We start from the raw sequence: 57,671 nt of genomic DNA, 5'->3' as shown, positions 1-57,671 counted from the left end.
CTCGACCTGGCCGCACACGGCGTCTCGAAGGCATCCGCCCTCGAGCTGATTCGTCGCCACCTGCGCATCGACCCCGCCCACACCGTGGCCATCGGCGACGGTCACAACGACAAAGAAATGTTGCACTGGTCTGCCCGCGGCGTGGCCATGGGGGAGGCGCCTGAGGAGTTGTTGGCTGTAGCTGACGAGGTCACGCTCAGCGTCTACGAAGACGGCCTGGCCGAAGTGCTGGACTCGCTCCTCTAGCCCCCGGTTGCGCGAGGCGTTCGTCGCCTGAGGTGTTGCACCGCGCGGGTGCGGGGAGGCGAAGAGGGGTTGCTATATCCCAGCCAAACCATAAGTAGGCTGATAACCTGGAGCAGTACCCCTAACAAATTCACCTGAGGACTCCACGGTGGGAACATACATTTCCGAACGCTGGGGCCAGATACTTTCGGCGAGCTGGCAACACTTCTCGCTCGTTGCCCAGTGTCTGATCCTGGCTACCATCCTTGCCATCGCGATCGCGGCCTGTTGCTACCGCAACAAGACCCTCTCGGCGGCAGCCAACGCAGTCTCCGCAGTGGGCCTGACCATTCCCGCTTTCGCTCTCATCGGTCTACTCATCGCCCCGCTGGGCTTCGGCGTGGCCCCGGCCGTCGTCGTCGTGACCTTCTACTGCCTGCTCCCCATCCTGCGCAACGCGCTCGTGGGGCTCAACGGTGTAGACCGCTCGCTCATCGAAGCCGCCCGCGGCATCGGCATGTCCCGTGCCAAGACCTTCTTCCGCGTCGAACTGCCCCTGGCCTGGCCGGTCATCCTCGCCGGGATGCGCGTCTCCGCCCAGATGACCATGGGCATCGCCGCTATCAGCGCCTACGTGCTCGGCCCCGGTCTGGGTAGCTACATCTTCTCCGGGCTCTCCCGCCTGGGTGGGGCCAACTCCTTCGAATCCGTGGCAATCGGCGTGATCGCCGTCGTCGTCATCGCTCTCATCCTCGACGGCCTGCTCGTGCTGCTGGGCCGTCTCACAACCTCGCGAGGTATCCGTGCCTAATACACAACAGACCCCCTCAGACGCCCACAACACCGAGATCACCGGGGCGACCATCCTGCTGGAGAATGTCACCAAGTCCTACGGTGGCAAAAAGGCCGCCGTCAATCAGCTCACCCTTGAAATCCCCGCCGGCAAGACCGTCATGTTCGTCGGCCCCTCCGGCTGCGGTAAGACCACCACGCTGAAGATGATCAACCGGCTCATCGAACCGACCTCGGGCCGCATCGTCATCAACGGCGAAGACGTCACCAAGATGAACGGCGACCAACTACGCCGCCGCATCGGTTACGTGATCCAGGCCGGCGGCCTGCTACCGCACCTGACCGTCGGGGCCAACGTGGGGCTGGTGCCCAAGATGCTCAAATGGGACAGGCACCGCATCGAAGCTCGCACCGACGAACTGCTCGACCTCGTCTCGCTCGACCCAGAGATCTACCGCGACCGCTACCCCAAGGAACTCTCCGGCGGTCAGCAGCAACGTGTGGGCGTGGCCCGCGCGCTCGCGGCCGACCCGCCCGTGCTGCTCATGGACGAGCCCTTCGGCGCGGTCGACCCGATCACCCGCCAGCGCCTGCAGGAAGAGCTCATCCACGTGCAGAACGAACTGCACAAAACCATCGTCTTCGTGACCCACGACTTCGACGAAGCCGTCAAACTCGGCGACTGGATCGTGATCTTCAACGAGGGCGGCAAGATCGAGCAGTACGGCACCCCCGAGCAGATCCTGACGAACCCGGCCAGCGAGTTCGTCGAAGACTTCATCGGCTCCGGCGCCGGCCTCAAGCAGCTGGGCCTGGCGCGTGTGCGTGACGTCGCCCTGAGCCACACTCCCACGGTCGAATTGGGACAGGACGCCCGCGACGCCTTCAACCGCCTCGGCGAGACCGGCGCACAGGTGGGTGTGGTGTTAGACAAGCAAGACCGCCCAGTCAGTTTCGTGTCCCGCCGTCAGCTCGAACGCATGACCGTGGTCAAGGCCCTAGGCGAACGCAACTTCCCCGTGGTGGGTGACTCCTCGACCCTCGACGACGCTCTGGACACGATGCTCGTCGCTGGCTCATCCTCGGCCGCCGTCACCGGCCCCCGTGGCCGCTACAAGGGCGTGATCACCGTGGAGACCGTCATCGAGGCCATCGAGGGGCTCTCCCAGGAGGTCCACGAGGTGGACGCACCGGTCGGGCACAACACCGGCCAGCTCCCTGTGGCCACCACCGATGAGGACGGCATCATCACTTACGAGATGAGCGAGCCCAACGCCTCTGCGGACTCTGGGAAATCTACCCCCTGGGAGAAAACCTCGAACGCGACCGGATCAGGAAGTGAACGAGCATGAGCGCAACCGTCAACGACACCCCCACCGCAGAGGCTCAAGAAACCACGGCGCGCAACTCAGCCCCCAGCGGGTGGAAAGCGCTGATCATCCAACCGGTCATCCTCGGGCTCATCCTGGCCGGGATGCTCTTCTGGCTGGGCAACGCGCAGCTGACCGAGGTGGAGAAGGTGACCCTTGCCCCGGCGTCCATCTGGAGCCTCACTCTCGAGCACCTGAAGCTGACCGCCATCTCGGCGGTGATCGTGCTGGCCCTGGCGATCCCGCTGGGCATCATCCTCACCCGTAAGCCCTTCCGCAAACTCACCGGGTTCTTCATGGGTCTGGCGAACGTGGGGCAGGCGGCACCTATGGTCGGCCTCATCGTGCTCTTCGCCTTCTGGCTGGGCTTCGGCACCAACGCCGCGCTGGTCACGCTGGTGGTCTACGCCTTTCTGCCGGTTCTCAAGAACACCATGGTCGGCCTGGACGCTGTGGACCACCGCCTCATCGAGGCCGCCCGCGGCATGGGCATGAGCGCAATGCAGGTGCTCTTCAAGGTGGAGCTCCCGCTGGCCGTGCCCGTCATGCTCGCCGGGATCCGCACCGCCCTGGTGCTGCTGGTGGGATCGGCGACGCTGGCCACCTTCATCAACGGCGGCGGTCTCGGCCTGCTCATCACCACCGGGGTGAACCTGGCTCAGAACCGCGTGCTGGTCTTCGGTTCGGTGCTGGTCGCGATCTTTGCGCTCGCGATCGACTGGCTCGCCCGCGTCGTGGAACACATCGCAACCCCGAAGGGACTGACCCGATGAATCTCAAGAGACGATCCCTTGGCACCCTGGCTGCCGTCGCCGTGCTGGGGCTCTCCGGTTGTGGACTGAAACCCTCCGCCACCGAGGTGCCCCAGGTAGAACCGGCGGCCATCTCTCACGTTCAAGGTTCCGACGGTCAGAAACTGACCGTGGGCGCCAAAAACTTCACCGAGCAGCTGATCCTCGGCAAGATCGGGGTGCTCACCGCCCAGGCCGCCGGCTTTGACGTGCAAGACATGACCAACATCCCCGGGTCGCAGCCGGCCCGCAAGGTCATGCTGAACGGGGAAGTAGACATGGAGTGGGAATACACCGGCACCGCCTGGCTGACCTACCTCAACAAACCCGAGAGTATCAACGACCCGCAACAGATGTGGGAGTCGGTGCGCAAGGCAGACGAACCCAATGGCCTGACGTGGGGCAAACCCTCACCGCTGAATAACACCTACAGCTTCGGCGTGCGTGAGGATTACGCGAAGAAGCACAACCTCAAGAACATTTCCGACATCGCCAAGGTGCCGCCGAAGGAGCGCACCCTGTGCATCGAGGCGGAGTTCAACTCGCGCCCCGACGGCCTCAACGGCATGTTGAAGAAGTACGGTCTAGAGCGTGGCTCCGCCAACGGCATTCCCGACGAGAACATCTCGATCATGGATACCGGCACGGTCTACACCGCCACCGCCGAGGGTGCCTGCAACTTCGGCGAGATCTTCACGACCGACGGCCGCATCAACTCGCTGAACCTCACGGTTCTCGAAGACGACCAGAAGTACTTCCCCGCCTACAGTGCCGCCCCGGTCTTTTCGACCGAAACGTTGAACAAGTACCCCGGCCTGGCCGCCGAGTACGACAAGGTGGCGCAACGGATGAATAACGATGTCTTGCGTGAGTTGAACTACAAGGTAGACGTTGAGGGGCAAGAACCCTCGAAGGTCGCCTACGAGTGGATGGTCTCAGAGGGTCTGATCAAGCCCCAGCAGTAATTCAACCAGCGCCGGAACCGCGGCCTCTTGCTCGTGGTAGCCGGCGCGCACCAGCGTCTTACTGACCGCCTGCGAGCTGATCTTCAGCGCTTGCGCCACCGCCTTCTGTTGCCCCCGCACGCCCGGGGTCAGCAGGTTAATGACGCGGTTCTCGGCCTCGGTGCGGTCGGCGGCCACCCGGTAGAGCAGTCGAGCCAGGCCGGTGGCGTGCTCGGAGAACACCCGATCCGCCCCCTGGACCACCACCCCGCGGGCGGGTGAGCCGGTCTGCGCCTGCTCGACGGCGATGCGTGAGTAGTCGAGGGCGTCCCCGGAGCAGTCGGTGGTCGCGATGGCACCCAGCGCGGCGGCGAAACGCGGTTTCTTCAGCCCACCCACGCCCAGGCCCACCCAGTACCCGTACTCGGACGCCGCCCAGAGCATGGCACGCACCGCGTCTTCGGCGGAGTAGAAAGCCCCCTGAAGCTCGTCGGGGTAGCTCTGTGCAAACGGGATCTCCGGTTCGAGGGTGTTCAGGCGCTCGCGGAACTCGTCGAGGGGCTGAGCGGTCTCGTTGCGGCAGATGAGGGTCAGAACGTACATGCCTTTAGTATGCCCCGAATCAACCGATAGCGGTTGACGGCGCGAGAGGATTTATTCCCAAAAACGCGGTTCGCAGTCCACCCCGGCGATGAAGAACTCCTCCTGTAAGAGTTGTTTGCACCGCAGGGGAAGCGCGATGGAGCTGTAACGCGCGGTCTCGTCGAAATAGGCGGTGGCCAGACCGAAGCCCTCACGGTAGCCTGCCAACTCGCGGCAGAGGTTCATCACGTGGTCGAGATCGTCTGCCGAGCCGAGCACCCAGAACGAGTCTGGGTCGGTCAGCTGAAACATCCCTACCGGTTGGCCTGACCCCTCGCGCCCGCGCAGACGAGTCCACCCGCCGAGCTCGCCGGGGCCGTCCGGCGGGGCGACCGGGTCGAACTCCCAGCTGCGGGCATGTTCGAGCCAGTCGGGGCGCTGGCCGAGAAACAGCGGGGCGTTGCCCACCGGCCACTCGGTAGACCGAAACACGCCGCGGTCGATGGCCTCCCAAAACTCCTCGGGGCCCAGGTCGGTGCCCACCGAGTTCAGCAGGTCGCCCGGGCCTGAATCGCCAAAACCCTCAACCCCGCTCTCTAGTAGCGCCGGGTATTCGTTGAGGGCGTCCACGAGATACTGCTGGTTCCAGAACGTGGGGCGAGGTTGTTCACCCGCCTCGCGGAGCAAATGCTCAATCTCCTGGAGAAAGCGCGGTTCACCCATGGCCACCGACTGCCCCTGAAAGTGGAAGATGTAGGGGGTTCGTGCCATATGCGTGGGATGCATGAATCTCGCCGATCCTTCGTTGGGTTGCAAAGACATCTCTTCTCTCACCTTACTTCGCCCCTTACTGTGCCGCGGCAGGGCCGGCCGAGGTGAAACCGGCCGCATCGGGGAGGGGTGCGGCCGCCCGTTTGAGCCGCACCACGCGTCCTAACTGCAGCAACGCCTCGGGGGTGCCGGGCAGAAAATGCGTCAGGTGCGTGGAGGCCACGATGACCGCGCACCACTTGCCACGCGAGAGCGCCACGTTGAGCCGGTTGGCGGAGAGCAGAAAGTCCGCCCCGCGCGCCGAGACCCCGGCGGAGGACACCGCCATCGACACCAACACCACCGGTGCCTGTTGCCCCTGGAACTTGTCGACCGTGCCCACTCGCACCGAGTCGTCCTCCTCGGCCAGCCGCTCGCAGATGAGGTCTACCTGGGCGTTATAGGCGGCCACGACCACGATGTCTGAGGGACGCAGCGGGCGCGGGGTGTCGGTTGCGGTGTTCTCGCACCACTGCATCCCGACGAAGCGTCGCGCCAGATCGACCACGACATCCGCCTCTTCGGGCGAGGCCGTCGTGTTGCCAGAATGCTCTACCTCGTGTAGGTAAACCCCCGGCTCCACTCCCGCCAGTTTGCGTCGGGAGCCGGCCTCCGCCGAGTTTAACTCGCCCGCGTAAGAGAGCTCGGAGACCGCGGCACACAGCTGAGGGTGCATGCGCCAGGATTGCGCCAAGAAGTACCCGAACTCGGCCGGCAGGGTATCTGCTCCGTTGGCGAGCCAACCCAGCGCCGATTCGTCCACCGGATAGTCGTGAGTGCCCTGGGTGACCTGCGGCAATTGCTGCGGATCGCCCAGCAACAGCATGTTGCGTGCCGCCCGGGCCACGGCCAGCGTGTTGGCCAGCGAGTACTGCCCGGCCTCATCGATCACCAGCAGGTCCAGCGACTGCGCGGGGAACTTCTTCTCGCTCGCAAAATCCCAGGCCGTTCCACCGATCAACACGCCGGGGGCGTCCACGAGCATCTCGGCCAGTTCGGCCTCAGAAACTTCCGACCACTCGAAGTTCTCACTGCGCGACTTGCCCTTGAACTTCACCACCCGCTCGGCGGAGATCTTCTTGAGATCTAACACCCCCGAGAGCACGTTTTCGACCACCGCGTGCGACTGCGCGACCACGCCGATCTTCCACCCGTCCAGCAACAAACGCGAGATCACGTTGGCGCCGACGAAGGTCTTGCCCGTGCCGGGAGGGCCCTGCACCGCAACGTAGGAGCCGTCGAGCTCGTGCACCGCTCGATGGAGCGCCTCGAGGGTGGCGAGGCTACCGTGGGCTGCCTCGTCTGGGGTGGGCAACGGTTGGCCGCCCACCAAGCGCGGGGGCACGCGCCGCAAGAGGTCCAGCCCCGCCGAGGCGGGGAAATCCGGTAGGCTCTCGGCGAGCTCGCCGGCCAGCTCAGCCAGGGCGGTCTCCTGCGCCTTGGTCGGGATGGGCGTGCCGGGAGAGAGCGCCATCGGTAGCTCATCGAAGGGCTCGGCGCCGCGCGGCAGGGACTCACGGATGCGCAGGGTCACCGCGTTATCGCCGTGCAGCTCTACCGACTCAACGGTTCCTTTGAACCACCCGTGGCGCACCGAGTCGAACTCCCGTTCGGCGATGCGGGCCTTGGCCAGCGAGTGCGCAAAATCGGCGGCGATAAAGGGCGGAAAAGGTGCGCGGTACATGAGAAAGACGCCCTGCTCGCCACCCTTCAGAGCTGAGCCTTCACCCAGTTGCGCGCGGACTCCCAACAGGCGGGTGGGTTGAGCGCGGGGTCGATCGGGGTCTTTGCCCCACTCTTCTTCTACGGCTACGCGTTCAAAGACCGCCACGTCTCGGGTCTGTTCCCACTCATCGATGTCGCTGGAGAGGCGCTGAAAGTGCTCGGTCCAGAACTGGGTGCGCTCGCGGCGATAATAACCGGTCGCCTCGGCGACCATTGCCACTGCCAGCTGATCCGCGGTGAAGTCTTGCGGCGTTACCCCCGCCAGGTGCTCCCAGAGGCGTTGCTCGGCCGAGGTTTCTTCCTCGGCCTTGCCCGCGGCGTCGAGGAGTTCTTGCACGGTATCGGTTACCGCCGCCGATTCGCGGTACCCGTAGCGGTCCAGGAGCGCGGCGTCGTCGGGGAACTGAGCCGCGACGTCCTCGGCGCTCGCCCAACCCAGTTGCACCTGGGCACGGCTGACGTACTTCTGCACCGCCGCCGGGAGGTTCTCACTCGCCGAACCGAGCGCTGCCAGTTCTTCGATGGTCTGCACCCGGTAACGGGTCGCGAGCTCATTGCGGGTGCGCATGTTCAACCCCTCGACGAGCAACATGTCTCGGTGGGCACGCACCTGTTCGCGGCAGGGGCCGCAGTGACCGCAGCGGGTCAGGTGGGCGTCGTGCAACCAGTCGATCTCGGGCGGGCCGCCCGTGAGGTACGAACGCAATAGCGCGGCGGCCTGCTCGCGGTGTTCGTCCAGCACGTCGAAGAAGGGGGTGGCGTCGTGCCGGGTGAGTTCACCGTCGGCGGTGGCAAGCTCCACCTCGTGATGCACAGGTACGGACGCCGCCTGGCACCTCTGTACCGCGAAGGCCAGACCCAGCAGGGCGGGTACCGCCTCGCGGGTTTCGGCGACAGTGTCTCGGAGGCGGTAGGCGCCGTCCTCCCACCGGGCCTGCGCGCAGGAGGTGGCGAACCCCGCCTCAAGCGGTGTTTCTGCGGCATGGTAGAAGCTCGGGCGTGTGATCAGCCTGGCCCGTTCCCGTACCTGTTCAACCGTCTCATCGGCGGCCTGCAGAAACGTGGATCGCACCGCCTCAGGGGTCGTCGCGGCGGCTCGCAGCACGAACGCGTACTGGCACCGGGACGCCGCGAGCAGGTCGGCGGGGGTGAGATCGGGCAGAGAGGTGATAGACATTACGGTGGCTTCTTTCGGCTCGGATAGGTTCACCGTAGCAACGGGGTATGACATTTTAGGCGTGTTTGCGTGGGTGGAGGAAGAAATTCGAACACCGTGACTTTGCTTTCGAAAAACTTAATCCGAGCCACCAGTGGTACGAACCAATTTCTGGGGTTTTTATCGCGATTGGTCTGCCGGTGTGGAGAAATCTATTCGAACGTCCAGATGTCTAGACAGGTTGAATCGGTGCAAAGATCCGGTAAGTAGGGGCTCTTTGGGGGGCTTCGATGCGCCTAAATTTCGGCATTAAAAATGATTAAGATTCGATATACCGTTGATTCTGAAAGTAACGATTCTATAAAGTTGTTTCGGCAGCACACTCTCGATACCACCCCGGCGAGCGTCCAGCGCACGTCAGATAACTTCCTGGAGTCACCCTCACATGAACTTCTCTCACACTGCCCCGGGCGCCCTGACTCTCAACCGTCGTCAGCTCGCCACTGCAACCCTTGCAGGTGCCGGCCTCGGCGCCGCCGCCCTGGCCACCGCTCCGGCCGCTCACGCCGCAGCGGGCGACCTCACCTCCGTGTCGACCAGCCGCTACCTCACCGATGCTCAAGAGCTGCTGGACCTCATCAATAACTTCCGCGGTTACTACGGCAAAGCGCCGGTGCGTCACTCGGCCACCGTCGCCAACGTCATGACTGGCGAGGCCGAGCGCCAATTCGTGCAGGGCTACGTCTCCCACAGCACCGAATTCCTCACTAACCCCGACGTGCAGGGTTACTCTTTCAGCCGTGAGGTCATCGCGCTGAGCTACAACAACGACCTCAACGAGCTACTGGGATTCTGGAAGAGCTCCCCGGCGCACCGCGACGCCGTGCTCGCCTCCCAGGCCAACACCATGGGCATCGGCCTGGCCTACGGCAACGGCTCCACGCTTCCGTGGCGCGTGGTGGGCAACGTGGGAATCTACAACTACTCCGGTTCTAACGGCCCCGGTGACATTCAGTCCACCGTGAGCGGATCCTCACTGTCGGTGCAGTCCTCCGGCAACTACTCCATCGGCGGTGCTATCGGCAGCAAGTACTTTGCCGACGGTGGCGAGGCAACCTACGGCAAGCCGGTCATGAACGAGTACAAGGGCCTCTCGTACGGTGGTGCCTACCAGATCTTCTCCACCGGATCTCGCTCTTACAAGTTTTTGTGGACTCTCGGCACCGGCGCTCACCCCGTCTTCGAACAGGGTGCCATCGGTCAGCTCTGGTCGAGCCGGGGCTTTGAAAACGGCCTGGGATACCCCGTCACCGATGAGACCTCCGGCATCACCGGTGGTGGTGCCTACCAGCTCTTCCGCAAGGGAAGCTTCTACTCCAAGGTGCTGTGGCACCCCGTCTACGGTGCCCACGTGGTCAAAGAATCCGGTGCCATCGGTCACCAGTGGAAGATGGCTGGCTTCGAACGCGGCTACGGCTACCCCGTGACTGACGAGTACAACGTCGGTTCCGAGGTGCACCAGCGCTTCTCCAACGGCGTGACCGTCGCCTGGAGCTCCACCAACTACTCGGTACGGACCTTCAACTCCTAGTCCGGTCGTTCCCCGGACGAGCGTGTAGCGCCCCCGCCCCGCGTCCTAGCGCCCCCAAGCCCCAGAGGTCTAGACCCGCCGGGCGAGGGGGCGTTTTTGCGACCGCGAAAGTCCCCAGCCGGGAAGTTTACGACCGCGAAAGTACCTTAATGACCAGCAGCGTACGGTCGCGAGGGGAAAACGCGGTCGTAAGCGCAGAAGCAAACGCCGAGCCCTCGTGTCCAGCCCCGGTGCCTCCACGTCCGAGCCTCGCCCGCTCATCCCGCCCCGCCGCTACCGACGGCCCGCTCATCCCGCCCCGCCGCTACCGACGGCCCGTGATCACCGCGGCCGCCTCGTCGAGGGCGTCCTTGGCGGCGGCAGGGTCGGTCACGTCATTGGTGATCAACGAGTAGATATAGGTGCGCCCGGAGGCGTCGGTCGTGTAACCGGTCAGTGAGATCACCGAGTTCAGGGTGCCGGTCTTACCCCGGGCGAAACCGCGTGCGGACGCCTCCACCGGGCCGTCGAAGCGCGAGTCGAGGGTGCCCGACCCACCGGCCACCGGCAACCCTGCCAGCGCCGCGCTGAGACCGTGTTCCCCGTTGACCATGGCGCGCGTGACCTGCGCCAGCGTCGTATTGGTCACTCGGTTGGCCGGCGAGAGACCGCAGAGGTCGCTGATCTTCAACCCGTCGGTCGAGATGCCATCGGCCTGAAGCGTCTCCAGTACGGTCTGCCGGGCCCCCTCGATCGAGCCGGGTTTGCCCGCGGCCACCGCCGCGTTGCGGGCCAGCGTCTCGGCAAGCATGTTGTCTGACTCCTGCATCATGTGCGCGGCCTGCTGCGCGACCGTCGCCGAGCGAACCTGCGCCACCGGTTGCGCGCCGTCCTCCGCCTGCGCAGTGCCGCCAGCCTTCACCGAGATGCCGGCGCTCGCTCCGAGCTCGTTGATGCTCTCGACCAGCGCCGTGTGCACCTGCCCGGCGGGGTCTTTCGGACGCTGGTCCCCGGCGCTACCGCCGGCGGCGGGGGAGAAGTGGGAGTAGAACGCGATCGGGGCGACGGTGTTGACGAATTGCGCTTGCACGTCGGCCGGGTCCCAGGCGGGGTTGAGTCCCGGGCCCGAGAAGCGCGAGGCGTCCAGGTTCAGGGTGTAGGCGCCCGGTCCCTGTTTCTTCAGCTCGTCCACGGTGCGCTGGGCCAGCGTCCGCAGACCGGCATGACCGACCACCGCCGACTCGTCGGATTCCCCGGTGCCCAGCAGGGTGTCTCCGCCGGCCACCAGCGTGAGGGTTTTACCCGAGGCCACGACCTCGGTGGTGAAGCGCGACTGCGGGTTGACGGTGCGCAGTAGCGTGTAGTCGGTCAAGAGCTTGAAATTGGACGCCGGTACCCGCGGTCGCTCGGCGCCGGAAGCGAAAACCGTCTCACCCGAGGCGGCGTCTACGACTAGGCCGGTCATGTTCCCGGTGGTGAAACCGCCCACGATGCCCTTCAGCGATTTCTGCATGGCCGCCGTATCAGCCGGCCCCGACGGCACCAGGGTCGGCACCGGTTCGGCGCTGGGGACCGGGGATGAGGCCTGCGACCCCTCTCGGAGCTGCTGGGCGTGCTGAACCTGCGGGATTGCCCACGCACCGGTGGCCACGCATCCGGCCACCAGTACCGCCGGCAAGATCCACTGTTTACGTGAACCGCGGGCGGCCGAACCGCGCGAGCCTGAACCACGCGACCCCGAGTCACCAGAAGCGGCGCCGCGCGAGGTCGAGGCGCGCTGCGAGGGACGCGACGGGGCAGGACGCTGGGACGAACTCACGGGGACCTCCACGGAAGACAAGACGCGGGCGAGAGGAGGAGAACCGGCGCTCACCTGCAATTCTCCTCCCAACTACGATAGCTGAGTTAGACTAAAGAGCGACTGTTACAGGCGCGCCCCGGCGGCGCGCACCGACAAACCGAAGAGGAGTCCACGCATGGAACTCGATGTCACCATTGAAATTAACCGCGGCTCGCGCGTGAAGTACGAGATTGACCACGAGACCGGACGCCTGCGTCTGGACCGCGTGCTGTTCACCTCGATGCAGTACCCCACCGCCTACGGTTACTTCGAAGACACCCTCGGCGAAGACGGTGACCCGCTGGACGCTATGGTGCTCATCAACGACGAGCTCGTTCCCGGCGTGCTCGTGGAGTCCCGCCCCATCGCCGTGTTCAACATGACCGACGAGGCCGGCGGCGACGCCAAGGTGCTGTGCGTGCCCTCCGACAAGCGCTACAACGACATCAAGGAACTGGAAGACATCCAGGATCACGTCAAGGCAGAGATCGCTCACTTCTTCGAGCGCTACAAGGACCTCGAGCCCGGTAAGTGGGTCAAGGCTGAGGGCTGGGAAGGCCGCGAAACCGCTGAGCGCCTGGTGCGCGAAGCCCAGGAGCGCTTCGAGAAGTCGCACTACGAGTCGGCAGCCGAGGCTGAGGCAGACGACACCAAGTAATGCGTTGGTAGTGCTGTAGCGACAGCGCCCAACACGAGAGGCCGGCAGGAAACTGCCGGCCTCTTTTCTGTTTAGACTGGTAACGATGACGTTCGAACACAGCCCCGAAAAAATCACCTCGAGCAACGTGCTGAACTGGCCCAGCGCCGCCAAGGTGGCGGCCTCCCTGGCGCCGGCAGGCCCCAAGCTCTCTCCGGCGAAGATGCGCGCCGCCGTGGAATCCATGCGGTACGCGGCCACCGCCTCGGTAGATCATGTCTACAACATCACCGGTTTGGAGGCCGCCCACAACCTGCGCGACTCCGAGGTGCTCGTGGTCGACCGCGCCACCTGGGCCAAAGCCAACACCCAGTCGTTCTCGGTCATGCTCGACCCGCTGGGCGAATCGGTGCTGAGCAAGAAGATGCAGCGGCTGACCGAGTCGCAGCGCGCGGTGGCGACCACCGTGGGGTCGGCGGAGTTGGGCGGCGTGCTCGCGTTCCTTTCCACCCGCGTCCTGGGTCAGTACGACCCCTATGCGGCGCTGGCCGGTCACGGTGCGCCGGGCGGTCGATTGATGATCGTCGCGCCCAACCTGCTGACCCTCGAAAAAGAACTCAACGTTGATCCCGAGGACTTCCGCCTCTGGGTGTGCCTGCACGAGCAGACCCACCGCGTGCAGTTCGCCGCCGCCCCCTGGTTGCGCGACTACATGCTGGATCTGATGCAGCAGTTGACCAAGAACCTCGGTGCCAGCACCGACGACCTGCTCGGCCGCGCGCTGAAGGCCGCCGTGGTGACCCGCAATGCCACCGGATCCGAGCACGAGTCCCGCAGCGAGGACGTCGTGGCCACCACCAACATCGTGCTCGGGGAGATGGCCTCGCAGACGTTGAGCCAGGTCACCGCCGTGATGTCCCTGCTCGAGGGCCACGCCAACGTGGTGATGGATTCGGTGGATTCCTCCATCATCCCTAGCGTGCGCACCATCCGCCAGCGCTTCAACCGTCGTAGCGAAACCCAGTCGTTCCTGGTCAAGTTCGTCTCGTACCTGCTGGGTATGAAGCGCAAGATGAAGCAGTACCAAGACGGGCAGAAGTTCGTGCAGTTCGTGGTAGACAACGAAGGCATGGATCGTTTCAACCTGATCTGGCAGGGCCCCGAAAACCTGCCGACCGAGCAAGAGATCCATGACCCGCAGGCGTGGATCAACCGCGTGCTCTACGAAGACGAACACCTCGACGACGACCCGGAGTTCCTGGACTAGTGCAACGCTCGCGCACGGGGCGGTTATACCCCGATGTCGGGTTCGCCCGCAACGAGTTCGCCCGCGCCCTCAACACCGCTCTGGGTCCCGGAACGGTCTCCGCGTCGGGACGCACCCCGCGGCGACCCACCGAACCTCCGCTGGTGCTCCTCGGCTGCTCCGGCGGCCCCGACTCGCTGGCCCTGGCCGCCGTCGCCGCCCACTTCGTCCGCCGCGGGGAGCTGCGCGTGGGGGCGGTGATCGTCGACCACCAGATGCAACCCGGCTCGGCGCAGGTCGCCGAGACCGCCGCTGCCACCTGCCGCGAGCTGGGCCTGACCCCGGTGACCGTGGCGACCGTGACGGTCGATACCCGCCGCGACGGCCCCGAGATGGCCGCCCGCACCGCCCGCTACGAGGCCTTCGAACAGGCGGTCGAGGCCACCGGGGCGCAGGCTATCCTCTTGGCACACACCCTCGACGACCAGGCGGAGACGGTGTTGCTGGGATTAGCACGCGGTTCGGGCACGCGCTCGCTGGCGGGCATGCCCACCGTGCGAAAGACCGACGCCTTCACCGTGATCCGCCCGCTGCTGAACCTTCGCCGCAACCAGATTGAGGCCATCTGCGCGGTGGAAGAACTGCGCCCCTGGCACGACCCGACCAATGCAGACACCACCCTCGCCCGCGCCCGGGTGCGCCACGAGGTATTGCCCTTCCTGGAGGAACAACTCGGCGGGGACGTCGCCACCGCCCTGGCCCGCACTGCCGCCATCCTCGGCCCCGACGCCCGCTATCTGGATGAACAGGCGCGCGCGATCTTCGACTCGGGCGAGCTGACCGCCGAGGTGCCGGGATTGCAACCGCCCGAGGACGTCCGGGGGCAGGCCGCGTACTACGGCCGCGCCGCGCTCGCCGCGCTACCCGACGCCCTGCGTCTGCGAGTGCTGGCCCTGGCGGTGACCGCCGCCGGGGGAGAGACCCCGGGGTTCGAGCGATTGCGTGCGCTCGACGAGTTTGTGGCCGATCACGCGAAGGGTGGGCCGCTGCAACTGGCCGGGCATGTGAGCGCCTGGCGGGTGCGTCCTGCGGGTGCTTTTCGGGCAACCGGGGTGTTAATTATTGGTCGAACCCGCTGAAAACCCCCTAGAATGAACATGAAAACGGCGCGCCGGGCAACCGCCTGAGCGTGGTTAGGCCAATCGTTGGAGGAACATACCGTGGACGCAAACGACGTCAAGGACGATATCAAGCACGTGCTCTTCACCAAAGAAGAGATCGACGCCAAGATCAAAGAACTCGCCGAGCAGGTCGACCGTGACTACAAAGACAAGGACGTTCTGCTGGTGGGTGTTCTCAAGGGCGCGATCATGGTGGTCGCCGACCTTTCCCGCGCGCTGAAGACTCACTACACCATGGACTGGATGGCGGTTTCCTCCTACGGTTCGGGCACCAAGTCCTCCGGCGTGGTGCGCATCCTCAAAGATCTCGACACCGACCTGACCGGCCGTGACGTGCTGATCGTCGAGGACATCGTCGACTCGGGTCTGACCCTGGCCTGGTTGCAGCAGAACCTGCGCACCCGCGGCGCCAACTCGGTCGAGATCTGTGCCCTGTTGCGTAAGCCGAAGTCTGTGAAGACCGACATCGAGTGCAAGTACGTCGGTTGGGACATCGAGCCTGAGTTCGTGGTCGGTTACGGCCTGGACTTCGCCGAGCGTTACCGCAACCTCGACTGCATCGCCACCCTGGCGCCCCACGTCTACTCCTAATCTTTCGTCTTTATCGACGCGACGCGGCCTCGCCTGCTCGACCAGCCGGCGGGGCCGCACTATTTTTAGCCTTCAGGTGAACGGCGGTCTGTTATCTGTAAGTCATCAGAATTTTTCAGTACATTAGAAGGCAGTTTAATGGGCGCACTCTCAGCACGGTGCGCGGATGCTCGGCGGGCCCCCGGCCCGGTTGTGGAGGACTCTTAATTGGCGCAAAATACCAACAAAAACCCCGACGGTCAGAGTAAGGGCTTCTTCTCTAAGCTCATTTCTGGCCCGTGGTTCTTTGCGGTGATCCTGGTGATCATCGTGGTCGCGATGTCGATGGGCAGCCTGTTCAGCGGCACCAACCGCGTGGATACCAACGTGGGTCTGCAGCTGCTGAATGACCACAAGGTCACCAGCGCGAAGATCTACGATGGCGACCAAAAGGTTGACCTCGAGCTCAAAGACGACTACACCACCCCCGACGGCAAGAACCTCGGCAAAGACCTGACGTTCTATTACTCTCAGCCGCGCGCCAACGACGTCGTCAAGACCATGGACAACGCCGAGCTGGAGAGCTTCACCGACCAGCCCGTGGTCAACAACTGGTTCCTGTCCATGCTGGGCTTCATCGGCCCCATGCTGGTCTTCGTGCTGATCTTCTGGTTCCTGATGTCGCGCATGGGCGGCGGTGGATCGCAGATCATGAATTTCTCGAAGTCCAAGGCGAAGAAGTTCAACAAAGATAACCCCGAGGTTCGTTTCGCCGACGTGGCCGGTGTGGACGAAGCGCTGGCCGAGCTCGAGGAAGTTCGCGAGTTCTTGGCCGAGCCCGAGAAGTTCACCCGACTGGGTGCGAAGATCCCTAAGGGCGTGCTGCTCTACGGTCCTCCCGGTACCGGTAAGACCCTGCTCGCCAAGGCCGTGGCAGGTGAGGCGGGAGTTCCCTTCTACTCGATCTCCGGTTCCGACTTCGTCGAGATGTTCGTGGGCGTGGGTGCCTCCCGCGTGCGCGACCTGTTCAAGGAAGCCAAGTCGAACAAGTCGGCGATCGTCTTCGTGGACGAGATCGACGCCGTCGGCCGCCAGCGCGGCGTCGGCATGGGTGGCGGCAACGACGAGCGCGAACAGACCCTGAATCAGTTGCTGGTGGAGATGGACGGCTTCGACGGCACCTCCAACGTCATCGTGATCGCCGCGACCAACCGCCCCGACGTGCTGGACCCGGCGCTGTTGCGCCCCGGACGCTTCGACCGTCAGGTGGGTGTGGATGCCCCCGACCTCAAGGGCCGCCAGCGCATCCTCGAAGTGCACGCCGCCGGCAAGCCCATCGACCGACGGGTGGAGCTGTCTAGCGTGGCCAAGCGCACCCCCGGCTTCACCGGTGCAGACCTAGCCAACGTGATGAACGAGGCCGCCCTGTTGACCGCCCGCGACGGCGGCAACGTGATCGACGAGCGCGCCATCGACGAGGCGATCGACCGCGTGATGGCCGGCCCGCAGCGCTCCTCGCGCATCATGAACGAGCACGAGCGTAAGGTCACCGCCTACCACGAGGGCGGTCACGCCCTGGTCGCCGCGGCCCTGCGCAACTCGGCCCCGGTCACCAAGATCACCATCCTGCCCCGTGGCCGCGCCCTGGGTTACACCATGGTGATGCCGGTGGACGACAAGTACTCCACCACCCGCCACGAGCTACTGGACCAGATGGCCTACGCGATGGGTGGCCGCGCCGCTGAAGAGCTGATCTTCCACGATCCCTCGACCGGTGCGTCCAACGATATTCAGAAGGCTACCGATACCGCCCGCAAGATGGTCACCGAATACGGCATGAGCTCTAAGGTGGGTTCGGTGCGCCTGGCCGCTCAGGAATCCGACCCGTTCCTCGGTGGTGGTTCCGGTAACGGCAACAACTACTCGGATGAGCTGGCCTACACCGTGGATCAAGAGGTTGCCGCTCTGCTCGAGCAGGCCCACGACGAGGCCTATGAGATTCTGCGCGACAACCGCGAGGTTCTCGATACCCTCGCCTTCGCGTTGCTCGAGAAGGAGACCCTGCTCGAGAACGAGCTGAAGGAGATCTTCTCGAAGGTCGTCAAGCGGGACGAGCGCGCCTACTGGTACTCCAAGACCAACCGCGAGCCCTCCAGCATTCCGCCGGTCAAGGCCCCGTCGGAGCTTGAGGCTTCGCGCGGCGGTTCGGTGGCCGCGGACGACCGCGCCGACTCGAACCGCGACGGTGAGCACGACGGCGAAGACGATCCGATCGTGCAACAACCCGTGATCGAACCGGAGACCGGAACTCCCGAGAAGCCCGCTACCGATGTGAACCCCAGCCCCGGTCTGGGTCCGAACGCCGGCGGCAACGGCCCCGGCCCGGATATCCAGAACCCCTGGGGCGGTGGCCGCTAGTGGCTGTGGATCAGCCGCGCATCGCGGCGGCAGTGCGGGAAATCCTGTTGGCGATCGGGGAGAACCCCGACCGAGACGGCCTGAGGGAAACCCCGGCACGGGTGGCACGCGCCTACGAGGAGATGTTTGCGGGGCTCACCCAAGACCCCGAAGATCTCTTGGCGACTAGCTTCGATATCGGTCACCGCGAGCTGGTGTTGGTCAAAGACATTCAGTTCTATTCGACCTGTGAACACCACTTGGTGCCCTTCTACGGTCTGGCGCACATCGGTTACATTCCGGGGGATTCCGGCAAGGTGACCGGCCTATCAAAGCTGGCCCGCGTGGTGGATCTCTACGCCAAGCGGCCGCAGGTGCAGGAGCGCATGACCACCCAGATTGTGGAGGCTCTCGAAGAGCATCTGCAGCCCGCGGGTGCGATCGTGGTGGTCGAGGGGGAGCACATGTGCATGTCGATGCGCGGTGTGCGCAAGCCCGGCACCAAGACCGTCACCTCGGCGGTGCGCGGTCAGCTTCGAGCGGAGGCCACCCGTTCGGAGGCCATGAGTCTGATTATGAGCAAGCACTAGAGGCCGTACGCTCACTTCGTCGATGCCCGCCAGGCGCTCTGAGGAGCCCTGGCGGGTTTCTTTGTACCCCGAAATAATTGCGATAGATTTTTGTGTTCTTATTCGGATTGAGGTACTTTAACTTAGGCATGCCTAACCCATAGTTAAATCACACCTTAATAAAGGGTCTTATCGTGAACCTGAGAAGAACCGTCGGCGCCCTCGGCGCCACCGCCCTCCTGACCGTGCTCACCGCCTGTGGCGCGTCCTCAACAAACTCCGCCCCCGCGTCCGCCGGGGATTCTGCACTGACCGTCACCGATGTGGCCGGCCGTACCGTGACCTTCGACCACAAGCCCGAGCGCGTGGTGCTCGGTGAAGGACGCGGCGTGTTCGTCACCGCGATCCTCAACCACGACAACCCCTTCGAGCACGTGGTGGCCATGGGCAGCGACCTGAAGACCGCCGCCCCTTCGTACTACGAGAAGATCAAGAAGGAAAACCCCGACTTCACCTCGATCCCCACCATCGGAGCCATCGCCAAGGGTGACGTCAGCGTGGAGAACCTCGTCTCGTACAACCCCGACGTGGTCATCTTGACCAAGGACCACTACGACGCCGCCCAGGGCACCGGCATGATCGACAAGATGGATCAGGCGGGCCTGAAGTACGTGGTGACCGACTTCCGCCAGCACCCGCTGGAGAACACCACGAAGTCGGTGGAGCTCTACGGCAAGATCTTCGACAAGAACGACGAAGCGAAGAAGTTCAACGACAACTGGCATGAGGTGGTCGACGGCGTGCGCGAAAAGACCGCCAATGTCACCGAGAAACCCAAGACCTTCTTCTGGCGTGCCGGCGGGTTTGCCGAATGCTGCGCGACGAACAACAAGTCCAACATGGGCGAGTTCATCGACGCCGCCGGTGGTGAAAACATCGGCGACCACCTGATCGACGGCGAATCCGGTTCGATCACCCCCGAGAAGCTCATCGAACAGAATCCGCAGGTCATCATCGCCTCCGGTGGCTCGTGGAGTTCCGACAACGACAAGCAACAGGCCGTACCGCACGCCGCGCTGGGGTACTCCACCGAGCAGGCACACGCCCGCGAAACCCTCAACGGCCTGGTCAAGACCCCCGGTTTCGATCAGCTCAGCGCCCCGAAGAACGACAAGCTCTACGGCGTGTGGCACCAGTACTACGACTCTCCCTTCAACTACCTGGCCATCCAGCAATTCGCCCAGTGGCTACACCCCGAGCTCTTCCCGCAGACCGATATGGACGCCGAGCTGAAGAAGGCACACGAGCAATTCATGCCCTTCGACGTCAGCGGCACCTTCTTCGTCTCTCAGGCCGAGAAGCAGAAGTAGCGACCGTCCATGAACCATGAGCAGACAGTAGACCGCCTGGTCGCCGACCATCACCGCACCGTGCGTCGTCGGTGGGCTGCGATCGCCGCACTCGGCGTGCTGGCCGCGGTGGCGTTCATTGTGAGCACGGTGGTCGGGCCCGTCGATCTGCGCGCCGCGGACGTCCTACACGGCTTGGTCGACCCCGGTTCGCTGACCGAGACGCAGGCGACCGTGCTGTGGCGACTCCGTCTGCCCATGTCGGTCATGGCGGTGTTGATCGGGTTGGCGCTCTCGGCGGCGGGCGCGCAGATGCAGACCATCCTGAACAACCCGCTGGCCGAACCCTTTACCCTGGGCATCTCGGCGGCAGCGGCCCTCGGTGGTGCCTCCGCCATTGTGTTGGGCTGGGTGCTGGTGCCGGTGCCGCAGCTGAACCTGGCCGTCATTGCCTGGGCCAGCGCCATCGCCGCGACCGCGGTGATCGTGGCGTTTTCGATCTGGCGCGGGGCGACCTCCGAGACCATGATCCTGCTGGGTATCGGCCTGGTGTTCCTCTTTCAAGCCGTCTTGGCGCTACTGCAGTACCGCGCCTCCACCGAGGCACTACAGCAGATTGTGTTCTGGACGATGGGTTCACTGACCCGCGCCACCTGGCTGGGCAATGGCGTCTTGGCGGTGGTGCTGGCGGTGACCTTGCCGATCATGGCGGTGCTCTCGTGGCAGCTGACCGCGCTGCGCCTCGGCGACGATCGGGCCCGCGCGATGGGCGTGAACGTGAGCCGCTTGCGCATCATCATGCTCGTGGTGGTCTCGGTGCTCGCCGCCACCGCCGTGGCCTTCGCCGGCGTGATCGGTTTTATCGGGTTGGTGGGCCCCCACATCGCCCGCATGCTCGTCGGTGAAGACCAGCGCTACTTCCTCCCGGCGTCCATGGCGGCCGGAGCCGGGATCCTCTGCGCCGCCCACGCGCTGAGCCTGGTGATCGTGCCCGGCATCGCGATCCCCATCGGCATCATCACCGCGTTGGTGGGCGTGCCGTTCTTCTTCCTGATCATCCTCACCAGAAAGCGCACCCAATGGTAGATGTCGCCCTCACCTTCGAGAACCTCGCGTGCGGGTATGGCAAGCGCCCGGTATTCACCGACTTCAGCGCCGGCACGCTGACCGGCGGCACGGTGGTGGGGCTGTTGGGCCCCAATGCCTGCGGAAAGTCCACCCTCATCAAGACCCTGGCCGGGGTGCTCAAGCCGATGGGCGGAGCAGCCCGGTTGACCGTGAGTGGGCAACCCGTCACCGACCCTCGAGAACGATACCGACGCATCGGTTACGTTCCCCAAGACCTGCCCAGCTCGGCCGCGCTGACGGCGTACGAGACCGTGCTCATCTCGGCCACTCGAAGCGCGGGCCACAGCTCGGCGCGACGCGATGCCGCGTCGGTGATGTGCGAGCTGGGCCTCGACCACCTCCAGGGGCGATACCTCAACGAGCTCTCGGGTGGGCAACGCCAGATGATCGCCTTTGCGCAGATGCTCGTTGCCACCCCCGAGGTCATGTTGCTGGACGAACCCACCAGCGCCCTGGATCTGAATAAACAGCTCTTTCTGCTCGGCCAATTGCGCTGCCGCGTGGAGCACTCGGGGGCGCTGGCCGTGGTGGCGATCCACGACATTAACCTGGCGGCCCGCTACTGTGACGAGTTACTGGTGATGTCTCACGGGCGGCTGATGGGCCAGGGCAAACCCGCGGAGCTGCTGACCCCTGAATTGTTGCAGGAGGTCTTCGGGGTGCAAGCGGAGATCCTCGATCACGAGGGTGTGCCGGTGATCTGTGCTACCGCCTAGCCTGCTCAGCCGGGTGTGCGAGAATGAGTCACGACCCCCGCCGAAAGGAATCTTCGTGAGCATCTTGCAGACTGTGTCGAGCGACCGCACCCTGGTGATGGGCATTCTTAACGTCACCCCCGATTCGTTTTCGGACGGCGGTGAGCACGCCACCGTCGAGACTGCCGTGGCGCACGCACAGAAGATGCTCGCCGACGGCGCAGACATCATCGACGTGGGCGGCGAATCCACCCGCCCCGGCGCCACCCGCGTCTCGGTGGCGGAGGAACAGCGCCGCATCTTGCCGGTGATCGAGCGCCTGGCGCAGCAGGGCGTGGTCATGAGCGTGGATACCCTCAACGCCGAGACCGCCCGCGCTGCGATCGCCGCCGGTGCGCACATCATCAACGACGTCTCGGGCATGAATCTCACCGACGACATGATCGCAGCCGCCGCCGAGTTGGACGTCCCCTACATCCTCATGCACGCCCGCGGGAATTCTCAGACGATGGACGCCGCGGCCACCTACGCGAACACCGTCGACGAAGTGATCGCCGAGCTGAAATTCCTCATCGAACGTCTCAAGCGCGGGGGAGTGCGCGAGGAGAACATCATTCTCGACCCGGGCCTGGGGTTCGCCAAGACCGGTGCCCAAGACTGGGAGCTGATCGCCGGGTTGGACCGCCTGCAAGCACTCGGGTACCCGGTGCTCGTGGCCGGTTCGCGCAAGCGCTTCGTGGCCAACCTCCTGCGCAATGAAGACCGCCGGCGGAGCGAGACCGAGCCCGAGCTGCGGGATGCCGCCGGGCGCGACGCCGCCACCGCCGCTATCTCTACCATCTCGGCACTCGGCGGGGCCTGGGCCGTGCGCGTGCACGACGTGGCCTCGACCGCAGACTCCATCGCCGTGGCGTCCGCGGTGAAAACTGCCGGAGCTCGCTAACCCAACAGTGGCGTAATAATGTGTCGGGCAACGCATTGCAAGCGACTTATTGGCGTCACGAATGTGATTTCCGCCGCTTAAATCTGAGTGTGCGCCGTGAAGTTGTCTGAAAAACCCTGTAGATTTCGCGCCCTGCGCCGGTCCCGAGGTGAGCCCGCGGCCCATGCCCTCCATGCCGGCGGAAAACCACCGGCCCGCAACTGTGGTAAATAAGAGTCACACCGTCCCTAACACATACGGACGAAAGGACCATCGTGGCTTTGGCTTCACCGCAGCGCCGTCAAGACGCGACCGCAGATCGTTTCGCCCGCGCCGACCGCATCACCCTCACCGGCGTCGGTAGCGTGGGGTACCACGGCGTGCTCGAGAGCGAAAAGCAGACCGGTCAACCGTTCATCGTCGACGCCACGCTGTACCTCGATCTGAGCAAGGCCGCCGCCACCGACGACGTGGCCCAGACCGTCAACTACGCCGAGGTCGCCGAGACGATCCGAGAGGTCATCACCGGAGACTCCCTCGACCTCATCGAGACGCTGGCCGAAAATCTTGCCGCCACGATGCTTGACCGTTACCCGCTCGATGCCGTCGAGCTGACCCTGCACAAGCCGAAGGCTCCCATTCCGGTGGCCTTCGCAGATGTATCGGTCACTATCTTTCGGGAGGCACAATGACAGTTTCAGCAATCCTGGCGCTGGGTTCGAACCTCGGCGCTCGCGAAGAGACCCTGTTGCGGGCTATTGGCGATCTTGCCCATCACCCCAAGATCCGCGTGCTGAAAACCTCCCCGATGGCCATCACCGAGGCGGTGGGTGGCCCCGAGAATCAGCCCAACTTCATCAACCTGGTCGTGCAGATCGAAACCGAACTGGGTCCCTTCGACCTGTTGCGTTACTGCCAACAGGTGGAGTTGAAGCACCATCGCACCCGCGAGGTGCACTGGGGCCCGCGCACTCTGGACATCGACATCATCGCCTACGGTGACCTCGAGATGGACGAACCCGACCTCTCCCTGCCACACCCCATGGCGGCGCAGCGCGCCTTCGTGCTGGCACCCTGGGCGAAGATGGACCCGCAGGCCACCCTTGAAGATGAACTGGTGAGTGTGCTCGCCCAAGAAGCCAACGATGTCGACGGCATTCTGGAGTACCGACCCGCACCGGTGGTGTGTGCATGACCTCCCTGAAGGTCCGCGCGTTAGTGTTCATCGCGGTGCTCGCCTTTGCGGTGGCCTACGTGTTGCATCTGGTGGTCGCGGGCCTGGGCGGGCCCGAGTTGCAGCTACCGGCGTCCTTCCTCGTGATCAGCGTGCTGGTAAGCGCGATCGCGCTGTGGCGCGGTGTGCAGGTGCGCGCCTTCCGCGACATCGAACGCCGACAGCAGGCCCCCGAAATGAACCCGCTCATGGCGGCGCGCACGGCAATATTCGCCCAGGCTTGCGCCTACACCGGCGCGGTAGTTTTCGGCTGGCACGTGGCCATGCTGTTGCATCAACTGGGCCTTTTCGCGGTGCGGGCGGCATGGTACCCGGTCATCGAGGCCGGTCTGGATATTTTGGCCGGGCTGATCATGGTGATCGTCGGGCTGGTGGTTGAGAACATGTGCAAGATCCCGCCCTCTGATTCGGACGCCGACTCCGGCAACTCCCGCGAGGCGGCTCCCCGCGACAACCGCGGATACGCCCGCCACCAGGACTAACGTTCCCCTCGGTTGGCGACAGCTGTCGATATCCGCCTTCAGGACGATGCTTTTCTCAGGCCCGGGTTGGGACAATGGTGAGAGCCACATTCACAACCTCGAGGACTCTCATGCACACTTCTGAGCCCCTGTCGTTTACCCCGATCAGCCCCCGCTACTTCACGGTTCGCCTCGTGCAACGTGCGATCTGGGCTGTGATCTACGTGGCGCTTAGCGCCGCTCTGCTGGGTGCGCGCTGGCTCTGGGAGTGGCAGATACCGCTGTGGGTCTGTTGGATTCCCGTCGCGCTCACCGCCGTCTGGCAGCTGATCGCGTTGGTGCTCACCGCTCGCTACGTTCGTTCCTGGGGTTACGCCGAGACCGAGACCCACCTGGTGATCACCCGCGGTGTGTTGGCCCGTAAGGTGACCACGGTTCCCTACGGCCGCATGCAGCTGGTGGACGTGACCTCCGGGCCGATCGAGGGCGCGCTGAAGCTGGCCAGCGTTGAGCTGAGCACGGCGTCCATGGGTACCGACGCCAAAATCCCCGGTCTTGAAACCGCCGAGGCCCAGCGTCTGAGCGAGGCGCTGTCTGCCCGCGGCGAGGAACAGATGGTGGGGATGTAAATGCAGAATCCCTCGATGGAGAACACCGAGACCTCCGCCCCGGGGATCGCCGAGGCGGATTGGCGCCGCGCACACCCCCTCTCGCCGATCACCCGCGTCTGGCTGGTTCTGGCGGTCATGATCTGGACGATCGGCAACGACCTCTCCGACATTCTGCGCAACAACGACGGCAACTGGTTGGCCGCACTGCGCGAATTCAAATTCTTCGGCTGGCAGCTGGGCCTGTGGACCTTGCCGCTGATCGTGGCCGCGGGCCTGTCGATCTTCCTCGCCTATTGCTACTGGGGATGGTTCTTTACCCGTTTCGCGGTCACGAGCACCGCCGTGCACCTGAAGATCGGCGGCCTCTTCAAGAAGCACCGCGTGGCTGACCTGCGTAAGATCCAGTCCGTCGACATCAACCGTCCGCTGTTGGCCCGCCTGCTGGGGTTGAGCGAGGTGCAGGTGGACGTCGCCGACGGCACCGAGACCGCGCTGAAGATCCAGTTCCTGAAGAAGGACGCCGCCGACCAGTTCCGCAGCGCTGTCTTGGCCCGCGTGCGGGAGGAACGCGAGGGGCTGGCCCCCGTTCATTCGCCGCAACATCAGGTTGCGCCGCAGCGACAGACCGAAGGGCAGCCCCAAGCCGCGCCACAACCTCAGGTCGAAATTCACGCGCAGAACGAGATCCAGCCTCAGCCCGCGCCGGATGATACCCAACTGGTGCAGTCTTATCTGGAGGCCGAAGACGAGAAGGCGGCGCGAGACGCCGAACCCGTCGAACTCTACCGGCTCTCGACGGGGCGGTTGATCGGTTCCATCCTCTTGAACCCTAAGCTGTGGCTCTACTTCGTGCCGTTATTGCTCATCCTGATCGGCTCGATCATGACCGCCGCGGAGCTGGGGTCTATTCTGCTGACGAATCTCGCCATTATCTTCGCCGTGGTCACCACCGTCTGGGCGCAGTTCAACGGCTCGTACAACATGCGCATCCTGTACGACCGAGAGGGCTTGAAGATCCGCCGAGGCATGACCAACACCCTCACCCAGGCGGTGCCCACCGGCCGCGTTCAGGCCATCCAAATCACCCAGCCCTTCACCTGGCGCTTCTTCGGCTGGTACACGGTCACCATGAACGTGGCCGGGTACGGCATGGCGCTCAGCGAGAACGAACAAACCCGTTCGACCCTGATCGTGGCCGCCACCGCCGACGAGCTCGCCGCGGTGTTGCCCTACATCATCACCGAACGCGGCGGAACGATGGCGGACTGCCGGCGACTCACCCACGTGCTGGCCCACCGAGACCCCCAGGGCGATTTCGAACCGGCACCGCGCGCTTCCCGCATCTTCGACCCCCTCAGCTTCCGCCGCAACGGGGTGGAGGTCGGCGAGAACTTCCTGCTGATCCGGCGTGGGGTGATCATCCACAAGCTGACCGTTCTGCCGCACGGCTGCGTCCAATCGACGCTGGTGCGCAGCGGCCCCTGGCAACAGCGCCGGAACCTCGCCAACCTGACCCTGCACTCGGTGGCCGGGCCGGTGACCCCGATAGCCAAGAACATCGACGTCCACCGCGCCCACGGGCTGGCCGCCCGCTACTGACCCGTTACGGGTCGAACCGAGCGGAACGATAGACTGAGCCTCATGCAATCCAGTCAACCAGCGCGCCTGGGCATCGGTGTGATCTCCGCGGGCAAGGTCGGGGCCGTTCTCGCGGCGGCCCTGCGGGAGGTCGGGCACGCCATCGTCGGTGTGCACGCCGTCTCCGAGGCGTCCCAAACCCGCGCCGAGGCACTCTTACCCGGCGTCCCGCAGCTGACGGTGCCCGAGATTGTCGAACGCAGCGAAGTCGTCTTGCTCGCCGTGCCCGACGACCAACTCGCCTCGCTCGTCACCGGTCTGGCCGAAACCGGGGCCTGGCAACAGGGGCAGATCGTCATCCACACCTCGGGCGCACACGGGGCCGGGGTGCTCGACCCCGCCCGCGAACGCGGTGCCATAGGTCTAGCCATCCACCCGGCCATGACCTTCACCGGCCTTTCCCTCGACCTCACCCGCCTCAAACAATGCAGCTTCGCGGTCACCGGGCCGGCCCCCTTCCTGCCCATCGCCCAGGCGCTCGTGGTCGAGATGGGCGGAGAACCCGTGCATGTGGCTGAGGGCGACCGGCCCCTCTATCACGCGGCCCTCGCCCACGCCGCCAACCACCTGACCACCATCACCGGGCAGTCGCTACAGGTGCTCGAATCCCTCGGTCTGCCCGACCCTGCCCGCTTCATCGAACCCCTGCTCCGGGCGTCCCTCGACAACGCGCTCGCCAGCGGTGAGAACGCACTCACCGGGCCCGTGGCTCGAGGCGACGCCCACACCGTGGCCGCCCACCGCGAACAGCTGGCCGGATACGCCGCCGAAGAAGATGCCCCCGACATCGGGGATGCTTACGTGGCCCTGGCCGAGGCCACCGCACGCCGCGCCCACCGCCGCGGCGCGCTGACCGACGAGGCCTTACACGAGGTGCTTTCGGCCCTGCGCGGTGCAAACGGCTAAAATATCTCTCGGACCCGTAACCATGAAAGGACAGTCCATACTGTGACTACTAGTCCCCACATCGTCACCTCAGTCGATGAGCTCCAGAAGAAGGTGCGCAAGGCGCTGAAGCAAGCGCAGGTGCAGCTGAACGCTCAGGCGACCGACGACGCCCGTCCGAGACACTCCACCCTCGGTTTCGTGCCGACCATGGGAGCCCTGCATGACGGCCACGCCCAGCTGATCCGCCGTGCCCGCGAACAGAACGACGTCGTCGTCGTCTCCGTCTTCATCAACCCGTTGCAGTTCGGCCCCGGGGAAGACTTCGACCGCTACCCCCGCACGCTGGAGGCGGACGCCGCGCTCGCCGGTGAGGCCGACGTCGACTTCATCTTCGCGCCCACGGTCGAAGAGATGTACCCCGACGGTGAACCCGCGGTGCGCGTCAGCGCCGGAGAGATGGGGACCTTCTTCGAGGGAGCAACCCGCCCCGGCCACTTCGACGGTGTGCTGACCGTAGTGAACAAGTTCTTCAATATCCTCAAGCCCGCCGCCGGCCGTCACCTGGTCAACGCCTACTTCGGGCAGAAGGACGCCCAGCAGCTGGCGCTGGTGCAACGGATGGTCGCCGACTTCAACCACTCCGTGACCATCAAGTCGGTCTCCATGGTGCGCGAAGACAACGGCCTGGCCTACTCTTCCCGCAACCAGTACCTCAGCGACGAGCAGCGTGAACAGGCCCTGGTGCTTTCACGCACACTGGCGTTGTTGCGCGAGCAGATGATCGCCAAGGGCCCCGAGAACTTCGACCTGAGCGCGGCCCGAGAGCGCATCGACTCCGCCGAGGGTGTGCGCCTGGACTACCTCGAGATGGTCGACCCCACCACCTTCAAGGCCCCCACGGCCGATTCCACTCGGGTGTTGGGCCTGGTGGCGGCCTATGTGGGTGAAACTAGACTCATCGACAACATGGAACTACTCTGACCGGTTTTTACCTTCGCAAACTTCGATAGGCTTTACTTCGTGACTACTAACGAGAAGGGCGCACAGGCCCACAACGCAACAATTTCCGATATGTCCGAACAGATGCAGATTCGCCTCGATAAGCGCGCGAAACTGATCGAATCTGGTCGCGAAGCGTACCCGGTGGGTGTGCCCGTCACTCATACCATCGAGGAGATTCGTAGCAAGTGGGGTCACCTCGAGGCCGACGAGGTCTCGGGTGAGGTCGTCGGTATCGCCGGACGCGTAGTCTTCGTGCGTAATACCGGCAAGCTGTGTTTCGCCACCCTTCAGCAGGGCAACGGAACCCGCATCCAGGCGATGATCTCGCTGGCTGGCGTGGGTGAAGAGTCCCTGGCCGACTGGAAGGCCCTGGTCGACCTGGGCGATCACGTGTTCGTGCACGGCGAGGTGATCTCCTCACGGCGCGGCGAACTGTCGGTGATGGCAGACGAGTGGCAGATGGCGTCCAAGTCGCTGCGCCCGATGCCGACCCTGCACAAGGATCTCAACGATGAAACCCGCGTTCGTCAGCGCTACCTCGACCTCATGGTGCGCGATGAAGCCCGCGAGCTGGTGATCAAGCGCGCGAAGATCACCCAGACCGTGCGTGACGTTTTGAACAAGCACGGTTACATCGAGATCGAAACCCCGATGTTGCAGCTGGTGCACGGTGGCGCGACGGCTCGTCCTTTCGAAACGCACCTGAACGCTTTCGACCAGGACATGACCCTGCGCATCGCGACCGAGCTGTTTCTCAAGCGCGCCGAGGTCGGCGGCATCGAGCGCGTGTACGAGATTGGGCGCGTGTTCCGCAACGAAGGCATCGACTCCACCCACAGCCCGGAGTTCACCACACTCGAGTGCTACGAGGCCTACGCCGATCAGTTCGTGATGGCCAAGCGGATGCAGGAGATCATCATGGCCTGCGCCGAGGCCCTTGACTGCTATGAGATCGAGACCGAGAAGGGCACTATCGACCTGCGCGGCGAGTGGAAGTGGCTGGCCGTGTACCCCGGTCTCTCGGAGGCCGTGGGGCAAGAGATCACCCCCGAGACCTCGGCTGAGACCCTGCGCGAGATTGCAGCCAAGCACGAGGTGCCGGTCGATCCGAAGTGGAACGCCCAGAAGCTGGTGATCGAGCTCTTCGGCGAGATCGTCGAGCCGACCCTGATCAACCCCACCTTCGTCTACGATTACCCGCCGTTGGCGCAGCCGCTGGCCCGCCCGCACCGTTCGGAAGCGGACGTCATCGAGGCCTGGGACTTGATCATCGGCGGCATGGAGCGCGGCACCGCGTTCTCCGAGCTGATCGACCCGGTGATTCAGCGCGAACGTTTGACCGAGCAGTCCAAGCTCGCCGCCGGTGGCGACGACGAGGCGATGCAGTTGGACGAAGACTTCCTGCGCGCGCTGGAGCACGGTGCCCCGCCGATGGGCGGTCTGGGCCTGGGTATCGACCGACTGATCATGCTGTTCACCGGTGTGGGTATTCGCGAGACTATTCTGTTCCCGCTCATGAAGCCTGAGGCAGAGTAAAGGTTTTATCTGACGCTGTGCGTACCGGTAACGGTGCGCACAGCGTTTTTGTGCTCGCCGCGCTATGGTGTGGAGAGGACGTGAGAGAAAGAGCTAAACGATGGACTATCTGATTGCCCTGATACCGCCTATTTGCGCGGGTATTGTGCTGTATTTTGTATTGCGGTGGATCAACCAGGCCGACCGCACCGAGCGAGAGACTCAGCAACGGTTGCAGGACGACGCTGCGGCTTGGTACGAAGAGGTTAAGGCTTCAAAAGGCACCCGCGATCCCTTTGGTCAAAAGCCCGATAAAAAGCGTAAGTAGCTAAATTTCAAAAAAGTTTCTTGCCGGTATCTTCTCAATTTTATGCTTTTGTGTTTTTATTGATACTATCTTGCTATCAAATAAAAGTGATCACCCCTCCTTGCCGTGATCGTAGGTCGGGGCGGTTTATCTGAATTCACTACACGACAAACGTCGCTTTATGTGAATGGGAAGAAAAGAGGAGAGCCAGTGGCTCAAAAGGTTAAGATTATTCTTGAAGATGACCTCGACGGCGGCCCCGCAGAAGAGACCGTTCGCTTCGGGTTAGACGGCGGAACTTACGAGATTGACCTCTCGACCGCTAACGCGGCTCGTCTGCGTGACGCTATCCGTCCCTTCGCGGCAAAGGCTCGCCGCGTGCAGGGCGCCCGCACTCCCGGTCGTCCGGCGGGTTCGCGCAACACCGGCGCAACCAAGCGCAATCCCGATACCGCGGCGATTCGCAAGTGGGCTAAGGACAACGGTTACGAAGTTTCGGATCGTGGCCGCATTCATCAGGACATTCAGGATAAGTACTACGCCGCTCAGAAGGCCGAAAATTAAATACTTATCATCGCGTTATTAAACCGATATAACAAGAAGACCCTCCCACGGAGGGTCTTCTTTTTTAAATGACCAGTCCGTGAAGTCCCGGAGATCGCCGGTGTGATGCATCGAACTTCGGGAAAATGAACATTGTGGGTCATTATGTTGTTTAAGTTGACATCTGGCGCCTGGTTGGGTGTGAAATCCGGGTGAATATGTGGCTACGTCATAAACATTGTGCAACGGGATAGCGCGCAGTGCGGTGCCCCCGCCGACAGAGACCTCTCGGGCGTCTTTCACCGCGTGCGAACAGTGCCCATGAACCCCCGAATTCCGCGTAACCTTTCATACAACGTTAGATGTGTAAGGAGTGTTCAATGTTTGAACGATTTACTGACCGTGCGCGGCGCGTGGTGGTTTTAGCGCAGGAAGAAGCCCGCATGCTCAATCACAATTACATCGGCACGGAACACCTCCTGCTGGGTCTGATTCACGAGGGTGAAGGCATTGCCGCTCGCGCGCTGGAGTCGCTGGGTGTGACCCTGGCTTCGGTGCGTGAACAGGTTGAAGACATTATTGGCCCGGGCTCGCAAGCCCCCAGCGGCCACATCCCCTTCACCCCGCGCGCCAAGAAGGTGCTGGAGCTGTCGATGCGAGAGGCAATCCAGCTCAACCACGGTTACATCGGCACTGAGCACATCTTGCTCGGCATGGTGCGCGCCAACGAGGGTGTGGCTAACCAGGTGCTCACCAAGCTCGGCGCAGACGCAGGCAAGGTTCGCGAGACCGTCACCGATATGATCTCCGGTTACCCCGGCAACGGTGAGGGCAAAGAGACCGCTGGCGTGGGCGCCGGTAACTCGAAGGAAGGCACCCCCGCCGGTTCCGCCATCCTTGATCAGTTCGGCACCAACCTCACCGCCGCCGCCCGCGAGGGCAAGCTCGACCCGGTGGTCGGCCGCCACTCCGAGATGGAGCGCGTGATGCAGGTGCTCTCGCGCCGCACCAAGAACAACCCCGTGCTCATCGGCGAGCCCGGCGTCGGCAAGACCGCCGTGGTCGAGGGCCTGGCGCAGGCGATCGTTCACGGCGATGTTCCCGAGACCCTCAAAGACAAGCATCTCTACACCCTCGACCTGGGCTCGTTGGTGGCCGGTTCGCGCTACCGCGGTGACTTCGAGGAACGCCTGAAGAAGGTGCTCAAGGAGATCCGCACCCGCGGTGACATCATCCTGTTCATCGACGAGATTCACACCCTGGTGGGGGCCGGTGCCGCCGAGGGCGCCATCGACGCCGCCTCGATTCTCAAGCCCATGTTGGCCCGCGGTGAACTGCAGACCATCGGTGCTACCACGCTGGATGAGTACCGTAAGCACATCGAAAAGGACGCCGCCCTGGAGCGTCGATTCCAGCCGATTCAGGTGGAAGAACCCTCGCAGGACATGGCGGTGCAGATCCTCAAGGGCGTGCGCGACAAGTACGAAGCGCACCACCGTGTCTCTATCTCGGACGAGGCCCTCGAGGCCGCCGTGAACCTCTCGGCACGTTACATTTCGGACCGCTTCCTGCCCGATAAGGCAGTGGACCTGATCGACGAGGCCGGCGCCCGCCTGCGCATCAAGCGCATGACCGCGCCGCCGGAGATCAAGAACCTCGAAGAGCGCATCGGCAAGCTGAAGTCCCAGAAGGACGAAGCCATCAAGAACAACGAGTTCGAGAAGGCCGCCGAACTGCGCGAGAAGGAACAGAAACTCACCGCCGAGAAGGCCGAGCACGAGAAGGCCTGGCGTGAAAACGGAGACGCCTTCGGTGAGGTGACCCCCGAGGTCATCTCCGAGGTGCTCGCCGCGTCCACCGGCGTTCCGGTGTACAAGATCACCGAAGAAGAATCCGGCCGCCTGCTGCGGATGGAAGAAGAGCTGCACAAGCGCGTCATCGGCCAGGAGAACGCGGTCAAGGCGCTCTCCCGCGCGATCCGTCGTACCCGTGCGGGCCTGAAGGACCCCAACCGCCCCGGTGGTTCGTTCATCTTCGCAGGCCCCACCGGTGTGGGCAAGACCGAGCTGGCGAAGTCGCTAGCGGAGTTCCTGTTCGGCGACGAGTCGGCGCTGATCACCCTGGATATGTCCGAGTACCAGGAGAAGCACACCGTTTCACGTCTGTTCGGTGCCCCTCCCGGATACGTTGGCTTCGAAGAGGGCGGCCAGCTCACCGAAAAGGTGCGCCGCAAGCCGTTCTCTGTGGTGCTCTTCGACGAGGTCGAGAAGGCTCACGCAGACCTGTTCAACTCCCTGTTGCAGATTCTGGAAGACGGCCGCCTGACCGACTCCCAGGGCCGTGTGGTGGACTTCAAGAACACCGTGATCATCATGACCACCAACCTCGGTTCCCGCGACCTGGCCCGCAAGGTTCCCGTGGGCTTCCAGTCCACCGGCGACGTCTCGGGAGACTACGAGCGCATGCAGCACCGCGTGATGGAGGACCTCAAGGAGCACTTCCGCCCCGAGTTCCTCAACCGCGTGGACGACATCATCGTCTTCCCGCAGCTGTCGGAGAAGGAGATCCTGCAGATCGTGGATCTCTTCGTCGGCCGCCTCGCCAAGCGTCTCGCGGAGCAGGACATGAGCATTGAACTCACCAACGCCGCGAAGATCCTCATGGCCTCGAAGGGTTACGACCCGTCCATGGGTGCTCGTCCGTTGCGCCGCGAGATGCAGCGCAACATCGAAGACCAGCTCTCGGAGAAGATCCTCTTCGGCGAGATCAAACCGGGTGAGAAGATCACCGTGGACGCCGAGGGTGAAGGTGAGGACGCCAAGTTCACCTTCTCCTCGAGCCCCATGACCGATCTCGAGAAGTCGATGGACTTCTCGGCGTACGAGTCTGATGACGAGTCGGTTCCCGCTGAACCCGAGGCACAGGCGCAGAATGACGCCGCCGAGTCGCAGGCAGTAGCCGAAGACTCGGGCCGTGAACACGATCAGTCGGTGGCCCAGGAGCTGCCCCGCACTGACGGCGACCAGTTCTAGGCTGTAGCCAGCTATTGACATGAGGCACCCGGTACTTTCTGTACCGGGTGCCTTCTGTTGTAAGGTGAGCGGCATGGAATCCCCAGCTCTCGTGATCCGACCGGCCGCCGTCCACGACGTTCCGATGATTGAAGCCCTGGTGGAGCCGCTGGCTTTGCAGGGAGTTCTGCTTGCCAAGGACCGCGTGGTGTATTACGAGTCGGTCCAAGAATTTCTCATCGCCGAGCGCACCACGGCTACCGGTACCGAGGTCGTCGGGTGCGGCGCTCTACATGTGATGTGGCGAGATATCGCCGAGATTAGGACGCTCGTTACGTCTCCGTCTGCCCGTGGCACCGGGGTAGGGCATCGGCTCGTGCAAGAGCTGTTAGAGCGGGCGCGCACGATCGGTGTGAAGCAGGTGTTTTGCCTGACCTTTGAGGTGGATTTCTTCCGCAGACAGGGTTTTCGGGTGCTCGAGAAACAGTCTCAGTTGATTGATCCTGAGGTCTTCATGGAGTTGTTGCGTTCCCACGACGAAGGCGTGGCCGAGTTTCTCGATTTGGCGCGTGTCAAGCCCAATACCCTAGGCAACACCCGTATGTTACGGGACCTCTGAGAAGGGTGCTGCGGAAGTCATCGGGCCGGTTATAGAGAGATCAGGTCACCCTCGCGTCGAATCAAGCCGTCCGTCGCAAGGGAGGTCAGGCAACGCTCCAATTGCTCGGCGGGTGAATTGAGCTTCACGAGTTTTTCCAGGGCGGGTACGGCCTCGGCGCGATAGCGTTGGGCTGCCTTACCGCCCGAGAGCAGTACTTCGGAGTGGACCGGACCGGTGGATTCACGCAACACGGCCATTATTGCCCCGCGGAGTTGGCGGTCCGTTCCGGCCCATTCCTGGCCTTTGGGCTGGTACTCGGGCTCGGGGCGTCCTGCGGCGATCCACGCGCATTTTTCTTGAACCGGGCAGGCCTCGCATTTCGGCGACTTCGCCGTGCAGATCAGCGCGCCGAGTTCCATGGTGGCGGCGTTCCAGGTGACCGCTTCGCGATCGTCTGCGGGCATGAGTTCGTTGGCGAGGCGGGTCTCCGCGGCGGTCAGCGACTTGGCGGGCAAGGCTTTGCCAGACACCGCTCGAGCGAAGACGCGGCGGATGTTGGTGTCGATGACGGTTGCGCGGTGGCCGAAGGCGAAGACGGTAATCGCCGCCGCGGTGTAGCTGCCTACTCCGGGTAAGGCCAACAGGGTCTCGTAATCTTCGGGGACCTCACCGCCGTGTTCTTCGACGATGGCGGTGGCGGCCGCGTGCAGACGCAGTGCGCGTCGCGGATAACCGAGGCGCCCCCAGGCTCGGATGACCTCTGCGGTGTCTGCGGCGGCCAGGTCTGCGGGGGTGGGCCAGCGTTGCATCCACTGCTCCCAGATGGGCAGTACCCGCACCACCGGTGTTTGCTGAAGCATGAATTCGCTGACCATGACCGACCATCCGGTGCGGTCGTCGGCGCGCCAGGGAAGGTCTCGAGCGTGGGCCCGGAACCACTGGTTTATACGCCGATGCAGGTATTCTTTGAACGCTTGATCTTCAACCACATGGAACACTTTAACGAAGTGTCATGACGCTGGCGAATGGGTTACTGTCAAGCTCATCCACCCGGTACTCTATAAGCATGTCTGTTTCTGCTGATCATTACGAAGAAGAGCCCTTCGACGAGGGCCCCTACGACGACGAGCCCACCCCCGCTGACTACCGCCGTCGTCGCATCATTGCTTTGATTGCTACCCTGTTGCTCTTGCTCCTGCTGATTTGGGGCATTACCTCCCTGATTCGCGGCCTGACCGGTGGCGGTGACGACAACAAGAACGACGACGCCGCCGGCGCCGCGACGTCCTCTTCTGCAGCGCCCTTTAGCGACTTCAGCGATCGCGCTTCGGAGTCTGCCTCCGCGTCTCCATCGACGGACCCCTCGGCGAGCCCTTCCTCCGAGGCTTCCTCGGATCCTTCGGCTAGCGCTTCGGAATCCGCCGACCCCGCCGCTTCGGAGAGCGCTTCTGCTGCGGCGAGCGACTCGGCTTCCGCTACCGAATCGGCTGAACAGACCCCGACCGCTACCGAATCGGCTGAACCTACTCAAGCTGCACCCGCCACCCCGGTGGCCTGCTCCGCGGCCGACCTGAAGGTTGCCGTGAGCGCCGATAAGGAGGGGTACGCAGCTGGCGAGAACCCCGCTTTGGCTGTGACCTATACCAACACCTCGGGCAACCCGTGCAACCTCGGTGGTCAGGACGCACAGCCGGTGGATGTGAACATCACCTCCGGTTCGGCTCAGGTCTACAACTTCGCCCAGTGCCAGAAGGCAGAGGCCCCCTCGGGTGAGCTGGCCGCAGGTCGTGCAGACACCAAGGTCATCACCTGGGATCGCAAGATCAACGCCCTGGGTTGCGGAAACACTCAGGACATCCAGCCCGGTTACTACTGGGCCACTGCCACCGTCAATGGCGTGACCTCAGAACCCGCGCGCATCATCGTCAAGGGCTAATCTTCTCGACTGATCGTCAGAACGAAAGGGCCGGTGCCACCAACTTCCCCGTTGGTAGCACCGGCCCTTTCATATTCTCGGCAACCGCGCGGTGGCTGAGAATTGTGTAATTACATAAATCCGTCGAGCATTGTCGTCTCGGCCATCCGAGCCAGCGACTCACGGATCACCTGAGCTCGTTGCTCGCCCACGCCGTCCACGGCGCGCAAGTCGTCGATACTGGCCGCTATCAAACACTGAACGCCGTCGAACTGGGCAACCAGGCGGTCGACGATGGCACCCGGCACAGACTTGATGCCGGAGAGCAATCGGTACCCGCGCGGGACTATCGGCATATCCAGATCGTGCGGGTCGAGATTGATGACCTGGGCGATCGTGGCCAGATCGACGATGTCTTTGTCTTCGAGGGTAGACAGCGCCTGCACCCCGGCGAGCACGGCGTCCTCAAGCTCTTCGCTGGGGGCCGGCAGGTAGTCGCGAAGAATGACGTTGGGGTCCGGCAGCTCGGGGGTGTTGAGTTCCTCTAGTTGCAGCTTGACGAGTCGCCCCGAGGTGCCCAGCTCCAGGGCGTAGTGATTGACCTCGGCGGAGATGCGGCGCACCATCTCCATGCGTTGCAGGGTGGTTAGCACGTCGCGGAGAGTCACGTCCGACTCGATCTCCAGCGCGGAGAGGTTGCTGAGCACCTGGTCGAGCCGTCGGGTATATGACTCGAGGGTCTGGATGGCCTGGTTGGCGCGGCTCATCAGCGTCTGGGTGTGCTCCACCGTGTAGCGGATGTCGTCAACATAGACCGAGATCATCGACATCGAGGAGCTCACGACGATCACCGGGAACCCGGTCTGCTTAGCGACGCGTTCGGCCGTGCGATGCCGAGTACCCGATTCGTGGGTCTCGATGGCCGGATCGGGCAGGAGCTGCACGCCCGCGTGGAGCAGGGTCGTGGCGTCCCGATCGCAGATGATCGCGCCGTCCATCTTGGCCAGCTCGCGCAGGCGGGTGGCGGAAAACTCGGTGTTGATGACGAACCCGCCGGACGTCATGGACTGCACCGTGCGGTCGCTACCGAGCACAATGAGCGCACCGGTGCGTCCCCGCAGGATCCTCTCGAGGCCTTCGCGCAGGTCGGTACCCGGAGCAATGCGGGCGATGGCTTTCAGCAACTGGTCGCTATATTGGAGTGGCACGGGTTCTATCCTATTACCTCCCCGGGGCCACCGGCCTGCGGAAAACCGCTGATTACTTGCCAGATTGCGGGAAGAGCAGCGCCAGAGCCTCCGGGAGCGAGGCCACCTCACGCACCGTAACCCCGGCCGGAACATCCCCCACACCCTGCGGCGAGGCGGGTGCGATCACGTGCGTGAAGCCCAGCCGCGCCACCTCGGCAATGCGCTGGCGAATGCCGGGGACGGCGCGCACCTCACCGGCCAGGCCCACCTCGCCAAACACCGCCAGTTTGCGGGGGAGAGGCTTATCTTGCGCGGCGGAGGCCAGGGCCATGACGGCCGCAAGGTCGACGGCCGGCTCGGCGATCTTCACCCCGCCCACCGTCGAGATGTAGCAATCCAGCTTGCCCACGTTGAAGCCGGCACGTTTCTGGAGCACCGCCAGCAACATCGCGATGCGGTTGGAGTCTAACCCCGCGGTGGTGCGCCGCGGCTGCGGGGTGGCCGACTGATCCAACAGCGCCTGGATCTCGGCCAGCAGGGGGCGGCGGCCTTCCATCGTGACCGTCACGCAGGTGCCCGAGACCGGTCGAGGCGTGCGCGAGACGAAGAGCCCCGAGGGATCGGTGACCGCGGCAATGCCGTCTTCGTGCATGTCGAAACAGCCCACCTCGTCGGTGGGGCCGAACCGGTTCTTGATCGCGCGCAGCATGCGGATCGCCGAGTGCTTATCGCCCTCGAACTGACAGACCACGTCTACCAGGTGTTCCAGGAGCCTCGGCCCGGCGATCGTGCCCTCCTTGGTCACGTGCCCGACCAGCAGGGTACACATATTGCGGTTTTTGGCCGCGGTGATGATGGACGCGGCCACCTCGCGCACCTGCGTGACGCCGCCGGCGCTGCCCTCCACCTCGGTGGAGGCCAGGGTCTGTACCGAGTCCACGACCAGCAACGAGGGATTGACCTGCTCGATGTGGGCCAGCGCCACGCCCAGGTCGGTTTCGGCGGTGAGGTACAGGGTCTCGGCCACCGCGCCGATGCGGTCGGCACGCAGCTTCACCTGCGCCGCCGACTCCTCGCCCGTCACGTAGAGAACGCTCCGCTGGCCCGAGCGCGCACCCGGTGCCGAGGAACGCGCGAAGGTGGCCGCAACGTCCAGCAGAAGCGTGGATTTGCCGACTCCCGGCTCACCGGCCATGAGGATGACCGCACCGGGTACTAAACCGCCGCCGAGCACCCGGTCAAACTCGGGGTTTCCGGTGGACATGTACTGCGCCACGGTCGAATCGACCTGGGCGATCGGTTTGGCGGGAACCTGCACGGAGGCCGCAGCGGTAGTCTTGGCCACCACCGGGCCGCCGGCTTCCTCGACCGTGCCCCACTGCTGGCATTGGCCGCAACGGCCCACCCACTTGGCGGTCGTCCAGCCGCACTCGGTGCACTTATAGACGTTGGCGGATCGCGATGATTTACGAGGACTCATAGTCTCATCGTAGGGGTGGGGTATGACATTTTAGGCCCATCTGAGCCCACAGCGATCAGCGCTCTTCAGATTCTTCGGAGTTCTTGGCGTTCTTGGGGTGCGATCGGCTGCGTAGCACCACGTTCAACGCGCGGGTATCGTCCGGAGCCAGCTGCTCTTGACCGTCGATCCGGCTGAGTTGACTGGTGCGCGGGGCGTGTTCGGTCATGCCCTCGCCCAGCGGAACCAGGTATTCCATGGCCTCCTCGTGGCTCAACCCGGTCGCCTCGAGCAGGTCGATGACCATCGGCCGCAGCAACAAGATGAGCGACTCCCCCTCCAAGGTACGCACTCCCATGAGGGACGGTTCGAGCACCTGGGCGATTTCACCCAGTTCGTCGCGCACCTGCCGGCGCATAGAGAAGCGTTCTTCTTGGTCGGGTGTGGCCGCGGCTTCACCGAGATCGGAGACGCACGAAGAGAGCTGTTGCAGGGTTTTCACAATGGAATCGATAGCCGGCTTGCCCAGTTGCACGTTCTGAACCGTAGAGACCATGCGGCGGTTGAATACTCTGATGTTGCGGATGGACAGGTCGATGGACCCCAACGAATTGCCCAGGTCTCGCAACTCGGCCTTGTGGTTTCGCCCCACCACAGACAATTGCGCCAGGCCCTTGGCGGTGACCACTTCGTTCTGGGCGGCCGTCACCAGCGGTTGCAGATCGCGGGCGCCCTCGAGGGCTTTCTGACACTGGTTTTCGCTATAGGAACGTAAGGCTTGCGCAGACTCTGTCAGGGCGTTGCTGTAGGTGCTCATCAGTTTTCGGGTGCGGGATCGCGGTAGCACGCGCGGATCGCGAGGGAAGATGAACATGACCAAGAACGCCGCGATGCCGCCGACGATGCCGTCCACACTGCGCGCGAAGGTGCCCACCGAGGTGGGCTCCATGAGCACCACCAGCGCCGATTGCAGGCCCATCTGGATGGTGAAAAGCATGCCGCGGTCTAAGAACCGGGCTAACGATACCGAGATCAGCAAGACCACCGCCGCCTGGAAGGTGCCGCGACCCAGCAGGTGCATCAGGCCGTCGCCCACGAGAATCCCCAGGGTCACACCGAGGGTGACTTCGAGGATGCGGCGGGAGTGGGTGGCCCCGCGGACGTACCCGAGAGAGACCACCGCCGCGGTCGCCGCGAAGATGGGCTCGGGATGGCCGAGGACGTCCCTGCAAAAGGCATATGCCCCCACCGAGGCGAGCACGATCTGAAGGGACTGCAGGAACCCCTCGCGGACCCGCGTAAAACCGGCTTTGGATTGGTTAATAACCTTGCGTTTGAGGGGCATCACATGGTCAGAGAGCGGCATGTTTTTAGTTTATGCCACGGATATCGGGAACGTGTCGTGAAGCCGTTTTATTCGTCGGGCAGAGTTAACGTTCCGTTAATCTGTGTGCACCAATCAGGCTACCTTGCCTGCATAGAGTCATTTGCACATGCGGCGATCGAACTATGTTCTTCGATTGACAGGTACAACGCATTCAAAAACATCAAGAGCGCCGCAGGTGCTCTCGCACCAGGCTCGTTGAAAAGGACATTCTTTTGAAGACTAAGGCATTCGCAAGCGCAGGATCCCTGGCACTCATCGGTATGCTGGCACTCTCGGCATGCGGTTCCGATAACGCAACCGGCGAGAACTCGTCGTCGTCGAACTCCGGTTCCGACTCCCAGGTCTCCGGCACCCTGAAGGGCATCGGTGCTTCTTCGCAGAAGGCAGCCATCACCGCGTGGGAGGCCGGCTTCGCGTCCGCCAACTCCGGCGCAAACGTACAGTACTCCCCGGATGGCTCGGGTGCAGGCCGTAAGGCACTGCTGGCGGGTGCAGCTGACTTCGCAGGTTCTGACGCTCACCTGAAGCCCGAAGAATATGAAAAGTCCAAGGAAGTTTGTGGCCCCAACGGCGCCATCAACATCCCGGTTTACATCTCCCCGATCGCAGTGGCATTCAACCTGCCCGGCGTCAAGGATCTGAACCTGGACGCTCAGACCACTGCCAAGATCTTCAAGGGTGAAATCAAGACCTGGAACGATCCGGCTATCAAGAAGCTCAACGAAGGCGTTGACCTTCCCGATACCAAGATCACCGTGGTTCACCGCTCCGACGACTCGGGTACCACCGAGAACTTCACCGAGTACCTGAACAAGGCTTCGAACGGTGCCTGGGATAAGGAAGCTGACGGCACCTGGCCCGAGGCTTACGCTGGTGAATCCGACAAGGGTACCTCGGGCGTTGTGAAGACCACCTCCGGCACCGAAGGCGCCATCACCTACGCTGATGCCTCCGCTATCGGTGACCTCGGCAAGGCCAAGATCAAGGTCAACGACAGCTTCGTGGAGCTCTCTCCCGAGGCCGCCGCTAAGACCGTTGAGATCTCCGAGCGCAAGCCCGGTGGCAACGAAAATGACATGTCGATCGACATCAACCGCACCCCGGAGGAATCCGATGCTTACCCCGTCGTGCTCGTTTCCTACCACGTAGTCTGCTCCGGTTACAAGGATCAGGCTAAGGCCGACCTTGTCAAGGCTTATGAGAAGTACGTAGTCTCCGAGCAGGGTCAGCAGGACGCCGCGGATGCAGCATCCTCGGCTCCGCTGACCGACGCCCTGCGCAAGGATGCAGAGAAGGCCATTGACTCCATCGAGGTTGCTAAGTAAACCCCTTAGCTGAACGGTGTGACCGAGTGACTGTTCATAGCCACTTGGTCACACCGTTGAGTCATGTTTAGACGCTTCAGGTCATCATCGCTCTCAATCTGCCCACTAGAATCGAGATTCCATAGTGACCACCCATATGAATCGTCCTCAGCACCTGCCATCTTCGGGGCCTGAAGACGACACTAAAAATAGCAAAAGGCACAAGGCTACGATGTCAATTTCTACTGATACGCCCACCGGGCCCGCCTCCCGCACCTCGAAGACGAAGGATCTTCCCAGCGTCGGTAACCCCGCCGCAGATAAAATCTTCTCGGGAATCTCACTGACCGCCGGTGTCCTCATCCTTGCAGTGCTGGCCGCAGTCGCTATCTTCCTGATCGCGCAGGCTATGCCGGTGTTCACCGCGGATCCTTCGGAACTCTCCGAAGGTAGCTTTCTCAAGTACATCTACCCGCTGGTGATCGGAACCCTGATCGCTTCGGCCATCGCGTTGCTTCTGGCAACTCCCATCGGCATCGGTGTAGCACTGTACATCTCCCACTACGCTCCCCGTAAGTTCGCCCGAGCAGTCGGTTATGTGATCGACTTGCTGGCCGCGATCCCCTCGGTCATCTTCGGCGCCTGGGGCGCTTCGGTTCTGGCACCGAAGATCGTGCCATTCTACGACTGGCTCGCTCAATACTTCGGATGGTTGCCGATCTTTGCTGGCCCCGCTTCGCAGACCGGCAAGACCATCCTGACTGCCGGCATCGTGCTGGGCATCATGATCCTGCCGATTATCACCGCGATGTGCCGCGAGATCTTCATCCAGACCCCGGTACTGCAGGAAGAGGCCGCACTGGGATTGGGTGCCACCCGATGGGAAATGATCAAGATGACCGTGTTCCCGTTCGCCCGCACCGGCATCGTCTCCTCGGTGATGCTCGCTCTGGGCCGTGCCCTGGGTGAAACCATGGCCGTGACGCTGGTGCTGGCCAGCGGCCCGCTGACGGCTTCGCTCATTCAGTCCGGTAACCAGACCTTTGCGTCGGAGATCGCGCTGAACTTCCCCGAGGCATACGGCATCCGCATGTCCGAGCTCATCGCAGCTGGTCTGGTGCTGTTCATCATCACCTTGATCGTGAACGTAGCAGCTCGCATCATCACCAGCCGCTACAAAGAATTCTCAGGAGCTAACTAATGAGTGTGTCCACCGCATCTAAATCAGCGAACACCTCCTCGCGCCTGACCAGCGGCCACGCACCCAAGTGGCTGATACCCGTCATCGGTCTGGCGGCGATTGTGCTGGGTGCTGCGGCATCGGCGCTGATCGGGTTTTCCATTGCAACCTGGGTGTTGTTCGCAGCCATCATCTTCTTGATCGCCGGGCCGCTCGCCATCACCGCGATCGAGGGTAAGCGCAAGGGAAGCGATAGCTTTGCTCGCTTTCTCGTCTACGGCGCATTTCTGGTCGCGCTCATCCCGCTTATCTCGGTGCTCTACACCGTGCTCGCCAGGGGCATCCCTGGCCTGAGTGGCAACCTGTTGTTCACCTCGATGAACGGCATCACCGGTGTGCACGACAACAAGGCAGCCCAGGGCGCCGGTCCCGTACTCGGCGGTATCTACCACGCCGTCATCGGTACCCTCGAGATCACCCTGTTGGCGACCCTCATCTCAGTGCCGATCGGTCTGCTGACCGCGATCTACCTGGTGGAATACGCCAACGGTAAGTTCCTCGGGAAGGCGATCACCTTCTTCGTGGACGTGATGACAGGTATTCCCTCCATCGTTGCGGGTCTGTTCGCGGCGTCCTTCTTCGTGATGGTCACCGGCGACCCGTCGAAGCGTATGGGCCTGGTGGCCGCCGTGGCGTTGTCGGTGCTGATGATCCCCACCGTGGTTCGTAACGCCGAAGAGATGCTGCGCATCGTTCCGAACGAGCTGCGTGAAGCGTCCTACGCGCTGGGCGTGCGTAAGTGGCGCACCATCATGAAGGTCGTTATCCCCACCGCTATCTCCGGTATCGCCTCGGGCGTGACCTTGGCGATTGCCCGCGTGATCGGTGAGACCGCTCCCATCCTGGTGACCGCCGGCTTCGTCAACTCCATCAACTGGAACGCGTTCTCCGGTTGGATGGCCACCCTGCCGACCTTCATCTACTACCAGATCATGAACCCCACCAGCCCCACCGCTGCGGCAGTCTCTGAGACCCGCGCCTGGGCGGCCGCGCTGGTGTTGATTCTCATTGTGATGATCCTGAACTTGATCGCCCGCGCGATCGCCAAGTTCTTCGCTCCTAAGACCGGTCGCTAAATCTCATTGCTGTGGCGGGTGCGGATTCGCCAACAACGCTGAACGCACGCTACGCGATTCGCTTGCTCTCAGGTGCTCGCGAGCTCGCACCCGCGGCGCTCATCCCGAGCCAGTTGGCTCACCCGCTCCCGCCACTGCAGATTAGCCACCACTCCAGCCTAAAGACTTTCAGAAAAGGAACAAACCAAGTGTCTAAGCGCATCGATGTTGAAGACCTCAACGTGTACTACGGCGACTTCCGCGCAGTGGAAGGCGTGAATATGTCCATCGAGCCCCGCACCGTCACCGCCTTCATCGGCCCCTCCGGTTGCGGTAAGTCGACCTTCCTCCGCACCCTGAACCGCATGCACGAGGTCATCCCTGGCGCACGTGTGGAGGGCAAGGTTCTGCTCGACGGCGACGATCTGTACGGCAAGGGCGTAGACCCGGTGGTCGTGCGTTCGCAGATCGGTATGGTCTTCCAGCGTCCTAACCCGTTCCCGACCATGTCTATCCGCGAGAACGTGCTGGCCGGTGTGAAGCTGAACAACCGCCGCATCTCCCGCACCGACGCCGACGATCTTGTCGAGTCTTCGCTACGCGGCGCAAACCTCTGGAACGAGGTCAAGGATCGCCTGGATAAGCCCGGTTCGGGCCTCTCGGGTGGTCAGCAGCAACGTCTGTGCATCGCCCGCTCGATCGCGGTCAAGCCCGATGTGATCCTCATGGACGAGCCCTGTTCGGCGCTCGACCCGATCTCGACCCTGGCCGTTGAAGACCTCATCAACGAGCTCAAAGAGGAATACACCGTGGTCATCGTGACCCACAACATGCAGCAGGCCGCTCGCGTCTCCGACAAGACCGCGTTCTTCTACATCGAGGGCACCGGCAAGCCCGGCAAGTTGGTCGAGTACGCTCCGACCCAGGAGATCTTCAACAACCCTAAGCAGAAGGCCACCGAAGACTACGTCTCGGGCCGCTTCGGTTAAACCGAACCCTGCATCACGCGGCGCCACCGCGAGCGACTTCAGGTCGTTCCCGGTGGCGCCGCGCGTTTAATCCCCTGCCGTGCGCCTGTGGGAGAGTTTTCGCCGCTGAAGTGGCGATTTGAGGGCCGGGGGTGCAAAATTGAACAGTGTTCAAAAAATCTGCCCCCGCCGAGTTGGTGGCCCGCGATCGCGGCCTGCTCTGGCACCCCTACGCGCCGCTGAACTCCCGGCCGCTCTACGCGGTCACTGATGCCTACGCCAGCACCCTCGAGTTGCAGACCGAGTCCGGGACCACCCATCGGGTCATCGACGCCATGAGCTCTTGGTGGTGCCAGGTGCACGGTTACCGTCATCCGGTGCTCGACGCGGCGCTGTATGAGCAGAGCCGTCGCTTCAGCCACGTCATGTTCGGGGGGCTCACGCACGAACCTGCGGTCGAACTGGCCGAGCGCCTGGCCGATCTGGCACCCGGCGATCTCAATCACGTCTTCCTCGCCGACTCGGGGTCGGTCTCGGTGGAGGTCGCTCTCAAGTTGGCCGTGCAATATCAGGCCGCCCGCGGGCGTACTGACCGGCGCCGCTTCCTCGCCCTGCGCGGCGGTTACCACGGAGATACCGTCGGCGCGATGGGCGTGTGCGATCCCGAGGACGGCATGCACGCCGATTTCGCGGGGTTGGTCAGCTCGCAAGTCTTCATTCCGCGCCCACCTGCCGCGTCCTATGACATCAACACCGACAGCTGGACGGTCGACGAGGTCGCCCAACAGCGGTGGGAGCAGGCCGCCGCGCAGACCATCGAATCCCACGCCGCCGAGTGCGCCGCTGTCATCCTCGAGCCCGTGGTGCAGGGCGCCGGTGGCATGCACATCTTCCACCCTCGCTGCCTGCGGGTACTGCGCGAGCTGACTACTGAACACGGGTTGCTGTTGATCTTCGATGAGATCGCCACAGGCTTTGGACGCGCCGGCCGGCTCTTCGCCGCCGAGTGGGCCGGCGTCGTCCCCGACGTGATGACGGTGGGCAAGGCGCTGACCGGCGGGTACCTCACCCAGGCCGCCGCGATCGTGAGCGCGCCCGTGGCCGAGGTGATCAGCGGTTCGAAGTTCCGGGCGCTGATGCACGGGCCCACCTTTATGGGTAACCCGTTGGCCTCCGCGACAGCCTGCGCCTCCCTTGATCTGCTCACCGGCAATCGCGCGGCGGGGGAGCAGCCGCATGCCCCCGACTCCCGGTGGGAACACAGCGTTCCGCGTCTGCATCGGGCCCTGCACCGTAGCCTCACCCCGTTGAACTCGCTGTCGGCGGTGCGAGAAACGCGCGTGCTCGGTGGTATCGGGGTGGTCGAGCTTGACCGGCCGGTGGACGTGCCCGCCGTGACCGCCGCCGCCATCGAGGCCGGCGTGTGGGTGCGTCCTTTCCGAACGCTGATCTACACCATGCCCACCTATATCTGCACCGATGACGAGGTCGCCGCAATCGGCTCCGCGATAGGCACCGCCGTGGAGAAGGTGTACGGGCCATGAGCTACCCCGCGCCGTTTGTGAAACTCATCGGCCGCCGCATGCAAGCCTGGGAGGCCCGGGGCCTTACGCGCGAGACGACTCCGGCCACCGGTTTACTCTGCGACCTGGCCAGCAACGATTACCTGGGGTTGACGGCCGATCCGCGCGTGGGCGAGGCGGCGATCACCGCTGTGGAACGATGGGGAACCTCCGCCCGGGCCTCCCGGGTGGTCGGTGGAACCACCGCGATCCACACCGAGCTCGAAGGTCGCCTGGCCGAACTGAGCGGGTGCGCGGCGGGGTTGGTTTTCTCCAGCGGATACACCGCGAATCTGGGTGTACTGGCCGCACTGACCAAGCCCTCCACGCAGGTCGTGATGGACGCCCACGTGCACGCCTCCCTGCACGACGCCGCCGCCCTGGCCGGCGTCCGCACCGCACTCTTTCCGCACCAGGATCTCACCGCGGCCGACCGGATGTTGGCGGAAAGCTCGGCCCCGCACAAGATACTCGTGGTCGAGGGCGTGTATTCGGTGCTCGGGGACGCCGCCGACCTGGCAACCGCCCACGAGATCGCCCTGCGCCACGAAGCCCTCCTCATCGTCGACGAGTCCCACTCGATCGGCGTGCTCGGGCAGGGTGCGGGGGCGGCCCGGGCCAGCGGGATCGCCGGTTCTCCCGCGGTGATCGTCACCGCCTCCCTGGGTAAGGCGCTGGCCTCCCAGGGCGGGGTGGTGCTGTGCACCGGGCCCGTGCGCGAGTACCTGGTGAACTTCGCGCGCACCTTCATGTTCGATACCGGGGTGGCCCCGGCCTCTGCCGCCGCGGCTCACGCGGCCGCCGGGATTGTGCAGGACGAGGGCCAGCGGCTGACCGCAGAGCTGCGGGAAAACGCCGCGACCATCTGCGCCGCCCTGCATCTGGAGCCAGCCGCCGCGGCAGTGCAGTCGTTGGTCTTCCCCGGCACCTCGGAGCAGGCTGCGCACGCCGCGCACACTCTCCGTGCGTGGGGCATCGGGGTGGGATGTTTCCGCCCGCCCTCCGTTCCCGACGGCCGCGCGCGGTTACGCTTCACCGCCACCGCCGGGGTAGACCGCGCCACACTGGCCAGTGCCCTGGAAACTGTGCGGGACGTCCTCGCGAGCGTATCCTCGGACGACCGCGCACCGGCCCAGCCCCTCAGCACCACCGGCGAAAGGACAGCATGAACACCCACGGTTCCCCCGGCGGTTGCCCCGTCTCTCACCTGCACGTTGAGCGCTCCACCCTCAGCGAGAGCTTCGTGCCCGTGGGGCAATCCGACCCCTATCTGCACGTCCGTGAGGTGCATCAGATCAAAGAGGTGCTCAGCGACCCCGAGGCGTTCCTGCCCGATAACGCGCTACGGGCGGTGACGAGCTTCGAACCGGCCACCCTGCGCGTGCTCGCCCGCTACGGCTTTGCCCTGCCCGAGGTGTTGGCCAGCGCCACCGGCCAACTCCACCGGGACGTCCGCGCCGAGGTAGCGCGCTTTTTCACCCCGCCGAAGGTGAGGCGGCAAGAAGATTTGGTGCGAACCCTGACCCGCAACTTTCTCGACACCGCCCCGAGAACCGGCACCTTCGACCCCGACCTGCCGGTGTTCCACACCGTCACCGTCGCGCTCATGGCGTGCTTGACCGGATTGGACCGTGCGGATTTCCTGGCCGTGGGGCTCACCGAAGAAGAGCTCGCTCAGGCCAGCCTCGACTCCCTCGAACTCTTCTGGGGCTGGCCAGATCCGCAACGGCAGGAGGAGCTCGCCCACCGCGCGGGCCGCTTCTACCGGCGGCTGCGGCAGCTGGTAGAGAACGCCGCCGACAACCCGGACGTGCTCTACACCCGGTTACTACGCCGCGGCATCGACAAGCGGCGGGTGATCTCCCTGGCCTATTTCCTGGTGATCGCCGGGCAATTCACCACCGCCCTGCTGCAGAAGAACGTGCTGTACAGCGTGCTCACCGGCTCCCACGGTATTGACCTCGCCGACTGCGTGGACTCCGAACAGGCCAACTCCGCGGTGCGGGCCGTGCTCGCCACCGACTCCTCGGTGCCCACCTGGCGTCGGATCGCCGGTGCTAACGCCAGCCTGGGCGGAGAACCGGTGGCCCCGGGAACCGAGATCCTGCTGGAACTCAGCACCCGCCGCGGCTGCGAACAGGGATCGTTCTCGCTGGCCTTCGGGTGGGGTATCCACCGCTGCCTCGGTGCGTACCTGGCCGAAAGCGAGACCACCTGGGTGATCCACGAGATAGCGCTCTGGGCTCGCGAGAACCGCGTGAACCTGCGCCTGGAGAACGAGCCCCGCTGGATCGACCTGCTTTCCTACCGCGCCCCGGAGCCGCTACGCATCGGCCTTTACCCCTCACCGCAACCTGTGAACGAGACACCGTGAAAGAAACCATGTCTGCCCGCATCATCAATATCGTCGGCACCGACACCGACGTCGGAAAAACCATCGCCACCGCCGCCATCGCCGCGGCACGGATAACCCGCGGCGAGAAGGTAGCGATCTTCAAACCCACCCAAACCGGACTGACCGCCTCGTTGCCCGGGGACGCCCAACTGGCCGCCGCGCTCTCCGGGGCAGAAGCCTTCGAAGGCGCGCGGCTGCGCTACCCCATGGCACCCGTGGCCGCCGCCCACCGGGAGAACAAACCCCTCCCTGAGCTGCGCGAACACCAGGACCGGGTAGAGGATCTGCTGGGCCGCTTCGATACCGTGCTCGTCGAAGGCGCCGGCGGGGTGCTGGTGGACCTCGCCGAGCCGCTACCGGCGTCCGCGGGGGAGTGCCGCAGCCAGAACCAGGCCGATCTGATGCTCGCGCTCGCCGCGGTGGGCGTACCTATGGTCACCGTGATCGTGGCCCGGGCAGGGCTGGGAACCCTCAACCACACCGGGCTGACCGCCCATTACCTCGCCTCACGGGGCCTGGACGTCACGGGGATAGTCATCGGCGCGGCCCCCGCCCACCCTTCGCCCGTGGAAGCGAGCAATCTGGAGCACCTCGAACGGAGCGGGCTGACGATACTCGGCGCGATCCCCGAGGGCACGGGCAAGGGCTTTATCGTCGGTGAAAACGAGCGCGTGCTCCACAGTCCGGAGGAGATCGCAGAGTTTCGCGCGCAGGCGCCTAGCTGGCTACCCGGTCTGGCGTGACCCTGAGCTAGGCACCCAGCAGGGGAGAGATCGCCAGGAACAGCACCGCCGCGACCCCGAAGCACATGGGAACGGTGGCGATCCATGTCAACAACACCTTGGCCACTACCGACCCGCGCACCGAGCTGAATCGCTGGTTCACGCCCGCGCCGAGCACGGCGGTGCTGGCGATATGCGAGGTCGAGATCGAGGCGTTGAGGAAGAACTGCGTCAGGATGAACACGAAGGCCGTGGTTCCCTGCGCCACCGCACCACGGAACGGGTCCACTCGCACCATGCGGTGCGCGAAGGTGTACCCGATGCGCCAACCGCCGAGCATCGTCCCGAAGGTCAGCAGTAACGCACCGACGACGATGCCCAGGACGTCCCACATCGGGTGCGGTGCGATGCCCGCACCCAGCAGCGCCAGCGTGAGGAACAAGAACACACGCTGGCCGGTCTGCACGCCGTGAAAGAGCGAAATCGTGGAATTCGCCACCGACATCACGTGGCGGGAGACCCTGTTGACGGTGCGCGGGTAGGAGTTCTGGGCGATGCTGCTCAGCGGGAAAACCAAGGCCCACGCGAGCACGAAAATCAACAGCGGAACGAGCAACAGCGGGACCAAGACAAACTCGTTGACCGATTGCGTAAACGGCGAGGGAACGCTGAAACCTACCGCTCGCGCGGCCCAGGCGGCGCCCAACAACCCGCCGATCACCGCGTGGGTCGAGGACGACGGCATCCGCAAATACCAGGTCATCAGCGACCAACCGACCTGCGCCAACAGCGCCATCGCGAGGATCGCCAGACCGACCCCGCCCGCCGGCAACGCCAACCAGTCGCGCACGTAACCGGCCAAGAAAATGCCGCTGGTCAACACTCCGATGAAGTTGAACGCGGCACACACCCGCAGGGCCGCGGTCGGCGTGAGCGCGCGCGTCCGCACCGGCACGGCCACCGAATTCTGGGCATCGTGAAATCCGGAGGTCACCAGATACCCGGCGATACCCACCAGACAGAGCACAAACAATACTGCGGTCACGGGCTAGGATTCCTGGACGATGATTCGGCCGATCTGGGTGGACACCTCACGCATGGCCTGGGCGGCCGCCTTCAGCTCGACCACGAATTCGCGGGTCTTCAGGTAGCGATCGCTCTTATAGGTAGCGAGGATCTCGGCGACGTAGGCCTCGGACGTGCGGGTGGCCTGTCGCGAGATGCGCAGCATATCCATCCAGTACTGGTCCAGGCTCTTGACCTCTTCCACCCGGGGCAAGATCGCGGTGGTCAACACGGCCTGACGTTGAATGATGTCGAGCAGGGTCGTCGCGTGAGAGGTGAAGCGGTCGATCGAGTGTAGCGACAGCACGTGCCCGGCTGAGGTGAGACGCTCGGTGGCGGCCAACAGGCTGTTAGCCAGCGAATAGAGGTCTTCTCGGGGAACCGGAGAAACGAAGGTGCTCCGCACATGGGTCATGGTCTGGATGAAGAGATCCTGGGTCTCGGCCTCGTGTTCGACCATGGCCTCGAAGAGCTCGTCGTAGGAATCAACCCCGTTGCTGCCCACCATCTCGGAGAGCAAAGACGAGGCGTCTGCAACCTTGCTAGAGAGCTCCGCCAGAGAACGTAACGAGGTGTTCTCGTGGGGGAACAGGTTCTCGAACATGGTTCTCCTGATGATGTGGGCTCAAGGGGACGTGATATATAGACACCATATATCGGCCAGGTTAACAACACGACAGATCGGGCGTAGGGGTGATCACATTTCCACAGCCCCATTTTGGTGGGTATGCGTCGTGCCAGGTCAGACGCAGATGGTTAGGTTTGTGCACACAAAAATGTCCGCATCTCTTCAGAAGAGATACGGACATTTTCACTCACAAGGTTAGCGGTGCCAGACTGGGAGCGCCTCTCGGCGAAAGGCCGCTCGAAGCGGCTAAATAATGGAGCCCGGGGCTACCTATTAGCAGCCTGACACCTACCTTTAGTTTTCTCTTTTTGGCCGAGGGTGTCAAATCATTTTTCTCCGCGCCGGCCGGTCGCCCAGGCGAGCAGGCTGCCGGCGGCAGAGCGACTAGGCGAGGGTCCCGGCGCGCCATTTCGCCGCGCAGGTTTCTAGCTCCACGGCGGTTCCCGTCAGGTTCCGCGCGTGCTCCTCTAGAGCCCGCGCGCGGGAGGCCGCCTCGGTGCGCACCTCGTGGCTGGGGGCGCTGTGCGGATGCCGGGGCGCGGTGTCCTGAAAAGCGTGTTCGGAGCGGAGCGTGCCCGGTTCGATGCTGCGCGCGGTGGCCACCTGACCCGCGGCCACCACGCGGCAGAAGGCGCCGAAGCGTTCGAGCGCGATGTCGAACTCGCCGGTGTAAGCACCGGTGAGAATCTGGTCGGCGGTCACCACGATCTCGTGCTCGCTGGGCGGGTCGGCCACGCCGGAGACGACCCGCGCCGTCCAATCGGTGTGCATGCCCCGCTCGTAGAAGCGGGCGATCTTGGTGGGGTTCTTACGCACGGTGTCGCGTAGCGCGTACATGCGCCAGAGGGCGCCGGGCAAAGAAAGGGCGGGGGCGTGCTTCCACATCGCGGCGATAGTCTCGAGGCCGAACACATCGGTGAAGGCCACCAGTCGTTCGGTGGCATGTGGGTCTGCGGCGGCGCGTCCGCGGTGCACGATCGCGTGGGCAGACTCGTGGGCGGCGAGGTTGAGCGCGGCCGGGTCTTCACCGCCGGTGTAGTGCTCGAATTTCTCGGTCGAGAACTTCACCGGGCGGTGATGCCGTGGGGTCTTGTCTGCCGAAGTCATGCCTTCCAGTGTAATGGGGTGCGGCGGCGCTCGCCCGGCGGCGGTTTCTAGGATGCCTGGATCGGAAAGCGCGTGGTTCGGGTGATGATCGCGGTGAAGATGAGGGCCGCGATGAGACCCGAGAGGGTTTGCCCGGCGAGCACGGCCACCTGCATCTGCGCGGCCAGGGTCGGGGACGCCCCACCCATCAGCGCTCCGATGAAAGTGCCGGGCAACGTCACCAGGCCGGTGGCTTTGGTCTGATCGAGACCCGGGGTGAGTGCCTCGCGGATCGACTCGCGGCGGACGTCCGCGAACGCGACGGGGCTGGGGGCGCCGAGGGCCCACCAGCCCTCGACCTCGCCCACGCGGTGCTTGAGTTGGGAGACGAAGTGGCGGGTGGTGAGGGTCACGATGGTCATGGTGCCACCGATGATGATGCCGCTCATCGCGATGAGGTTCTGGGTGGTGAACTCGATGAGGCCGAGGGTGAAGATGCCGGCGAGGGTCAACAGCGATCCGGTGACGATGCCGAGCGCGGCGGCGACCTTGCCGCGGTGCAGATGGCGGGCGTGTTTGCCGGAGGTCAATGACGCGGTGGTGAGCATGACCGCGATGAAAAGGGGAGCGGCCGCGGGGAAGGCGAAGATGCCGCGCAGTGCCAGGGCGATGATCGCCAGCTGGACGACGGCGCGGAGGATGGCCACGTACGGCAGGGTTCCGATGCCGATATGGAAGGTTCTAGCCAGCGCGTAGGTGGCTGTGACCAGCACAAACACACCTGCCAGGTGGGGAACCCAGTGTTGCAGGGAGTCGAGCACGGTTTCAGTGTACGACGGCGGTGCCCGGCGTTCGCGTAGGCTCGGTGGCTCATGTATAATCAAGAGCGCTGTGTTTTTCGGCTGGCCCGAAAGACCGGTGGATGCGCCTTTAGCTCAGTTGGTAGAGCATCGGACTTTTAATCCGTGGGTCGTGGGTTCGAGCCCCACAGGGCGCACCAGCTATATACGCAAAAACCCGCTCTGACTTGGTGAAACAAGTTGGGGCGGGTTTTTCGTTATCGGGTGCGGGTCGTCTGGGAGGTCTAGCTGCTGGGCAATGATGAGTATTTTGGTGCCTTTCCGGTCATAAAACTTCCTGCCCACTGCTTCTGACCGTGAATCGTTCGAAATGACCGCGAGGTGGCGGCCATTTCGCTTAATTCGCGGTCAGAAGCGACGGGTCAGGAGGTTTGCGACCACGAAAGCCCCTTAATGACCGTATGCAGCTGGTTGATAAGGGACTTTCGCGGTCGCAAACGCTGAGAGGCATCGACCCCGTTGAAATATTTCGTAATACTTTACACGTAAAGTATTTATTTCTGTTGCGAGGGAGTATTGTTAGAGATATCACGAAATGTAGCTTCAAAGGAGAAGATAACAATGGCACGCACCTTCGATACGGTCACTGTACTCGGTACCGGCGTCCTGGGTACCCAGATCATCATGCAGGCAGCCTGGCACGGCAAGAAGGTCTTCGCATACGACGCCTTCCCTGCCGCCCTCGAAAAACTCTCTGACCGCTGGGCTTGGATCCGTCAGGGGTACGAGCAGGATCTCCCCGATTACACCCCTGAAAAGTTCGACGAAGCCCTCACCCGCATCGTCCCCACCAGTGACCTGAAGGAAGCCGTCGGCGACGTCGACATCGTGATCGAGGCCGTCCCCGAGAACCTCGACCTCAAGCGCAAGATCTGGGCTGAGGTAGGAGAGCTGGCCGACGAGCGTACGTTGCTGGCCACCAACACCTCGTCCTTGTTGCCCTCTGACTTCGCCGATGCTAGCGGCCACACCGACCGCTTCTTAGCTATTCACTACGCCAACCGCGTCTGGACCCGAAATACCGCTGAGGTGATGGGCACTGCCAAGACCAGTGAAGAGAGTGTTCAGGCTGCCATTCAATTCGCAGAAGAGACTGGCATGGTTCCCGTGCACGTGCGTAAAGAACAACCCGGGTACCTGCTTAATTCCTTGTTGATTCCTTGGTTGCACGCCGGCGCCAAGCTCTATGTCACCGAAACTGGCACCCCCGAAGAAATCGACAAAGCCTGGACCATTGCCACCGGAACTAAGGCGGGCCCCTTTGCCGCTTTCGATATGGTGGGCTTCAACGTAGCCTCCCACATTGCACTAGCTAACGACGATGAAACCGTTCGTGAGTTCGGCACCAAGCTCCAGAAGGCTCTGGACGCCGGCTTCAGCGGGGTGGCCGACCGCAAAGGCTTCTATCTCTACGACGAGAACGGCAAGATCACCGGCGCCAACGATTACTGGACCGAGGACTTCGACAAGTAATCCCCGGCCGGTGAGCCTATAGCAACTGCCCGTGGTCGTCCTGATACCCCAGGACGCCCGCGGGCAGTTTTCGTGTACCGCGGCAAGTGAGCCACCTACAATGAAGCCATGCGCACCCTCACCGTCCAAAGCTTCGGCTTCACCCCGATGAAGGGCACTCGGCACGCGCCGCAACCGCCCGCTCCGATCACCGCCCAGGGCATGGTCGGGGACCGCTTCTATTGCCTGGTTGACGTCGAGAAGAAAACGGTCTTGCGCACCATCGGTCATCTCGAACTCATGCAGGTGGTCTGCACCTACCGGCCCGCGGCGTCCGAGGCGGAGCTTCCTCCGCTGCTCGTCGAGATCCCCGGCCACCCACCGATCACCGTTGACCGTCCCCGGGAACTGGGGCGGCTGACCTGCGACTACTGGGGCCGCGAGACCACCCTGACCCTCCTCCACACCGAGGCCAACACCGCCTTCTCTGAGTTCCTAGGCAAGCCGGTGACCCTGGCCCGCGCCGAACCCAACGAGGTGGTCTACGGTGGCCCCTTCACGCTCGTCGGCACCGCCACCCTCGAAGAGCTGGGTCGTCACCTCGACCACCCGCTGCTGACCGAACACGCCCGCATCCGCGTCACCTTCCTCGTGGACACCTCCGAACCCTTCGAGGAGGAACGCTGGCAGGACGACACCCTGCGGCTTTCCGGCGCCGGCTTACCTCCCACGCAATTTCGCGCAGGGCAACCCATCGGCCGGTGCGCCGTCATCGACGCGAACCCGACCACCGGCGTCCGCGATGTGGGCCTCTTCAAGCTGTTGACCGCAACCCGCCCCCGCAACCACCGCGGCGAACCGGTGCTGGGGATCGAACTCTTCCTGGCCTAACTTTTCATGGATTTGCACCCTTAAAAACGGTTTTTAAGGGTGCAAATCCACGAAAAGTTAGGGAAGACCCCGATAACCGCGCGGGATAGAGTAAAACCATGACCGACCACAAGATCTTCATCAAGACCTTCGACGAGCTCACCACGCTGGAGCTCCACAACATCTACCTCACCCGCGGCCTGGTGTTCACCGTCGGCCAGCAGATCACCGAGCAAGAGATCGACGACGTCGACCTCGTCTGCCACCACCTCTTCAGCACGAACGACGACGGCAAAGTCATTGCCTATCTGCGTATGTACGATCTCGGCAAATACGCCGACGACTCCCACGAGATCACGCCCGGCGCCTGGACCATTGGACGCGTGGCCGTGCTCAACGAGGCGCGCGGCACCGGCCTGGGCCGCCGCATCGTGGCCGAAGCCATCGAGTGGATCCGCGAACACACCGAGGCCGAACGTATCGAGATCTCGGCGCAAAAATACCTGGAGCACAGCCTCTACGGCAAGGCCGGGTTCGTGACCGAGGGGGAGGCCTACCAAGAGGCCGGCATCGAGCACGTGCACATGAACCTGGTGCTGCGCGAGAACCGCTAGCCCGCCCCGCGGCACCGTGGTAAAACCCCAGACCGGGAAAACGCCACTCACTCACCCCACGAAAAAGCCCCGCTCCTCGACAAGAGGAACGGGGCTTTCTGTACCCTAGGCGGTGCCGCGGATTACTTGGTGATCTTCACCAGCGCATCGCCGGGGGTGACGTCGCCGGTGAGGCCGTCGACCTCGGCGAACTTCACGGTGTTGGTCACCAACACGGGGGTGGTCAGCGGGTAACCGGCCTTCTCGATCACGGCGCGGTCGAAGGTCAGCAGCGCCTGGCCTTCCTGCACCTGCTCGCCCTTGGCAACCTTGACCTCGAAGCCTTCGCCGTTGAGGTTCACGGTATCGATGCCAACGTGGATCAACAGCTCGGCGCCGTTCTCCAGCTTCAGGCCCACAGCGTGGCCGGAGGCCGGGGTCGCGATGACCTTACCAGCGGCGGGAGCGTAAACGGTGTCGCCGGTGGGTTCGATAGCCGCACCCTTACCGAGCTTGGCGCCGGCGAAGATGGGGTCGGGAACCTCGGAGAGCGGGATAGCGCGACCCTGCAGCGGGGAGCCGATCACGATCGAGTTGTCGTTGTTGCCCCAGGGGGTAGTAGCACCGGACGCCTGGTTCGACTCAGCGGCAGAACCGGCGGCGGGAGCGGCAGCAGCGTTCTCGTGTGCGGCGTGAGCGTCCTGGGTACCCATGCCAGCGGCGTGGGAACCGGCAGCGTGCGAGCCAGCAGCGGCACCGGTACCGGCGGCAGCGGCGGTGGCTACACCTGCGTGATCGCGCTCGTTGCCCACGGGGGCACCGGTCTCGATCGGGTCAACGGCGTGGGTACCGGCGGGAGCCAGTTCCGCGTCGGGATCGGCGGCTACGCCGTCGCGTTCGTTGGCCTCGTGAGCCAGGCGGTCAGCCTTGGACTCGTAACCGAAGATCAGCACGCCGGCCATTGCGCCGAAGAAGGCCACGGCCAGACCCAGCATGTAGAACGGGGCGGGCTGCATAGCCGGGATCGACAGCAGCGAGGTGAAGGCGAAGGCGTAGGACTTCACACCGAGTAGCGAGATCAGCGCACCACCGATAACAGCGGGCACGAGGATCAGCGGGAACACGCGCTTGTAGCGCAGCACCACACCGTACAGGGACGGCTCGGAGATACCACCGAGCAGACCGGAGAGCGATGCGCCCACGGCGGTCTGGCGGAGTTCCTTGTTGCGACGAGCGCGGATGGCAACACCGGTTACCACGCCGAAGACGGCGAAGTTGTAGGCACCCATCGGGGACTGGATGAAGTCGAAGCCCTCGGTCTGCAGGTTGTTGATCATCACTGCGTTCAGCGGCCAGTGCAGGCCCAGCGGAACCATGAAGAGGTAGGTACCGGCGATGACTGCACCCACGAGCCAGGGGGCGATGCCGTTGAGCCAACCGAACAGGTCAGAGATGCCCTGACCCAGCAGAATGCCGAAGGGGCCAACCAGCAGAGCGGTCAGCGGAACCATGATCAGCAGCGAGATCATGGGCACGAAGACCATCTGCAGCATGGTGGGGATGATCTTCTTCAGCAGGCGCTCCAGCGGAGCCAACAGGGCAACGGCGAA

The 57,671-nt window shown here is 63.8% G+C and carries 53 protein-coding genes and 1 tRNA gene (2 of these 54 cut by a window edge); 41 read left to right on the top strand and 13 right to left on the bottom strand.

Features of this window, described 5'->3' with window-relative positions:
• The 5 genes from VVR12_RS06210 to VVR12_RS06190 all read left to right on the top strand — a co-directional run.
• Nucleotides 1–246: the end of an HAD family hydrolase gene (locus tag VVR12_RS06210; protein WP_368550295.1), read on the top strand. 603 nt of this gene lie to the left of the window's left edge; the window shows 246 of its 849 coding nt (coding positions 604–849); its start codon lies beyond the left edge, outside the window; the stop codon is at nt 244–246.
• Nucleotides 247–394: 148 nt separating this feature from the next.
• The gene (locus VVR12_RS06205) at nt 395–1,036 is read left to right on the top strand and encodes an ABC transporter permease (protein WP_368550294.1); all 642 of its coding nucleotides are present in this window, start codon (nt 395–397) and stop codon (nt 1,034–1,036) included.
• Nucleotides 1,029–2,369 carry a betaine/proline/choline family ABC transporter ATP-binding protein gene (locus VVR12_RS06200; RefSeq protein WP_368550293.1) on the top strand — a complete coding sequence of 447 codons (1,341 nt, stop codon included), beginning with the start codon at nt 1,029–1,031 and terminating at the stop codon, nt 2,367–2,369. The genes VVR12_RS06205 and VVR12_RS06200 overlap by 8 nt, the downstream gene beginning before the upstream one ends.
• Nucleotides 2,366–3,160: an ABC transporter permease gene (locus tag VVR12_RS06195; protein WP_409349887.1), complete on the top strand. Its 795-nt coding sequence runs from the start codon at nt 2,366–2,368 to the stop codon at nt 3,158–3,160. Before VVR12_RS06200 ends, VVR12_RS06195 begins: the two co-directional genes overlap by 4 nt.
• Complete coding sequence (locus tag VVR12_RS06190) at nt 3,157–4,143, top strand: glycine betaine ABC transporter substrate-binding protein (RefSeq protein WP_368550292.1); 987 nt, start codon at nt 3,157–3,159, stop codon at nt 4,141–4,143. Before VVR12_RS06195 ends, VVR12_RS06190 begins: the two co-directional genes overlap by 4 nt.
• Here the strand turns inward: VVR12_RS06190 and VVR12_RS06185 are convergent.
• From VVR12_RS06185 to VVR12_RS06175, 3 genes are all read right to left on the bottom strand, one after another.
• The gene (locus VVR12_RS06185) at nt 4,114–4,725 is read right to left on the bottom strand and encodes a recombinase RecJ (protein WP_368550291.1); all 612 of its coding nucleotides are present in this window, start codon (nt 4,723–4,725) and stop codon (nt 4,114–4,116) included. The genes VVR12_RS06190 and VVR12_RS06185 overlap by 30 nt on opposite strands.
• Nucleotides 4,726–4,776: 51 nt before the next feature.
• On the bottom strand, nt 4,777–5,490 hold the full coding sequence (locus tag VVR12_RS06180; RefSeq protein ID WP_368550290.1) for a hypothetical protein: 714 nt from the start codon (nt 5,488–5,490) through the stop codon (nt 4,777–4,779).
• 61 nt (nt 5,491–5,551) lie between these two features.
• Entirely contained in the window at nt 5,552–8,416 is a 2,865-nt protein-coding gene (locus VVR12_RS06175) for a DEAD/DEAH box helicase (RefSeq protein WP_368550289.1), read from the bottom strand.
• 424 nt (nt 8,417–8,840) lie between these two features.
• Between VVR12_RS06175 and VVR12_RS06170 the strand changes: the two genes are divergently transcribed.
• Nucleotides 8,841–9,986, top strand: a complete 1,146-nt coding sequence (locus tag VVR12_RS06170; protein WP_368550288.1) for a CAP domain-containing protein — start codon at nt 8,841–8,843, stop codon at nt 9,984–9,986.
• Between the two features lie 304 nt (nt 9,987–10,290).
• Here VVR12_RS06170 and dacB read toward each other — a convergent pair whose 3' ends face one another.
• Nucleotides 10,291–11,784, bottom strand: a complete 1,494-nt coding sequence (gene dacB, locus VVR12_RS06165) for a D-alanyl-D-alanine carboxypeptidase/D-alanyl-D-alanine-endopeptidase (RefSeq protein WP_368550287.1) — start codon at nt 11,782–11,784, stop codon at nt 10,291–10,293.
• 157 nt (nt 11,785–11,941) lie between these two features.
• On the opposite strand from dacB, the gene VVR12_RS06160 reads away from it, so the two are divergent.
• The 22 genes from VVR12_RS06160 (at nt 11,942) to VVR12_RS06055 (ending at nt 34,328) form a co-directional block, all read left to right on the top strand.
• Nucleotides 11,942–12,463 carry an inorganic diphosphatase gene (locus VVR12_RS06160; protein ID WP_368550286.1) on the top strand — a complete coding sequence of 174 codons (522 nt, stop codon included), beginning with the start codon at nt 11,942–11,944 and terminating at the stop codon, nt 12,461–12,463.
• Between the two features lie 85 nt (nt 12,464–12,548).
• Nucleotides 12,549–13,709 (top strand): zinc-dependent metalloprotease, encoded by a 1,161-nt coding sequence (locus VVR12_RS06155; RefSeq protein ID WP_368550285.1) that lies wholly within the window; start codon nt 12,549–12,551, stop codon nt 13,707–13,709.
• The gene (gene tilS / locus VVR12_RS06150) at nt 13,709–14,827 is read left to right on the top strand and encodes a tRNA lysidine(34) synthetase TilS (protein ID WP_368550284.1); all 1,119 of its coding nucleotides are present in this window, start codon (nt 13,709–13,711) and stop codon (nt 14,825–14,827) included. The genes VVR12_RS06155 and tilS overlap by 1 nt, the downstream gene beginning before the upstream one ends.
• An 81-nt stretch (nt 14,828–14,908) precedes the next feature.
• Nucleotides 14,909–15,460, top strand: a complete 552-nt coding sequence (gene hpt, locus VVR12_RS06145) for a hypoxanthine phosphoribosyltransferase (protein ID WP_368550283.1) — start codon at nt 14,909–14,911, stop codon at nt 15,458–15,460.
• Nucleotides 15,461–15,667: 207 nt separating this feature from the next.
• The gene (ftsH, locus tag VVR12_RS06140; RefSeq protein ID WP_368550282.1) at nt 15,668–17,857 is read left to right on the top strand and encodes an ATP-dependent zinc metalloprotease FtsH; all 2,190 of its coding nucleotides are present in this window, start codon (nt 15,668–15,670) and stop codon (nt 17,855–17,857) included.
• Entirely contained in the window at nt 17,857–18,426 is a 570-nt protein-coding gene (gene folE / locus VVR12_RS06135) for a GTP cyclohydrolase I FolE (RefSeq protein WP_368550281.1), read from the top strand. Before ftsH ends, folE begins: the two co-directional genes overlap by 1 nt.
• A gap of 173 nt (nt 18,427–18,599) precedes the next feature.
• Nucleotides 18,600–19,775 carry an ABC transporter substrate-binding protein gene (locus VVR12_RS06130; protein ID WP_368550280.1) on the top strand — a complete coding sequence of 392 codons (1,176 nt, stop codon included), beginning with the start codon at nt 18,600–18,602 and terminating at the stop codon, nt 19,773–19,775.
• A 9-nt stretch (nt 19,776–19,784) separates the two neighbouring features.
• Nucleotides 19,785–20,840 carry a FecCD family ABC transporter permease gene (locus tag VVR12_RS06125; protein WP_368550279.1) on the top strand — a complete coding sequence of 352 codons (1,056 nt, stop codon included), beginning with the start codon at nt 19,785–19,787 and terminating at the stop codon, nt 20,838–20,840.
• Complete coding sequence (locus VVR12_RS06120) at nt 20,834–21,598, top strand: ABC transporter ATP-binding protein (RefSeq protein ID WP_368550278.1); 765 nt, start codon at nt 20,834–20,836, stop codon at nt 21,596–21,598. Before VVR12_RS06125 ends, VVR12_RS06120 begins: the two co-directional genes overlap by 7 nt.
• 55 nt (nt 21,599–21,653) lie before the next feature.
• On the top strand, nt 21,654–22,520 hold the full coding sequence (folP, locus tag VVR12_RS06115) for a dihydropteroate synthase (protein ID WP_368550277.1): 867 nt from the start codon (nt 21,654–21,656) through the stop codon (nt 22,518–22,520).
• 254 nt (nt 22,521–22,774) lie between these two features.
• Nucleotides 22,775–23,191 carry a dihydroneopterin aldolase gene (gene folB / locus VVR12_RS06110; protein ID WP_368550276.1) on the top strand — a complete coding sequence of 139 codons (417 nt, stop codon included), beginning with the start codon at nt 22,775–22,777 and terminating at the stop codon, nt 23,189–23,191.
• Nucleotides 23,188–23,694, top strand: a complete 507-nt coding sequence (gene folK / locus VVR12_RS06105; protein WP_368550275.1) for a 2-amino-4-hydroxy-6-hydroxymethyldihydropteridine diphosphokinase — start codon at nt 23,188–23,190, stop codon at nt 23,692–23,694. Before folB ends, folK begins: the two co-directional genes overlap by 4 nt.
• Complete coding sequence (locus VVR12_RS06100) at nt 23,691–24,215, top strand: DUF3180 domain-containing protein (protein ID WP_368550274.1); 525 nt, start codon at nt 23,691–23,693, stop codon at nt 24,213–24,215. The genes folK and VVR12_RS06100 overlap by 4 nt, the downstream gene beginning before the upstream one ends.
• 110 nt (nt 24,216–24,325) lie before the next feature.
• Complete coding sequence (locus VVR12_RS06095; protein WP_368550273.1) at nt 24,326–24,823, top strand: PH domain-containing protein; 498 nt, start codon at nt 24,326–24,328, stop codon at nt 24,821–24,823.
• Entirely contained in the window at nt 24,824–26,404 is a 1,581-nt protein-coding gene (locus VVR12_RS06090) for a PH domain-containing protein (RefSeq protein WP_368550272.1), read from the top strand.
• Between the two features lie 42 nt (nt 26,405–26,446).
• Nucleotides 26,447–27,349 carry a Rossmann-like and DUF2520 domain-containing protein gene (locus VVR12_RS06085; protein WP_368550271.1) on the top strand — a complete coding sequence of 301 codons (903 nt, stop codon included), beginning with the start codon at nt 26,447–26,449 and terminating at the stop codon, nt 27,347–27,349.
• Nucleotides 27,350–27,391: 42 nt separating this feature from the next.
• Nucleotides 27,392–28,312, top strand: coding sequence for a pantoate--beta-alanine ligase (gene panC / locus VVR12_RS06080; protein ID WP_409349886.1), 921 nt, complete (start codon nt 27,392–27,394; stop codon nt 28,310–28,312).
• Nucleotides 28,313–28,402: 90 nt separating this feature from the next.
• Nucleotides 28,403–29,869: a lysine--tRNA ligase gene (gene lysS / locus VVR12_RS06075; protein ID WP_368550486.1), complete on the top strand. Its 1,467-nt coding sequence runs from the start codon at nt 28,403–28,405 to the stop codon at nt 29,867–29,869.
• Between the two features lie 100 nt (nt 29,870–29,969).
• Nucleotides 29,970–30,176, top strand: coding sequence for a hypothetical protein (locus VVR12_RS06070; protein ID WP_368550270.1), 207 nt, complete (start codon nt 29,970–29,972; stop codon nt 30,174–30,176).
• A gap of 189 nt (nt 30,177–30,365) precedes the next feature.
• Complete coding sequence (locus tag VVR12_RS06065) at nt 30,366–30,719, top strand: Lsr2 family protein (RefSeq protein ID WP_368550269.1); 354 nt, start codon at nt 30,366–30,368, stop codon at nt 30,717–30,719.
• A gap of 359 nt (nt 30,720–31,078) precedes the next feature.
• Nucleotides 31,079–33,730: an ATP-dependent Clp protease ATP-binding subunit gene (locus VVR12_RS06060; protein WP_368550268.1), complete on the top strand. Its 2,652-nt coding sequence runs from the start codon at nt 31,079–31,081 to the stop codon at nt 33,728–33,730.
• A 73-nt stretch (nt 33,731–33,803) separates the two neighbouring features.
• On the top strand, nt 33,804–34,328 hold the full coding sequence (locus VVR12_RS06055) for an amino-acid N-acetyltransferase (protein ID WP_368550267.1): 525 nt from the start codon (nt 33,804–33,806) through the stop codon (nt 34,326–34,328).
• Between the two features lie 29 nt (nt 34,329–34,357).
• Here the strand turns inward: VVR12_RS06055 and VVR12_RS06050 are convergent, their stop codons facing one another.
• On the bottom strand, nt 34,358–35,299 hold the full coding sequence (locus VVR12_RS06050) for an A/G-specific adenine glycosylase (RefSeq protein ID WP_368550266.1): 942 nt from the start codon (nt 35,297–35,299) through the stop codon (nt 34,358–34,360).
• Nucleotides 35,300–35,376: 77 nt separating this feature from the next.
• Here VVR12_RS06050 and VVR12_RS06045 point away from each other — a divergent pair, with 77 nt between their 5' ends.
• Nucleotides 35,377–36,246 carry a hypothetical protein gene (locus tag VVR12_RS06045; RefSeq protein WP_368550265.1) on the top strand — a complete coding sequence of 290 codons (870 nt, stop codon included), beginning with the start codon at nt 35,377–35,379 and terminating at the stop codon, nt 36,244–36,246.
• Nucleotides 36,247–36,356: 110 nt separating this feature from the next.
• Here the strand turns inward: VVR12_RS06045 and disA are convergent, their stop codons facing one another.
• The 3 genes from disA to VVR12_RS06030 are packed head-to-tail and all read right to left on the bottom strand — an operon-like array spanning nt 36,357 to nt 40,240.
• Nucleotides 36,357–37,433, bottom strand: a complete 1,077-nt coding sequence (gene disA, locus VVR12_RS06040) for a DNA integrity scanning diadenylate cyclase DisA (RefSeq protein ID WP_368550264.1) — start codon at nt 37,431–37,433, stop codon at nt 36,357–36,359.
• 52 nt (nt 37,434–37,485) lie between these two features.
• Nucleotides 37,486–38,895, bottom strand: coding sequence for a DNA repair protein RadA (radA, locus tag VVR12_RS06035; protein WP_368550263.1), 1,410 nt, complete (start codon nt 38,893–38,895; stop codon nt 37,486–37,488).
• 55 nt (nt 38,896–38,950) lie between these two features.
• Nucleotides 38,951–40,240, bottom strand: coding sequence for an aromatic acid exporter family protein (locus VVR12_RS06030; RefSeq protein ID WP_368550262.1), 1,290 nt, complete (start codon nt 40,238–40,240; stop codon nt 38,951–38,953).
• A gap of 233 nt (nt 40,241–40,473) precedes the next feature.
• Between VVR12_RS06030 and pstS the strand changes: the two genes are divergently transcribed.
• The 8 genes from pstS to bioD all read left to right on the top strand — a co-directional run bounded on the left by pstS (nt 40,474) and on the right by bioD (nt 49,528).
• Nucleotides 40,474–41,586 carry a phosphate ABC transporter substrate-binding protein PstS gene (gene pstS / locus VVR12_RS06025; protein ID WP_409349885.1) on the top strand — a complete coding sequence of 371 codons (1,113 nt, stop codon included), beginning with the start codon at nt 40,474–40,476 and terminating at the stop codon, nt 41,584–41,586.
• Between the two features lie 211 nt (nt 41,587–41,797).
• Entirely contained in the window at nt 41,798–42,766 is a 969-nt protein-coding gene (gene pstC / locus VVR12_RS06020) for a phosphate ABC transporter permease subunit PstC (protein WP_368550261.1), read from the top strand.
• Nucleotides 42,766–43,881, top strand: a complete 1,116-nt coding sequence (gene pstA / locus VVR12_RS06015; RefSeq protein ID WP_368550260.1) for a phosphate ABC transporter permease PstA — start codon at nt 42,766–42,768, stop codon at nt 43,879–43,881. Before pstC ends, pstA begins: the two co-directional genes overlap by 1 nt.
• 188 nt (nt 43,882–44,069) lie before the next feature.
• The gene (gene pstB, locus VVR12_RS06010; protein WP_368550259.1) at nt 44,070–44,849 is read left to right on the top strand and encodes a phosphate ABC transporter ATP-binding protein PstB; all 780 of its coding nucleotides are present in this window, start codon (nt 44,070–44,072) and stop codon (nt 44,847–44,849) included.
• Between the two features lie 146 nt (nt 44,850–44,995).
• Nucleotides 44,996–46,372 (top strand): adenosylmethionine--8-amino-7-oxononanoate transaminase, encoded by a 1,377-nt coding sequence (gene bioA, locus VVR12_RS06005; RefSeq protein WP_368550258.1) that lies wholly within the window; start codon nt 44,996–44,998, stop codon nt 46,370–46,372.
• Nucleotides 46,369–47,559: an aminotransferase class I/II-fold pyridoxal phosphate-dependent enzyme gene (locus VVR12_RS06000; protein ID WP_368550257.1), complete on the top strand. Its 1,191-nt coding sequence runs from the start codon at nt 46,369–46,371 to the stop codon at nt 47,557–47,559. Before bioA ends, VVR12_RS06000 begins: the two co-directional genes overlap by 4 nt.
• Nucleotides 47,556–48,764 carry a cytochrome P450 gene (locus VVR12_RS05995; protein WP_368550256.1) on the top strand — a complete coding sequence of 403 codons (1,209 nt, stop codon included), beginning with the start codon at nt 47,556–47,558 and terminating at the stop codon, nt 48,762–48,764. The genes VVR12_RS06000 and VVR12_RS05995 overlap by 4 nt, the downstream gene beginning before the upstream one ends.
• A gap of 8 nt (nt 48,765–48,772) precedes the next feature.
• A complete protein-coding gene (gene bioD / locus VVR12_RS05990) occupies nt 48,773–49,528 on the top strand; it encodes a dethiobiotin synthase (RefSeq protein ID WP_368550255.1) in 756 nt (251 codons plus the stop codon).
• Between the two features lie 7 nt (nt 49,529–49,535).
• Here the strand turns inward: bioD and VVR12_RS05985 are convergent, their stop codons facing one another.
• The 4 genes from VVR12_RS05985 to VVR12_RS05970 all read right to left on the bottom strand — a co-directional run bounded on the left by VVR12_RS05985 (nt 49,536) and on the right by VVR12_RS05970 (nt 53,170).
• Nucleotides 49,536–50,552, bottom strand: coding sequence for an anion permease (locus VVR12_RS05985; protein ID WP_368550254.1), 1,017 nt, complete (start codon nt 50,550–50,552; stop codon nt 49,536–49,538).
• 3 nt (nt 50,553–50,555) lie between these two features.
• Nucleotides 50,556–51,176, bottom strand: a complete 621-nt coding sequence (locus VVR12_RS05980; RefSeq protein WP_368550253.1) for a DUF47 domain-containing protein — start codon at nt 51,174–51,176, stop codon at nt 50,556–50,558.
• Between the two features lie 408 nt (nt 51,177–51,584).
• Nucleotides 51,585–52,307: a histone acetyltransferase gene (locus VVR12_RS05975; RefSeq protein ID WP_368550252.1), complete on the bottom strand. Its 723-nt coding sequence runs from the start codon at nt 52,305–52,307 to the stop codon at nt 51,585–51,587.
• Between the two features lie 47 nt (nt 52,308–52,354).
• On the bottom strand, nt 52,355–53,170 hold the full coding sequence (locus VVR12_RS05970) for an ABC transporter permease (protein WP_368550251.1): 816 nt from the start codon (nt 53,168–53,170) through the stop codon (nt 52,355–52,357).
• A 40-nt stretch (nt 53,171–53,210) separates the two neighbouring features.
• On the opposite strand from VVR12_RS05970, the gene VVR12_RS05965 reads away from it, so the two are divergent.
• The 4 genes from VVR12_RS05965 to VVR12_RS05950 all read left to right on the top strand — a co-directional run bounded on the left by VVR12_RS05965 (nt 53,211) and on the right by VVR12_RS05950 (nt 56,082).
• Nucleotides 53,211–53,286, top strand: a tRNA-Lys gene (locus VVR12_RS05965).
• 421 nt (nt 53,287–53,707) lie between these two features.
• Nucleotides 53,708–54,619, top strand: coding sequence for a 3-hydroxyacyl-CoA dehydrogenase NAD-binding domain-containing protein (locus tag VVR12_RS05960; protein ID WP_368550250.1), 912 nt, complete (start codon nt 53,708–53,710; stop codon nt 54,617–54,619).
• 108 nt (nt 54,620–54,727) lie between these two features.
• On the top strand, nt 54,728–55,489 hold the full coding sequence (locus VVR12_RS05955; RefSeq protein ID WP_368550249.1) for an MOSC N-terminal beta barrel domain-containing protein: 762 nt from the start codon (nt 54,728–54,730) through the stop codon (nt 55,487–55,489).
• Nucleotides 55,490–55,587: 98 nt separating this feature from the next.
• Entirely contained in the window at nt 55,588–56,082 is a 495-nt protein-coding gene (locus tag VVR12_RS05950) for a GNAT family N-acetyltransferase (protein ID WP_368550248.1), read from the top strand.
• Between the two features lie 122 nt (nt 56,083–56,204).
• Here the strand turns inward: VVR12_RS05950 and VVR12_RS05945 are convergent, their stop codons facing one another.
• Nucleotides 56,205–57,671 carry the 3' portion of a glucose PTS transporter subunit IIA gene (locus tag VVR12_RS05945; RefSeq protein WP_368550247.1) on the bottom strand. The gene runs 816 nt beyond the window's last position, so 1,467 of the gene's 2,283 nt are visible here — the last part of the coding sequence; the start codon falls outside the window, past its right edge; its stop codon occupies nt 56,205–56,207.

Source organism: Rothia sp. LK2588 (assembly GCF_040946465.1).
Taxonomy (GTDB): Bacteria; Actinomycetota; Actinomycetes; order Actinomycetales; family Micrococcaceae; genus Rothia.
Note: the sequence above shows the minus strand (reverse complement) of the source record. Positions and strands in the feature narration are given on the sequence as shown.

Coding starts and splice junctions, on each gene's coding strand:
- VVR12_RS06060 (WP_368550268.1), top strand. CDS start 31,079: ATGTTTGAACGATTTACTGACCGTGCGCGGCGCGTGGTGGTTTTAGCG.
- VVR12_RS05975 (WP_368550252.1), bottom strand. CDS start 52,307: ATGACTTCGGCAGACAAGACCCCACGGCATCACCGCCCGGTGAAGTTC.
- pstA (WP_368550260.1), top strand. CDS start 42,766: ATGAGTGTGTCCACCGCATCTAAATCAGCGAACACCTCCTCGCGCCTG.
- VVR12_RS06155 (WP_368550285.1), top strand. CDS start 12,549: ATGACGTTCGAACACAGCCCCGAAAAAATCACCTCGAGCAACGTGCTG.
- lysS (WP_368550486.1), top strand. CDS start 28,403: ATGTCCGAACAGATGCAGATTCGCCTCGATAAGCGCGCGAAACTGATC.
- VVR12_RS05955 (WP_368550249.1), top strand. CDS start 54,728: ATGCGCACCCTCACCGTCCAAAGCTTCGGCTTCACCCCGATGAAGGGC.
- VVR12_RS06170 (WP_368550288.1), top strand. CDS start 8,841: ATGAACTTCTCTCACACTGCCCCGGGCGCCCTGACTCTCAACCGTCGT.
- folK (WP_368550275.1), top strand. CDS start 23,188: ATGACAGTTTCAGCAATCCTGGCGCTGGGTTCGAACCTCGGCGCTCGC.
- VVR12_RS05980 (WP_368550253.1), bottom strand. CDS start 51,176: ATGTTCGAGAACCTGTTCCCCCACGAGAACACCTCGTTACGTTCTCTG.
- VVR12_RS06030 (WP_368550262.1), bottom strand. CDS start 40,240: ATGCCGCTCTCTGACCATGTGATGCCCCTCAAACGCAAGGTTATTAAC.
- pstC (WP_368550261.1), top strand. CDS start 41,798: ATGTCAATTTCTACTGATACGCCCACCGGGCCCGCCTCCCGCACCTCG.
- VVR12_RS05950 (WP_368550248.1), top strand. CDS start 55,588: ATGACCGACCACAAGATCTTCATCAAGACCTTCGACGAGCTCACCACG.
- VVR12_RS06125 (WP_368550279.1), top strand. CDS start 19,785: ATGAACCATGAGCAGACAGTAGACCGCCTGGTCGCCGACCATCACCGC.
- VVR12_RS06055 (WP_368550267.1), top strand. CDS start 33,804: ATGGAATCCCCAGCTCTCGTGATCCGACCGGCCGCCGTCCACGACGTT.
- VVR12_RS06070 (WP_368550270.1), top strand. CDS start 29,970: ATGGACTATCTGATTGCCCTGATACCGCCTATTTGCGCGGGTATTGTG.
- VVR12_RS06085 (WP_368550271.1), top strand. CDS start 26,447: ATGCAATCCAGTCAACCAGCGCGCCTGGGCATCGGTGTGATCTCCGCG.
- VVR12_RS06190 (WP_368550292.1), top strand. CDS start 3,157: ATGAATCTCAAGAGACGATCCCTTGGCACCCTGGCTGCCGTCGCCGTG.
- VVR12_RS05960 (WP_368550250.1), top strand. CDS start 53,708: ATGGCACGCACCTTCGATACGGTCACTGTACTCGGTACCGGCGTCCTG.
- VVR12_RS06100 (WP_368550274.1), top strand. CDS start 23,691: ATGACCTCCCTGAAGGTCCGCGCGTTAGTGTTCATCGCGGTGCTCGCC.
- VVR12_RS06095 (WP_368550273.1), top strand. CDS start 24,326: ATGCACACTTCTGAGCCCCTGTCGTTTACCCCGATCAGCCCCCGCTAC.
- VVR12_RS06090 (WP_368550272.1), top strand. CDS start 24,824: ATGCAGAATCCCTCGATGGAGAACACCGAGACCTCCGCCCCGGGGATC.
- VVR12_RS06160 (WP_368550286.1), top strand. CDS start 11,942: ATGGAACTCGATGTCACCATTGAAATTAACCGCGGCTCGCGCGTGAAG.
- VVR12_RS06120 (WP_368550278.1), top strand. CDS start 20,834: ATGGTAGATGTCGCCCTCACCTTCGAGAACCTCGCGTGCGGGTATGGC.
- VVR12_RS05995 (WP_368550256.1), top strand. CDS start 47,556: ATGAACACCCACGGTTCCCCCGGCGGTTGCCCCGTCTCTCACCTGCAC.
- VVR12_RS06045 (WP_368550265.1), top strand. CDS start 35,377: ATGTCTGTTTCTGCTGATCATTACGAAGAAGAGCCCTTCGACGAGGGC.
- VVR12_RS06195 (WP_409349887.1), top strand. CDS start 2,366: ATGAGCGCAACCGTCAACGACACCCCCACCGCAGAGGCTCAAGAAACC.
- VVR12_RS06185 (WP_368550291.1), bottom strand. CDS start 4,725: ATGTACGTTCTGACCCTCATCTGCCGCAACGAGACCGCTCAGCCCCTC.
- VVR12_RS06000 (WP_368550257.1), top strand. CDS start 46,369: ATGAGCTACCCCGCGCCGTTTGTGAAACTCATCGGCCGCCGCATGCAA.
- VVR12_RS06175 (WP_368550289.1), bottom strand. CDS start 8,416: ATGTCTATCACCTCTCTGCCCGATCTCACCCCCGCCGACCTGCTCGCG.
- bioD (WP_368550255.1), top strand. CDS start 48,773: ATGTCTGCCCGCATCATCAATATCGTCGGCACCGACACCGACGTCGGA.
- radA (WP_368550263.1), bottom strand. CDS start 38,895: ATGAGTCCTCGTAAATCATCGCGATCCGCCAACGTCTATAAGTGCACC.
- VVR12_RS06180 (WP_368550290.1), bottom strand. CDS start 5,490: ATGCATCCCACGCATATGGCACGAACCCCCTACATCTTCCACTTTCAG.